51 protein-coding genes, 3 pseudogenes and 1 riboswitch (2 of these 55 running past the window's edge) are annotated in these 55,622 nt (G+C 72.3%); of the genes and pseudogenes, 19 read left to right on the top strand and 35 right to left on the bottom strand.

Annotated features, from left to right (window positions below; translation table 11 throughout):
* A protein-coding gene (locus KKZ08_RS10825; RefSeq protein ID WP_223774256.1) for a SpoIIE family protein phosphatase crosses the window boundary here: on the top strand, window positions 1–516 show its end. 1,119 nt of this gene lie to the left of the window's left edge; only the last 516 of its 1,635 coding nucleotides appear in the window; its start codon lies off the left edge, out of view; it ends in the stop codon at window positions 514–516.
* On the opposite strand, the gene KKZ08_RS10820 is transcribed toward KKZ08_RS10825, so the two are convergent.
* Together KKZ08_RS10820 and KKZ08_RS38615 are read right to left on the bottom strand one after the other, a co-directional pair.
* On the bottom strand, window positions 513–866 hold the full coding sequence (locus tag KKZ08_RS10820; protein WP_320591191.1) for a GNAT family N-acetyltransferase: 354 nt from the start codon (window positions 864–866) through the stop codon (window positions 513–515). The two genes, KKZ08_RS10825 and KKZ08_RS10820, sit on opposite strands and share 4 nt — an antisense overlap.
* 11 nt (window positions 867–877) lie before the next feature.
* The gene (locus KKZ08_RS38615) at window positions 878–1,006 is read right to left on the bottom strand and encodes a hypothetical protein (RefSeq protein ID WP_263303336.1); all 129 of its coding nucleotides are present in this window, start codon (window positions 1,004–1,006) and stop codon (window positions 878–880) included.
* Between KKZ08_RS38615 and KKZ08_RS10815 the strand changes: the two genes are divergently transcribed.
* The gene (locus KKZ08_RS10815; protein WP_223774255.1) at window positions 1,005–1,364 is read left to right on the top strand and encodes an isomerase; all 360 of its coding nucleotides are present in this window, start codon (window positions 1,005–1,007) and stop codon (window positions 1,362–1,364) included. The two genes, KKZ08_RS38615 and KKZ08_RS10815, sit on opposite strands and share 2 nt — an antisense overlap.
* Here the strand turns inward: KKZ08_RS10815 and KKZ08_RS10810 are convergent.
* The 6 genes from KKZ08_RS10810 to KKZ08_RS10785 form a co-directional block, all read right to left on the bottom strand.
* Complete coding sequence (locus KKZ08_RS10810; RefSeq protein WP_223774254.1) at window positions 1,340–2,095, bottom strand: TetR/AcrR family transcriptional regulator; 756 nt, start codon at window positions 2,093–2,095, stop codon at window positions 1,340–1,342. The two genes, KKZ08_RS10815 and KKZ08_RS10810, sit on opposite strands and share 25 nt — an antisense overlap.
* A 56-nt stretch (window positions 2,096–2,151) precedes the next feature.
* Entirely contained in the window at window positions 2,152–3,222 is a 1,071-nt protein-coding gene (locus KKZ08_RS10805) for a PDR/VanB family oxidoreductase (protein WP_223774253.1), read from the bottom strand.
* A 1-nt stretch (window position 3,223) separates the two neighbouring features.
* On the bottom strand, window positions 3,224–4,144 hold the full coding sequence (locus KKZ08_RS10800) for a metal-dependent hydrolase (protein WP_223774252.1): 921 nt from the start codon (window positions 4,142–4,144) through the stop codon (window positions 3,224–3,226).
* Window positions 4,145–4,212: 68 nt separating this feature from the next.
* Entirely contained in the window at window positions 4,213–6,135 is a 1,923-nt protein-coding gene (locus tag KKZ08_RS10795; protein ID WP_223774251.1) for a hypothetical protein, read from the bottom strand.
* A 35-nt stretch (window positions 6,136–6,170) separates the two neighbouring features.
* Window positions 6,171–6,674 carry a tetratricopeptide repeat protein gene (locus KKZ08_RS10790; RefSeq protein ID WP_223774250.1) on the bottom strand — a complete coding sequence of 168 codons (504 nt, stop codon included), beginning with the start codon at window positions 6,672–6,674 and terminating at the stop codon, window positions 6,171–6,173.
* Window positions 6,675–6,715: 41 nt separating this feature from the next.
* Window positions 6,716–9,838: an alpha-N-acetylglucosaminidase gene (locus KKZ08_RS10785; protein WP_223774249.1), complete on the bottom strand. Its 3,123-nt coding sequence runs from the start codon at window positions 9,836–9,838 to the stop codon at window positions 6,716–6,718.
* Window positions 9,839–10,015: 177 nt separating this feature from the next.
* On the opposite strand from KKZ08_RS10785, the gene KKZ08_RS10780 reads away from it, so the two are divergent.
* On the top strand, window positions 10,016–10,399 hold the full coding sequence (locus KKZ08_RS10780) for a hypothetical protein (RefSeq protein ID WP_223774248.1): 384 nt from the start codon (window positions 10,016–10,018) through the stop codon (window positions 10,397–10,399).
* Window positions 10,400–10,414: 15 nt separating this feature from the next.
* Here KKZ08_RS10780 and KKZ08_RS10775 read toward each other — a convergent pair whose 3' ends face one another.
* From KKZ08_RS10775 to KKZ08_RS10765, 3 genes are read right to left on the bottom strand one after another with little or no spacing between them, the layout of a single operon-like run.
* Window positions 10,415–11,863, bottom strand: a complete 1,449-nt coding sequence (locus KKZ08_RS10775; RefSeq protein ID WP_223774247.1) for a DUF1996 domain-containing protein — start codon at window positions 11,861–11,863, stop codon at window positions 10,415–10,417.
* Between the two features lie 32 nt (window positions 11,864–11,895).
* The gene (locus KKZ08_RS10770) at window positions 11,896–12,546 is read right to left on the bottom strand and encodes a response regulator transcription factor (RefSeq protein ID WP_223774246.1); all 651 of its coding nucleotides are present in this window, start codon (window positions 12,544–12,546) and stop codon (window positions 11,896–11,898) included.
* A complete protein-coding gene (locus KKZ08_RS10765; protein ID WP_223774245.1) occupies window positions 12,531–13,802 on the bottom strand; it encodes a sensor histidine kinase in 1,272 nt (423 codons plus the stop codon). Before KKZ08_RS10765 ends, KKZ08_RS10770 begins: the two co-directional genes overlap by 16 nt.
* A 260-nt stretch (window positions 13,803–14,062) precedes the next feature.
* On the opposite strand from KKZ08_RS10765, the gene KKZ08_RS10760 reads away from it, so the two are divergent.
* Window positions 14,063–16,249 carry an MMPL family transporter gene (locus tag KKZ08_RS10760; RefSeq protein ID WP_223774244.1) on the top strand — a complete coding sequence of 729 codons (2,187 nt, stop codon included), beginning with the start codon at window positions 14,063–14,065 and terminating at the stop codon, window positions 16,247–16,249.
* 51 nt (window positions 16,250–16,300) lie between these two features.
* On the opposite strand, the gene KKZ08_RS10755 is transcribed toward KKZ08_RS10760, so the two are convergent.
* The 5 genes from KKZ08_RS10755 to KKZ08_RS10735 form a co-directional block, all read right to left on the bottom strand.
* The gene (locus tag KKZ08_RS10755; RefSeq protein ID WP_223774243.1) at window positions 16,301–17,287 is read right to left on the bottom strand and encodes an NAD-dependent epimerase/dehydratase family protein; all 987 of its coding nucleotides are present in this window, start codon (window positions 17,285–17,287) and stop codon (window positions 16,301–16,303) included.
* An 81-nt stretch (window positions 17,288–17,368) separates the two neighbouring features.
* Complete coding sequence (locus KKZ08_RS10750) at window positions 17,369–17,932, bottom strand: winged helix-turn-helix domain-containing protein (protein WP_223774242.1); 564 nt, start codon at window positions 17,930–17,932, stop codon at window positions 17,369–17,371.
* Window positions 17,933–18,234: 302 nt separating this feature from the next.
* A complete protein-coding gene (glnII, locus tag KKZ08_RS10745) occupies window positions 18,235–19,263 on the bottom strand; it encodes a glutamine synthetase (protein ID WP_223774241.1) in 1,029 nt (342 codons plus the stop codon).
* Window positions 19,264–19,411: 148 nt separating this feature from the next.
* Window positions 19,412–19,882, bottom strand: coding sequence for a hypothetical protein (locus KKZ08_RS10740; protein ID WP_223774240.1), 471 nt, complete (start codon window positions 19,880–19,882; stop codon window positions 19,412–19,414).
* A gap of 151 nt (window positions 19,883–20,033) precedes the next feature.
* Window positions 20,034–20,402 carry an arsenate reductase family protein gene (locus tag KKZ08_RS10735; RefSeq protein WP_223774239.1) on the bottom strand — a complete coding sequence of 123 codons (369 nt, stop codon included), beginning with the start codon at window positions 20,400–20,402 and terminating at the stop codon, window positions 20,034–20,036.
* A gap of 167 nt (window positions 20,403–20,569) precedes the next feature.
* On the opposite strand from KKZ08_RS10735, the gene KKZ08_RS10730 reads away from it, so the two are divergent.
* Window positions 20,570–20,878 (top strand): hypothetical protein, encoded by a 309-nt coding sequence (locus KKZ08_RS10730; RefSeq protein WP_223774238.1) that lies wholly within the window; start codon window positions 20,570–20,572, stop codon window positions 20,876–20,878.
* A 131-nt stretch (window positions 20,879–21,009) separates the two neighbouring features.
* A complete protein-coding gene (locus KKZ08_RS10725; RefSeq protein ID WP_223774237.1) occupies window positions 21,010–21,972 on the top strand; it encodes an alpha/beta fold hydrolase in 963 nt (320 codons plus the stop codon).
* Here KKZ08_RS10725 and KKZ08_RS10720 read toward each other — a convergent pair.
* Complete coding sequence (locus KKZ08_RS10720; RefSeq protein ID WP_223774236.1) at window positions 21,969–23,099, bottom strand: haloacid dehalogenase-like hydrolase; 1,131 nt, start codon at window positions 23,097–23,099, stop codon at window positions 21,969–21,971. The two genes, KKZ08_RS10725 and KKZ08_RS10720, sit on opposite strands and share 4 nt — an antisense overlap.
* Before the next feature lie 218 nt (window positions 23,100–23,317).
* On the opposite strand from KKZ08_RS10720, the gene KKZ08_RS10715 reads away from it, so the two are divergent.
* The 6 genes from KKZ08_RS10715 to KKZ08_RS10690 all read left to right on the top strand — a co-directional run bounded on the left by KKZ08_RS10715 (window position 23,318) and on the right by KKZ08_RS10690 (window position 28,648).
* Complete coding sequence (locus KKZ08_RS10715; RefSeq protein ID WP_223774235.1) at window positions 23,318–24,181, top strand: helix-turn-helix domain-containing protein; 864 nt, start codon at window positions 23,318–23,320, stop codon at window positions 24,179–24,181.
* Window positions 24,178–24,666 (top strand): VOC family protein, encoded by a 489-nt coding sequence (locus tag KKZ08_RS10710; protein WP_223774234.1) that lies wholly within the window; start codon window positions 24,178–24,180, stop codon window positions 24,664–24,666. The genes KKZ08_RS10715 and KKZ08_RS10710 overlap by 4 nt, the downstream gene beginning before the upstream one ends.
* A gap of 7 nt (window positions 24,667–24,673) precedes the next feature.
* Window positions 24,674–24,860, top strand: a riboswitch (cobalamin riboswitch).
* An 83-nt stretch (window positions 24,861–24,943) separates the two neighbouring features.
* Window positions 24,944–25,954, top strand: a complete 1,011-nt coding sequence (locus KKZ08_RS10705; protein WP_223778993.1) for an ABC transporter substrate-binding protein — start codon at window positions 24,944–24,946, stop codon at window positions 25,952–25,954.
* Window positions 25,955–25,980: 26 nt separating this feature from the next.
* Window positions 25,981–26,976: an iron chelate uptake ABC transporter family permease subunit gene (locus tag KKZ08_RS10700; protein ID WP_223778992.1), complete on the top strand. Its 996-nt coding sequence runs from the start codon at window positions 25,981–25,983 to the stop codon at window positions 26,974–26,976.
* Window positions 26,973–27,794, top strand: coding sequence for an ABC transporter ATP-binding protein (locus KKZ08_RS10695; protein WP_223774233.1), 822 nt, complete (start codon window positions 26,973–26,975; stop codon window positions 27,792–27,794). Before KKZ08_RS10700 ends, KKZ08_RS10695 begins: the two co-directional genes overlap by 4 nt.
* Window positions 27,795–27,862: 68 nt before the next feature.
* On the top strand, window positions 27,863–28,648 hold the full coding sequence (locus tag KKZ08_RS10690) for a metallophosphoesterase (RefSeq protein WP_223774232.1): 786 nt from the start codon (window positions 27,863–27,865) through the stop codon (window positions 28,646–28,648).
* A 44-nt stretch (window positions 28,649–28,692) separates the two neighbouring features.
* Here the strand turns inward: KKZ08_RS10690 and KKZ08_RS10685 are convergent, their stop codons facing one another.
* Window positions 28,693–29,058: a hypothetical protein gene (locus KKZ08_RS10685; protein ID WP_223774231.1), complete on the bottom strand. Its 366-nt coding sequence runs from the start codon at window positions 29,056–29,058 to the stop codon at window positions 28,693–28,695.
* Between the two features lie 14 nt (window positions 29,059–29,072).
* Window positions 29,073–30,290 carry a helix-turn-helix transcriptional regulator gene (locus tag KKZ08_RS10680; RefSeq protein WP_346657868.1) on the bottom strand — a complete coding sequence of 406 codons (1,218 nt, stop codon included), beginning with the start codon at window positions 30,288–30,290 and terminating at the stop codon, window positions 29,073–29,075.
* 319 nt (window positions 30,291–30,609) lie between these two features.
* On the opposite strand from KKZ08_RS10680, the gene KKZ08_RS10675 reads away from it, so the two are divergent.
* On the top strand, window positions 30,610–30,948 hold the full coding sequence (locus KKZ08_RS10675; protein WP_223774229.1) for a hypothetical protein: 339 nt from the start codon (window positions 30,610–30,612) through the stop codon (window positions 30,946–30,948).
* Window positions 30,949–31,086: 138 nt separating this feature from the next.
* On the opposite strand, the gene glnA is transcribed toward KKZ08_RS10675, so the two are convergent.
* Complete coding sequence (gene glnA / locus KKZ08_RS10670; RefSeq protein ID WP_223778991.1) at window positions 31,087–32,496, bottom strand: type I glutamate--ammonia ligase; 1,410 nt, start codon at window positions 32,494–32,496, stop codon at window positions 31,087–31,089.
* Window positions 32,497–32,699: 203 nt separating this feature from the next.
* Between glnA and KKZ08_RS10665 the strand changes: the two genes are divergently transcribed.
* Window positions 32,700–33,167, top strand: a complete 468-nt coding sequence (locus KKZ08_RS10665) for an RDD family protein (protein WP_223774228.1) — start codon at window positions 32,700–32,702, stop codon at window positions 33,165–33,167.
* Window positions 33,168–33,307: 140 nt separating this feature from the next.
* On the opposite strand, the gene KKZ08_RS10660 is transcribed toward KKZ08_RS10665, so the two are convergent.
* From KKZ08_RS10660 to lipB, 4 genes are all read right to left on the bottom strand, one after another.
* On the bottom strand, window positions 33,308–34,015 hold the full coding sequence (locus KKZ08_RS10660; RefSeq protein WP_223774227.1) for a DUF4191 domain-containing protein: 708 nt from the start codon (window positions 34,013–34,015) through the stop codon (window positions 33,308–33,310).
* 30 nt (window positions 34,016–34,045) lie between these two features.
* Window positions 34,046–34,249 (bottom strand): hypothetical protein, encoded by a 204-nt coding sequence (locus KKZ08_RS10655; RefSeq protein ID WP_223774226.1) that lies wholly within the window; start codon window positions 34,247–34,249, stop codon window positions 34,046–34,048.
* Window positions 34,250–34,558: 309 nt separating this feature from the next.
* Window positions 34,559–35,524, bottom strand: coding sequence for a lipoyl synthase (locus tag KKZ08_RS10650; RefSeq protein ID WP_223774225.1), 966 nt, complete (start codon window positions 35,522–35,524; stop codon window positions 34,559–34,561).
* A gap of 102 nt (window positions 35,525–35,626) precedes the next feature.
* Window positions 35,627–36,448 carry a lipoyl(octanoyl) transferase LipB gene (gene lipB / locus KKZ08_RS10645; RefSeq protein ID WP_223774224.1) on the bottom strand — a complete coding sequence of 274 codons (822 nt, stop codon included), beginning with the start codon at window positions 36,446–36,448 and terminating at the stop codon, window positions 35,627–35,629.
* A 217-nt stretch (window positions 36,449–36,665) separates the two neighbouring features.
* Here lipB and KKZ08_RS10640 point away from each other — a divergent pair, with 217 nt between their 5' ends.
* The gene (locus KKZ08_RS10640) at window positions 36,666–38,111 is read left to right on the top strand and encodes a regulator (RefSeq protein ID WP_223774223.1); all 1,446 of its coding nucleotides are present in this window, start codon (window positions 36,666–36,668) and stop codon (window positions 38,109–38,111) included.
* Between the two features lie 36 nt (window positions 38,112–38,147).
* On the opposite strand, the gene KKZ08_RS10635 is transcribed toward KKZ08_RS10640, so the two are convergent.
* The 3 genes and pseudogenes from KKZ08_RS10635 to KKZ08_RS10625 form a co-directional block, all read right to left on the bottom strand.
* The gene (locus tag KKZ08_RS10635) at window positions 38,148–38,651 is read right to left on the bottom strand and encodes a hypothetical protein (RefSeq protein ID WP_223774222.1); all 504 of its coding nucleotides are present in this window, start codon (window positions 38,649–38,651) and stop codon (window positions 38,148–38,150) included.
* A gap of 200 nt (window positions 38,652–38,851) precedes the next feature.
* Window positions 38,852–40,203: pseudogene (locus KKZ08_RS10630) on the bottom strand (FAD-dependent oxidoreductase).
* 167 nt (window positions 40,204–40,370) lie between these two features.
* Window positions 40,371–41,297 (bottom strand): TIGR01777 family oxidoreductase, encoded by a 927-nt coding sequence (locus KKZ08_RS10625; RefSeq protein WP_223774221.1) that lies wholly within the window; start codon window positions 41,295–41,297, stop codon window positions 40,371–40,373.
* Window positions 41,298–41,404: 107 nt separating this feature from the next.
* Here KKZ08_RS10625 and KKZ08_RS10620 point away from each other — a divergent pair, with 107 nt between their 5' ends.
* Window positions 41,405–41,893 (top strand): GNAT family N-acetyltransferase, encoded by a 489-nt coding sequence (locus tag KKZ08_RS10620; RefSeq protein WP_223774220.1) that lies wholly within the window; start codon window positions 41,405–41,407, stop codon window positions 41,891–41,893.
* A 70-nt stretch (window positions 41,894–41,963) separates the two neighbouring features.
* Window positions 41,964–43,037 (top strand): annotated as a pseudogene (locus KKZ08_RS10615) (PP2C family protein-serine/threonine phosphatase); the annotation flags it as partial.
* A 29-nt stretch (window positions 43,038–43,066) separates the two neighbouring features.
* Here the strand turns inward: KKZ08_RS10615 and KKZ08_RS10610 are convergent.
* Window positions 43,067–43,680, bottom strand: a pseudogene (locus KKZ08_RS10610) (TetR family transcriptional regulator).
* Window positions 43,681–43,831: 151 nt separating this feature from the next.
* Here KKZ08_RS10610 and KKZ08_RS10605 point away from each other — a divergent pair.
* Window positions 43,832–44,626 carry an SDR family NAD(P)-dependent oxidoreductase gene (locus KKZ08_RS10605; RefSeq protein ID WP_223774219.1) on the top strand — a complete coding sequence of 265 codons (795 nt, stop codon included), beginning with the start codon at window positions 43,832–43,834 and terminating at the stop codon, window positions 44,624–44,626.
* A 16-nt stretch (window positions 44,627–44,642) separates the two neighbouring features.
* Here KKZ08_RS10605 and KKZ08_RS10600 read toward each other — a convergent pair whose 3' ends face one another.
* Window positions 44,643–45,164 (bottom strand): DUF4240 domain-containing protein, encoded by a 522-nt coding sequence (locus KKZ08_RS10600; protein ID WP_223778990.1) that lies wholly within the window; start codon window positions 45,162–45,164, stop codon window positions 44,643–44,645.
* A gap of 134 nt (window positions 45,165–45,298) precedes the next feature.
* Between KKZ08_RS10600 and KKZ08_RS10595 the strand changes: the two genes are divergently transcribed.
* On the top strand, window positions 45,299–46,246 hold the full coding sequence (locus KKZ08_RS10595) for an SDR family oxidoreductase (RefSeq protein WP_223774218.1): 948 nt from the start codon (window positions 45,299–45,301) through the stop codon (window positions 46,244–46,246).
* Window positions 46,247–46,287: 41 nt separating this feature from the next.
* On the opposite strand, the gene KKZ08_RS10590 is transcribed toward KKZ08_RS10595, so the two are convergent.
* The 6 genes from KKZ08_RS10590 to KKZ08_RS10565 form a co-directional block, all read right to left on the bottom strand.
* The gene (locus tag KKZ08_RS10590) at window positions 46,288–47,259 is read right to left on the bottom strand and encodes a WYL domain-containing protein (protein WP_223774217.1); all 972 of its coding nucleotides are present in this window, start codon (window positions 47,257–47,259) and stop codon (window positions 46,288–46,290) included.
* 78 nt (window positions 47,260–47,337) lie between these two features.
* Window positions 47,338–50,043, bottom strand: coding sequence for a pyruvate dehydrogenase (acetyl-transferring), homodimeric type (aceE, locus tag KKZ08_RS10585; protein ID WP_223774216.1), 2,706 nt, complete (start codon window positions 50,041–50,043; stop codon window positions 47,338–47,340).
* Between the two features lie 309 nt (window positions 50,044–50,352).
* Window positions 50,353–50,976, bottom strand: coding sequence for a GntR family transcriptional regulator (locus KKZ08_RS10580; RefSeq protein WP_223774215.1), 624 nt, complete (start codon window positions 50,974–50,976; stop codon window positions 50,353–50,355).
* A 139-nt stretch (window positions 50,977–51,115) separates the two neighbouring features.
* Entirely contained in the window at window positions 51,116–52,930 is a 1,815-nt protein-coding gene (sucB, locus tag KKZ08_RS10575; protein WP_223774214.1) for a 2-oxoglutarate dehydrogenase, E2 component, dihydrolipoamide succinyltransferase, read from the bottom strand.
* A gap of 108 nt (window positions 52,931–53,038) precedes the next feature.
* Window positions 53,039–54,427 carry a dihydrolipoyl dehydrogenase gene (gene lpdA, locus KKZ08_RS10570; RefSeq protein ID WP_127910359.1) on the bottom strand — a complete coding sequence of 463 codons (1,389 nt, stop codon included), beginning with the start codon at window positions 54,425–54,427 and terminating at the stop codon, window positions 53,039–53,041.
* Window positions 54,428–54,725: 298 nt separating this feature from the next.
* Window positions 54,726–55,622: the 3' portion of a leucyl aminopeptidase gene (locus KKZ08_RS10565; RefSeq protein WP_223774213.1), read on the bottom strand. 651 nt of this gene lie beyond the right edge of the window; only the last 897 of its 1,548 coding nucleotides appear in the window; its start codon lies off the right edge, out of view; its stop codon occupies window positions 54,726–54,728.

The following is a 55,622-nucleotide window of genomic DNA, read 5'->3' as shown; positions in this document are numbered from 1 at the left end:
TCCCTGGACGCCGCCACCGTGATGGTCGAGATCCGGCACGCCCTGCGCGCCTACTGCGTCGAGGAATCCGACCCCCGGGAGCTCGCCCACCGCCTGGACAACATGCTCCAGCGCTACCACCCCGACGTGACGGCCACTCTCTGCCTGGCCCTCGTCGACCCCGCCACCGGACGCACCCGCGTCGCCAACGCCGGGCACATCCCGCCGCTCGTCGTCAGCGACACCGGCTCGGCCACGTACCTGCGGGCCCACGGTCCGCTCCTCGGCCTCGGCCTGGACAGACCGGCCCCCACGGAGACGGTCCTCGGCCCCACCGACCGGCTCCTCATGGTCACCGACGGCCTCATCGAGACGCGCGGCACCGACCTCGCGGTCTCCATGCAGCACCTGCGCACCGTCGCAGCCGACGCGCCACTCGGCGTCGCCGATCTCTGCGACACCCTGCTCGCCTGCTTCGGCCACGACCGGGACGACGACATCGCCCTGCTCGCCCTGCGCCTGACCGGCGACCGCTAGACCAGGCGCTTCTCCATCAGCGTCACGCCGTACGTGCTCCCGTCGGCGGCCACCTTCCCCGCCAACTCACCGACGGCCGTGTAACCGGCCCCCTCGTAGTACGTGCGCAGCCGGGGGTTGGCCGACACGCAGTCCAGCCGGCACAGCTCGCGCCCCGCCTCGGCGATCCGCCGCTCCGCCCGCGCGAGCATCGCCCTGCCGGTCCCGGGCCGCGCCCCGCGCCGCACCATCAGCCGGTGCACATAGCCCGCGTCCGGCGCCCGCACACCCCAGGCCGCCTCATCGTCCCACCACAGTTCGTACGCCCCGACGACCTCGGCCCCTTCCTCGGCGAGCCACACCTCCTCCACCCCGGAGTCGATCAGCCGCCGTCGTAGAGGCCGGTGAGGGTCGCCGTGTCGGCCTTGTCCGCACTGCGGAACGTCAGTTGCGCCGTCATGGCGATCACCGTAAAGGTGGGCGCCACCAACGGACCTACAGGGGTGGCCATGCCGCAGATCACCGTCGACTACTCCGAGCAGCTCGCCGGGGACTTCGACCGCAGGGGCTTCGCGCTGGCCCTGCACCCGCTGCTCGTCGAGGTCGCGGGCGCCGCCGCCGACGCCTGCAAGACCCGGTTCGTACGGACCGAGGAGAGCGTGGTGGGCGACGGGACCGGCGGCGACGGCATCGTCCACGTCATGATCGGGCTGCTGCCCGGGCGCTCCGCGCGGACCAAGGCCCAAGTGACCGAGGGCGCGCTGGACCTCGTGCGGCGGTACGTGAAGCCCGCGGCCGGCGTCACCCTGCACGCGTCGGCCGAGATCCGGGACCTGGACGACTCCTACCGCAAGTCGTCGGCGGCCTGAGGGGCCAGCGCGAGGAGGCGGCCGACCAGATCGGCGAACGGGCCGTCGGCCGGTTCCTCGGCGAGGATGCCGCGCAGCAGCGCCGCCATCTCCTCGTCGTAGGCGGCGCTCACCGCGGTCAGCGCCGCGAAGTCGTGCACCAGCTGCAGTTCGAGCTCCGCACGCGGCACGCGCCGCCCGTCCAGCCAGAGCAGCGCCGTGGACTCGGCCAGCGAGATCCAGGACCGCACGACGAGTTCAAGCCGGGCGGACGGCTCGGTGACCTTGAGGTGCGCGAGGATCTGGTCGTACGCGGCCTGGCGCACCGAGTCGATCAGTGCGTTCGTCGTGGATGCCGATGCCGATGCCGTCCCCGGGCCCACCGCGCAGCCGCCGCCCGCGGAGACCGCGGGACCGCCCCGCATCAGCGCGGAGAAGCCGGGCCCGTGCTCGTCGACGAAAGACAGGAAGCGCCCCGTCACGCGCAGCAGCCGCGCACCGAGCGGCCCCTCGTGCGGCTCCACGAACCGCTCGGCCAGCTCCTCGGCCGCCCGGCGCAACGCCGCCTCGTACAGGCTGAGTTTGCCGGGGAAGTAGTGGTAGACCAGCGGACGCGAGATGCCCGCGGCCGCCGCTATCTCGTCGATGGAGACGTCGTCGGGCGAGCGGTGGCTGAACAGGTCGAGCGCGACCCCGATCAGCTGCTGCCGCCGCTCCTCGACACCCATCCTGCGGCGCACCCCGGTAGTCATACGAACACCTTACCGAGCGGAACCGGCCCTCCGGCGGTCCGGTCCCGCCCGGTACTTCACAGGTCGAGCACGAGCCGCTCACCGCGCGCACGCGAGACGCAGATGAGCATCGAGCCGGCCCGCTCGCCGTCGGTCAGCAGCTCGTCCCGGTGGTCGATCTCCCCCTCCAGGACGCGCTGTTGGCAGGTCCCGCAGAACCCCTGCTCGCAGGAGTACGCCGTGTCCGGCAGCGCGGCGCGGACCGCGGCGAGCACCGTGCCGTCCGCGGCGACCGCCACCGTGCGCCCGCTGCGCCGCAGTTCGACCTCGAAGGCGGTGTCGCCCTCGGTGCGGGCACGCGGTGAGAACCGCTCCAGGTGCAGCGAGCACCCCTGCGGCAGCGCGGCGCCGACCGCCTCCATCAGGGCCTCGGGCCCGCATACGTGCACGGCGGCGCCCTCGGGCGTTCCGCTCAGGAAGGCGGCCACGTCCGGCAGTCCGTCCTCGTCCTCCGCGACGACGGTGACCCGCCCGCGCCCCGCCCCGCCGAGCTTCTCGACCTCTTCCAGGAACGGCATCGAGGCGCGCGACCGCCCGCCGTAGAGCAGCCGCCACGGCGCCCCCGAGGCCTGCACGGCCCGCAGCATCGGCAGGATCGGCGTGATCCCGATGCCGCCGGCGACGAAGACGCACGACGTGGCGTCGGCGAGCGGGAAGCGGTTGCGCGGCCCCCGCACCTCGACCTCGTCGCCCTCCCGCAGCCGCTCGTGCACCTCGCGCGAGCCGCCCCTGCCACCCTGCCCGGCGCCGATCAGCCGGATCGCGACGGTGTACGAGGAGGGGTCCTCGGGGTCGCCGCAGAGCGAGTACTGCCGTACGAGCCCCGACGGCAGCACCAGGTCGAGATGGGCGCCCGGCTGCCAGGGCGGCAAGTCGGTCCCCTCCAGGCGCAGTTGGATGACGCCGTCGGCCACGCGCTCGTGCCGTGCGACGCGCAGCCGCAGCGCACGGGAGCGCGGCCGCCCGGAGACCGGCTGCTCCAGGGCGGGCAGCGGCCACAGCGGGGAGATGGCGATCCGGCGGCGCAGGGCCCGCCGGGCGAGCAGGGCCGTTCCGGCGGCGAGGGCGAGGACGGGGAGGCGGGCCATGTCAGACGTCCCCCTGCCCGGCGGCGGCCTTCTCGGCGGCGGTGGCGGCCGGTGAGGAGGCGAGGTAGGCCACGGCCTGTGCCGTGCTGCCCTCCTGGGAGGGGTGGTAGCCGCGGCTCAGGTAGCGGGGGATGGAGCGGACCATGGCTCCGGTGGTCGGCAGCGTGCCCGCGCGTCCGCTGCGGTGGAAGTCCTTGAAGCTCGCCCTGCCGTCGACGAGCGTCGGGTCGTTCTCCATGAAGAACCGCGTCCCGCGCTGCCAGAGGAAGACCAGCGCGGTGAAGGCGGTCGCCCACGTCCGCACGCGGCGGCGGTAGCCGCCGTCGACGTGCAGGAAGAGGTCGAAGGCCACGGAGCGGTGCTCGACCTCCTCGGCGCCGTGCCAGCGCAGCAGGTCCAGCATGGTCGGGTCGGCGCCCCTGCGGTCCAGCTCATCGGCGCCCAGGACCCAGTCGCCGAGGAAGGCGGTGTAGTGCTCGATGGCCGCGATCATCGCGACGCGCTCCATCAGCCACCACTTGCGCGCCTTGCCCGGCGGCAGTGTGCGGTCGCCGAGCAGCTTCTCGAAGAGCCAGTCGACCTGCGCGGTGTACGGCGTCGGGTCGAGCCCCTGCGCCTTGAGGTGCGGCAGGACCTCGTCGTGGGCCTGCGAGTGCATGGCCTCCTGGCCGATGAACCCGATGACGTCCTCGCGCAGCCGCTCGTCCCGTATGTGGGGCAGGACCTGCTTGTAGACGTGCACGAACCAGCGTTCACCGGCGGGCAGCAGCAGATGCAGCACGTTGATGGTGTGCGTGGTGAACGGGTCGTCCGGGAGCCAGTGGAGCGGGGTGTTCTCCCAGGAGAAGGAGACGTTGCGTGCCTTGAGCGGTATGTGCTCGGACGCGACGGGCATGGGCACCCGGCTCTGCGTATTAGACATGCCGTCAATGTACTGACGGGTAGGCGGGTGGTACAGGGGTCGGCGGCCGGAAGTTCACCGGCCGCCGCTCACCGCAGCGTCGCCACCTTCGTGCCGTCCGCCAGGGTGCCGGTCAGCCGGGCTCGGGCGGTGCGTTCCGTGCTGACCGCGAGGACGTTGCCCTGCACCTGGTCGCCGCCGGACGCGGTCAGTGACGTGACGTCCTTGCTGCCCGCGCCCAGGAGGTACCAGTTCCCGCCCGGCGACTTCCACCGGACGCCCGCGAGGACCCGGGGCTCCCGGGGGCCGCACGCCGGGGAGTCCTCGGCCTTGGCCGCCACGGCGCCGGTGGGACCGTCGGCCGTCTGGAACTGGGCGAGGCTGCGGCTGCCCGCCCCCCGCCAGGTCTCGGCCCGCGTGCACACCCACTGGGCGGCGGCGCCCGTCTCGGGGAGCGTCTGACGGGCGTACGCCCAGGAGTTCACGGACCGCACGCCGTGCGAGCGCACCGAGGCGAGGGAGCAGGCGGACTTGGTCCAGTCGGCGGGCGCGGCCTCGCGTGGCGCCTCCGGGCGGCCCGCGGTCAGCCGGGCGGGGGTCAGCTCGCCGAGGTCGGTCACCATCCGCACGGCACCGGAGTGGTCGCGCATCCGCAGCGCGTTCCAGGACGTGCACCGGCCGCTCTGCGCCGGACCGGCGAAGGGTTCGGTGACGCCGTCCGCGTCGCGGCGCAGCGCCAGGGCCTGCCCGGCGGGCTTCAGCAGGTCGCGGACGGCGGCCGACCGCACCCAGGGCGCCGTCAAGTAGCGGACGTTGCCGTCGGCGCGGTTGACGACGAGGGCGCTCGCCTCGGGGCCGCTCGCGCCGTCCACGCGGGCGAAGTCGAGGGCGGCGCCGCTCGTGCCCTCCTTCGGCTCGGCGTAGCGCACGATGCGCAGTCCGTCGTAGAGCAGCACCACGCGCGCGGCGTCGACCTCCCCGGCGTACAGCAGCTGCGCCGGACCGGGGGGCGCCCCGGAGGGCGTGCCCGGGGTGGCCGAGACCTGGACGGTCTCGCCGGGCCGCGCCCAGACGGCGAGGGCGCGGCGCAGCAGCGCCTTGTCGTCGACGAGGCCGCCGCGCGCGGGCCACACGGAGAAGTCGGTGCGCGCGGAACGCCGCCACGCCCCGGTGGCCGCGACCGTCAGCTTGCCCGGGTCCAGGGCCGCTTGGGCGGCGGGGTTCTGGGCGTACGGCGGCGCGGCGGCGCCGTCGGGTCCCCAGCCGTCGCCCGGCAGGCCGAGGAGCGCCCCGCACACCAGCGTGGCGAGGGCCGCGACGCCCGCCGCCTTCAGGTGCTGCCTGCGCCGCATCAGGTCGGTCGGCCTGGCGTGCAGGGAGCAGGGGTCGAACTCGGGGGAGGCGAGCAGGGCGTAGCGCGCCTCGACGGCGTCCGCCTCGGCGAGGGCGTCGTCCGGGTCGTCGCAGCCGGCGGCCGTGAGGACCATGCGGACCCCGGCGTCGTCGAGCGCCTCCAGGCCGCGCAGCACGTAGGCGGCGCGGGCGGCGCCCGACAGCTTGGCGAGGCGCTGGTCGAGGGCGAGTTCGTCGGCGCCCCCGGAGCGCGGGAAGAGCCGCAGCCCCTTGACCTGCGGCAGCAGCGGGGGCAGCTGGGCCCGCCGGGGCCAGGACCTCCACGTCAGCGGCAGTCCGGCGTCGAGCGCGCCGCGCACCACCTGGAGGCGTACGTACGCGTACCCCGGGTCCCGCCGGTGCCCGCCCCCCTGCTGGGCCGGGATGGCCACCGCCACGCCGGGCTTGCGGCCGCGCGGCAGGGAGCGCTGGGTGAGGGCGTGGGCGGTCAGGACCCGGCGGTTGCGGCCGAGGCTCGGCGGCAGCACCAGATAGGCGAGCCGGACGAGCCGCGGGTAGTGCTCGACGAGGGCGGCCTCGGCCTGCTCCACGTCGACGACGGGAGCGGGACCGGGGGCGCTCGCGGACTGCGGCGGCTGGGACTGCACATTCGACGACACGTTCAGCAGAACGAGCGAATCGTCGGTTGGTCACCTCATGCCTGGGCGGGCTCCACGAGCGCGCGGGCGTAATGCGCCATCGACCGCTGGTAGCGCGGCAGATGTGGCGCGAGGGCGCCGAGCACGAGGGAGAGGCCTTCGCGCTCACGGCCGAGGGAGGCCAGACACAGGGCCAGGACGGCGCGGACGGCGTCGTCCAACTCGTCGGACGTGCCGATGAGTTCGGGCTCCAGGAGCGCGACGCCCTCCTCGGCCCGGCCGACGTTCCGCAGCGAGCTGGCGAGTTGGATCAGTGCCCGGCGCCTGCGGTAACCGTCCAGGCCGCGCTCCAGTGCCTCCTGGTAGAGCGGCACGGCCAGGTCGGAGCGGCCGGTGGAGTCGAAGGCGCAGGCCCGTTCGAAGAGCCCGGCGGGGTCGCCCTCGGGCAACTCCGCCACCAGCGCGTCGATCACCGCGCGGAACTCCGCGGCCCGTTCCTCACCGTAGGTGTCGTACGAGGCCCAGGCCTCGTCGATCCGCTTCTCCCAGTCGTCTCCCATGCCCTCACCGTCGCACACAAGTGCCCGGGCGCGACACGTGATTACGGCGTCACCTCCCATCCGCTGAACTCCACGGTCCCGCGCTCCCCGGCACCGCCGTCGGTGGCGCTCATGAACATCCCCACGTCCTGCGCGGCGGCCGCGCCCGGCACGGTCACGGTTCCCACAGTCCGCCAGGTGGCGCCGCCGTCCGTGGAGCAGGCACCCGTGAAGGAGTCCCCGGCCCGCGTGAGGCGCAGCAGCACCGGGCCCCGCACCCCCGTGATCCGCTTGTACGTGTCAAGGGTGCCGTCGCCGTTGGTGTCGTACGACAGCACGACCCCGTTGGCCGGGGTGACGGCGAGGTTCACGAACCCCCGCGAGCCCGGCGTGTCCAGGGCGGCGCGGGTGATGACACCGGCCCTGGCCCAGGGGCCCGTGGCCGCCTGCGCGTCGACCCGCACCGTCACCGAGACCCCGTCGCGCAGCGCCCCCGGTCGGTACAGCGTGCCGAACTCGGTGGTGCCCTTCCACAGGTCGGCGCCGCCCCCGTCGATCGCGTACCGCCCGTCCAGCTCACCGAAGACGGCGGCGTTGTTCGTGTACGTCCGCCAGTCCGCGCCCACCGGGCCGGCCTCGAAGAGGGTCCCCTCGTGGACGTACCGCACCCGCCGCTCGCCCGCTGGGCCGTACCGCACGGTGATCTCGTACGGCAGCGGGCGCAGCGGCCGGTCCAGAGGCGTGTCCGGCGCGTCCACCCGCCACGCCGCCTTCCCGGTCCCCGCGGGCGCGACCCTCGGCAGGGACACGGGGCCCGTCGGCTCGGCCTCGACGCCGGTCAACGCGAAGTCGACGCGGCCGGTGGCGCGCAGACCGTTGACGTTGCGGAAGACGGCGCTCACGCGCGTGTGGCCGCCGGGCGGCATGGCGGGCGGCTCCGCGGTGACGGTCACGGACCCCTGGTAGGGCGCCCGCGCGAGGACGCTCCGCACCCGCGCGGCGGTGCGGTACGGATCGCCGACGGGCCGCAGCGGGTAGTCCTCGCGCTCGCGCGTCCAGGGCTCCTCGAAGGCGAACCAGTCGACCGGCCGCGGCTCGCGCCCGGTGGCCAGCGCCTCGGCCAGCTCGTCGAGCCACTTCTGCCAGCGCGGCACGTAGAAGTCGCTCATCAGTCCGTGCCATTCGCGGTTGCCGTACTCGTGGAGCCTGCCGCCGTCGGCCGTGGCGCGGTCGCCCCACACGGTGATGAGCACCTTGGCGGTCCGCTCGAACTCGGCGCGCTCGGCCTCCTGCGTCCCCATGCGCCGGGCCGCCTCGATCCAGGGCCCGAGCAGGAACGCCGGGTCGGTCCCGGTGACCTCGTCGCTGAGCCGCATCAGCCGCAGCCACAGCGTCGAAAGGGCGCGGAAGGTCTCCTGGTCGCCGCGCCGGTACGCCGTCCGCAGCTGCGGCAGGAGCTGTCGGCTGCGATGGGCGAGCGCCTGCCGGGCCACGTCCACCAGGTCGTACCGGTAGCGGGCGCCGCGCCGCAGCGGAGCCGCCACGCCGAGCAGCCCCGCGAGCGCCGCGTCGAAGCGGCCCGGGTCGTAGGTCAGGGCGCGCGGCGCGTACTCGGCGGCGCGGTTCGCCGCGAGGTCGGGGCGGGCGGCGAAGAGGGAGTCGTGGGGGTCGCTGCGCTCCACGGCGGTGTGCTGGTAGGCGGTGTCGTGCAGGGCCCGCCAGGCGGCCCGCGCGGAGCGGTCGCGCGCGCCGTACCGGAAGTCGGCGTACGAGGAGAACCACGCGGCCCGGTCGACAGGACCCCGGACCCAGGCCAGTTCGGAGAAGAGCTCGAAGGCGGCGGGGTCGCGGTCGGTGGCCTCCGGCATGAAGGCGGTGCCCGCGAGCGCGCTGTCCGGCTTGTCGCGCCAGGCGAAGAACTTCTCGTTCCAGAGGTGGGTGCGGGCGCCGACCGTCGTGCGCCCGCCGAAGTTGGGGATGGTGCCGAAGGCGTAGGGCGTGCCGCCCCAGTCCTTCTCCCGGTCGGTGACGCCCGCGTACCGGTCCGAGACGCCGTCGACGATCAGCATCCGCTCCTTGTCGACGGCGTCGAGCAGCGCGGGCAGCGGATTGGCCTCCCAGCCGATGATCACCCAGGTCGCGCCGGGCCGGGCCGCGCGCAGGGCACTCTCCACGCCCCGGGCGGCGGCGGGCACGGGCACGTCACCGGCGGTGCCGCCCTCGTGCAGCAGGTCCATCTTGAAGTGGTCGCAGGCGCCGAGCAGTTGCTGCTGGTGCCGGTAGAAGGAGGCGGCGACCCGGGCGAAGGCGGTGGTGCGCGGATCGAGCCAGTCGGGCCGCTTGAACCCGTGCCAGACGCCCTGCGGCACGACGCGCGCGTCCCCGCCGTTGCGCTCGACGAAGCCGTCGGGCACGTTCCCGTAGTAGCCGGGCAGCACGGGCGCGATGCCGAGCGCGCGTAACCGGTCGGTGATCCTGCGGCCCAACACGGCGCGGTCGTCGATCAGCTGCCGGGAGAGCGGGCCGCCGTACCCGGCCAGGTTCTGGAGCAGCCACCACGGCTGGTGCGAGGGCGCGGGCAGCCATGCCCTGGCCTCGTCGTCGGAGTAGCCGAACTCCTTCAGGAGGCGGTGGTAGACGGCCTCGGCACCCGCCACCACCAGGACCTCGTTGCAGCCGTGCAGGGCGAGTACGTCGATCATCCGCTCCCAGTACGCCCAGTCGGCGTACGGCGCGGTGTACCCGTCGTTGGTGTCGTTCAGGGCGAACCGGTGGGGGAGCGAGGTGGACCGCTCCAGGGGCCGGGCCGGGGCGGGCAGCCTGCGCGGCAGGTCGAGCCGGGAGCCGTGCCACGTGATGTGGGCGCCGCACACGTACTTCAGGTACCAGTGGACGCCGGTGAGCAGTACCGCGGGCGTCGTGCCGGACACCTCGATCCGCCCGGTGGTCCCGGTGACCCGGAAGCGGTCCGTGTGCCCCTCGGCGGCGAGAAGCCTGAGCCGGAACTGCTCCGCGTGATGCGGCAGGAGTCTGTTGAGCGCCTCGCGCGCGGAATCCGTATCGAAGGCGGGGGCCTTCGCGGTCCCCCCGGCGGCGCGGGCCGGCAGCGGGACGCCGCCGAGGGCGGTGCCGAGGCCGAGGGCCCCGGCGGTGCCGAGCAGTGAGCGACGGGACGGTTCGGACATGTGTACCCCCTGGGGTGAAGGCTGCGGCGCACGGTATCCCCGCGCCCTCCCGTGCTCAACGGCACGGCGGAAGATGGCGGGTTCGGCTCGCCGGGAGAGGCAGGAGAGCCAGTGAGGGCAACGCGAGCAACCCAGACGAGGCAGACGACGCGGGCGGCACGGAGGGCGCTTTCGGGCATGGCGGCGGGAGCGCTGCTCACGTTGGCGGGGTGCGGCTCGGGGGGCGACGGCACACCGGACACGGCGAGCGGCAGCCTGGAGCAGCTGGCGGACAGGGCGAGGTGCAGGGCGGACGTCCAGACGGACGCGGCCGAACTACGCCAGGCCATCTGTGCGAACGGTGCCCGGCGCTACATCCTCGTCACCTTCGCGAACGCCCGCGGCCAGGCCGAATGGCTCGACGAGGCGGATGACTACGGCGGTACGTACCTCGTCGGCGGGCGCTGGGTCGCGGTCGGCGGCCGCCGCGACATCGCGGCGCTGCGCGACCGGCTCGGGGGGACCGTGGTGGACGCCGCGGACGGGCACGGCGGCGGCCACCACGGTCACCGTACGGACTGAGGCGGGCGGTCGCCGTCAGGTGCAGCGCTGCCCGGAGTTGACGCAGCCCGCCACGCGCCGCATCAGCCGCTCGTCGAAGACGTTGATGAAGTCGCCGTGGTCGGTGACGGGTTTGTGCAGCTGCTCGGGGAACGAGTCGACGGCGAAGCCGGGCCCCGGCGGCACGTCGTACACGACGCGTTGCACCAGCTTCGGGATCGCCCGGAAGCCCCGCGGGCAGGCACCGGTCCGCGGGTCGGCGAAGGCGACGTGGGTGCGGTGGTTGGCGCTGTCGGTGTTGCGCCCGTCCCAGCAGCTCTGGAAGTTGAACGTCCGCACCACCTTGCTGCCCTCGGGGCAGATCGGGTACTTGTCCTTGAGCTGCCGGTTCTCGAAGCCCGTGCAGCTCCACGAGGCGTTGGCGTTGGCGTCGCCGTTGGTGAACGCCTTGGCGTCGCCGGTGATGACGCGCAGGAAGCGGGGCATCGCGACGACCTTGCTCACCGGGCTGCCGGTGAACTTCAGGGTGACGGCGTCCGGGGTCTGGATCTCGCCGACGTTCTGGTCCTTGCCGCCGCCGTCCGCCTGGGCGTCGTCCTCGTTCGTGCCGTTCTGGAGCCGCAGCACGGGCCAGTAGTAGGTCGACTTGTCGCCCTGGTTGCGGCAGCTGGTGCGGCCGTTCGCGAGGTCGTCGTCGCCGGAGAACGCGTCCGTCGCCTGGTTGCCCACGTAGTCGTGCATGTGGTGCGCGCCATTACTCACGCCGGGCGCGACGATGACGTTGTCGGGGTTGAACTTGCCGTTCTCGTTGCGCCCGCAGTCGGTCGTGAAGGTCCCGCGGGAGGCGCCGCGCCGGTCGCGGGGGCGTACGACGTTGGGCCGGACGGACGTGATGTCGACGAAGTCACCGGCCACGGGGCCGTTCCCGCTCTGCCCTCGGCCCCCTTCCCCGCCCTGGCCCTCGTCCTCGCCCTGGCCCTCGTCCTCGCCCTGGCCCTCGTCCTCGCCCTGGCCCTGGCTCTGCCCCTGGCTCTGCTCCTGGTCGGAGGCGCGCAGAGTGCAGGGGGCCATGCCGCCGAGGCCCTCGGGCCGGGCGCCCGCCCGGTCCATGGCGTCCGCGATCTCGCCGAGCGTGCCCCGCCGCTGCTCCTCCAGCGGCGGCAGCACGGACTCCTGGGCCCCGGCGTCCTCGGCCTTGCTGAACCGGTCGTAGGCCCGCGTGATCTGGCTGTCCAGCTCGGCGAGGCGGCCGTCCACCTCGCCGCGCGCGCCCGGTGGAACCTCCCGCAGCCGGTTCGCCACGTCCGGGCAGCTGATCGTCGACAACTGCCGGGCCGCGGCCGCTTCCGGGGGCTGTTGGGCGCCGTCCTCGGCGTTCGCGTAGACGTTGACGGCGACGAGGCCGCCGCCGCCCATGACGAGAGCCGCGGACGTGGCGACCAGGCGCCGCGCCAGCTTTGATCGTTTTCGTGAGGTGCGTCCCATGGGGCTACATACGCATCAGCGGCCCGGCGTGTTCAGCGGCCCTGGTCCAGATAGGCGAGGACCGCGAGCACCCGCCGGTTGTCGTCGTCGGAGACCGGCAGGCCGAGCTTGCCGAAGATGTTCGACGTGTGCTTGGCGATCGCCCGCTCCGTGACGGTCAGTTGGGAGGCGATGGCCGCGTTCGACCGCCCCTGCGCCATGAGTTCCAGCACCTCGCGCTCGCGGGGCGTGAGCGCGCCGAGCGGCTGGTCGGTGGAGCGCCGGGAGAGGAGCTGCTGGATCACCTGCGGGTCCATCGCGGTGCCGCCGGCCGCGACCCGGCGCACGGCGTCGACGAACTGCGCCGCGTCGAAGACCCGGTCCTTCAGGAGGTACCCGACGCCGCCGTTGCCGTCGGCCAGCAACTCCCGTGCGTACAGCTGCTCCACGTGCTGCGAGAGGACGAGGACGGGCAGGCCCGGCCTGGCCCGCCGGGCGGCCAGCGCGCACTGGAGACCCTCGTCCGTGTGCGACGGCGGCAGCCGTACGTCGACGACCGCGACGTCCGGCTCCAACTCCGCGAGGGCCTTGGACAGTTCGGGCCCGCTCTCCACGGCCGCGGCTATCTCGAAGTCGAATGCCTCCAGCATCCGCACCAGGCCGTCGCGCAGCAGAAAGAGGTCTTCGGCTAGGACAACTCGCAAGGGATCTCCATGGTCACCATGGTCGGACCGCCCGCGGGGCTGCTGACGGCCAGTACGCCGTCGAATGTACCGAGCCGGCGTTCGATCCCGCTCAGCCCGGACCCGGCCCCCAGAGCCGCCCCGCCCTTGCCGTTGTCGGTGACGGCGACGCGCAGCATGCCGTCGCCGTAGTGCATGTCCACCCAGATGCGGTCGGCGCCCGAGTGCTTGATCGCGTTGGCCAGCGACTCGCTCACCGCGAAGTACGCCGCCGACTCGACCGGCGCCCCGGCCCGGCCCGGCAGCTCCACGTCGACCTCGGTGGCGATCGGCAGGCGCAGCGCGAGAGCCTTCACCGCGTCACCGAGGCCGCGCTCGGCGAGCACCGGCGGGTGGATGCCGCGGACCAGGTCGCGCAGCTCGGTCAGCGCCTCGCCGGAATCCTGCCGGGCCTTGGCCAGCAGCTCCTTGGCCTTGGCGGGGTCCGTCTCGATGAGCGCCTCGATGGTGCCGAGGTCCATGCCCATGGCCACCAGACGGGCCTGCGCGCCGTCGTGCAGGTCGCGCTCGATGCGGCGCAGCTCCGCCGCGGAGTTGTCCACCGCGTCGTGCCGGGTCTCGGTCAGGCGGTCCACCCGCCGGGCCAGTTCGCGCTCCCGCATGGCCGAGGTGGGCGCGAGGAACGCGCGGGAGAGGAGGAAGTGCGCACGTACCAGCGAGGTGTTGATGAGCACGCCGAGGACGAAGAGGCCCATGCCGAGCGCCGCCGCCTGGTTGGCGGTGGACTGCGAGGTCACGTGGATGAAGGCGTACCACTCGCCGCCGCCCGCCTCGTGGATCGGCTTCCACACGCCGAGCGCGAGGACCCAGCCGTAGAGCATGTAGAGCGGCAGCGCCGGGGCGAGGACGGCGACGACGGCGCCCGCGGTCATGTTCACCAGGAGCCACTGGAGGTCGCGCCAGGTCGCCGGGTCCTTCAGCATCAGCGTGCAGCGCTCCACCTGCCCGGCCACACCGCCCCGCAGGTCCGCGGGGAGGGGCCGGTAGGGCACGGGGATGTCCACACCGGACCACGCGGCGGCCCGTATGCGCTGGCCGTCGGCGTACTTGCGTACGCCCGCCAGGACGACGGGCGTGGTGAAGAGACCGATGCCGAGCAGGATGAACGCGATCGACAGGACCGAGAGAACGAAGAGGACGATGGATCCCACCATCGCGACGATCGTCAGGTAGAGGCCCTGAGCCCCCGCGATCAACGCGTTTCTGACCCTGGTCATGGTCGTCCGTCCCTCTCGTCAAGCCCGGCCGCCCGGGTCGCGTGCCGCACCCCGGGCCGGGAACAGTCTCACCCGTGCGGCGGGGCCGGGTCATTGGGCCCTCCACCCGGGCGGGGGGTGTACCTGACGACACCCCCGGACCTCGTCCTGGGCTCCGGGGAGAGGGGGGCTCGGCGGCTGGGGCGCCCGGCCCCGGATTCCTACCGTGAGGCAGGTCCTGTTCGACGTTCACTCACGCAGATTGATGGGGGCGGTTCGCCATGAGGCGGAACCTCGCGGCACGACTCGGGGTGTGGAGCGCGCACCACCGCAAGACGGCCGTTCTCGGCTGGCTGGTCTTCGTGGTCCTCGCCACGGTCCTCGGCGGGGCCTCCGGCATGGTCACCGCGTCCGACGACGAGATGGGCGTCGGCGAATCGGGGCGGGCCGCCGCGATCCTGAAGGACGCGGGCATCGACGAGCCCGCGGGCGAACTCGTCATGGTCACCGCGCGGACGGCCGACGGCTGGCAGGAGGCCGCGGCCGACCTCTCGAAGGCCCTGACCGCGACCGGTGACGTACGCGGCCTCCAGGCGCCGCTGCCTTCCGAGGACGGCAAGGACGCGCTGCTCCGCTTCGAGATCAAGGGCCCCTCCGACGAGGCCGCCGACCGCGTCCAGCCGGTCCTCGACGCCGTGGCGAAGGCGGGGGAGAAGGGCGCGGCGCACGGCATCTCGGTCCACCAGTTCGGCGACGCCAGCTCCGAGAAGCACCTGTCGGACCTGCTGGCCGACGACCTGAGGAAGGCCGAGTTCACGGCGGTGCCGCTGGCACTCGGCATCCTCCTGGTCGCCTTCGGCGCGGTGGTCGCGGCGCTGCTCCCGGTCGGCCTCGCGCTCACGGCGTGCGTGGCGGCGTTCGGGCTGCTCTCGCTGGCCAGCCATCGGCTGCACCTCTTCGAGACGACGTACTCCGTGATGTTCCTGATGGGTCTCGCGGTCGGCGTCGACTACTGCCTGTTCTACCTGCGGCGCGAGCGGGACGAGCGGGCGGCGGGACGGGACGCGCGGACGGCCCTGCGGATCGCCGCGGCCACCAGCGGGCGCGCCGTCCTGGTCTCCGGCCTGACGGTGATGGTCGCGATGGCGGGTATGTTCCTGACCGGCCTGCTCCTCTTCAAGGGCTTCGCCCTCGCCACGATCCTGGTGGTGTGCGTGGCGATGGTCGGCTCCGTCACGGTCCTGCCCGCCCTCCTCGCCGGGCTCGGCGACCGGATCGACGCGGGCCGCGTCCCCTTCCTGAACCGCCGCCCCAAGAAGGGCGCGCACACCGGCGGCGGCATCGCGGGCACGCTGCTGCGGCCCGTACTCGCCCGCCCGAAGTCCTTCGCCGTCGGCGCGGCCGTGCTGCTCCTCGCGCTGGCCGCCCCCGCGCTCGGCATGAGGACCGAACAGCTCGGCCTGGAGAAGCAGTTCGGCTCCGACGCCCCGCTCTCCGTCTCGTACAAGAAGATCACCGAGAAGTTCCCCGGCGGCCCCTCACCGGCCCTGGTGGTCGTCACCGCCGACGACATCGACGCGCGGCCGGTGCGTGACGCGCTCGACGCCCTGACGAAGCGGGCGGGCGACGGCGCCGAACTCACCGTCCACCGGGCGGCCGACGTCGCCGAGATCGAGGTGCCGCTGCCGGGCGACGGCACCGACGCCGAGGCCAAGGAGGCGCTGGGCGAGCTGCGCGACGAGACGGTCCCCGCGGCCTTCCGCGGCGTCGACGCCGAAGCCCGGGTGGGCGGCGAGCTCGCCTCCTCCGAGGACTTCGGCGACCAGCTCGGCAGGGGCATCGTCCCGGTCTTCGGCTTCATCGCCGTGGTGACCTTCCTGCTGATGCTCCTCAGCTTCCGCTCGGTGGTGATCGCCGCGACGTCGATCGCCCTCAACCTGCTGTCGGTGGGCGCCGCCTACGGCGTGATGACCGCCGTCTTCCAGCACGGCTGGGGCGCGGAGCTGATCGGCTCGGAGAAGGCCGGCGCGATCGAGAACTGGATGCCGCTGTTCGTCCTCGTCGTCCTCTTCGGACTCTCCATGGACTACCACGTGTTCGTGGTCTCCCGGATCCGCGAGGCGCGGGACCGGGGCATGGACAACCGCGCGGCGATCCGCGAGGGCGTCACGCGCACGGCGGGCGCGGTGACGGGCGCCGCAGTGATCATGGTCGCGGTCTTCGCGGTCTTCGGCACGCTGTCCATGCAGGACATGCAGCAGATGGGCGTGGGCCTCGGCGTGGCCGTCCTGCTGGACGCCACGGTGGTCCGCATGGTCCTGCTGCCGTCCGTGATGGCCCTCCTGGGCGAGCGCAACTGGCGCACCCCGCGCGCCCTTTCCTGGCTGCCGGAGGTCTCACACAGCGAGGAGATCCCTCCGGCCGCGCCCGCCGAGCGGCACCCGGCCGGGGCGCACGCTCCGCACTGACGCACGGGCACGCCCCCCCCGGCGCGCACCGCGCCGGGGGAGTACGTCACGTCACAGGCCCAGCACCTTCGCCTCCTTCTCGGGGGCGAGCCCCACCACCGGCCGGTCGGGGCGCTGCGGCGGGGCCCCGCCGATGGACCGCAGCCACTCCCATGTGTCGCGGACCGTGTCCATGACGGGCCGCGTCCTGAGCCCGGCCGCGACCGCCTTATCCGAAGAGGTGCGGTGCATGGTGTCGTGCAGCTCCCCGGGCGCCAGCCACACCGGCAGCTCCATCCACTGCTCGACGCCCGCCGCCAGGATCACCTCGGGCTCCGTCCAGCGCAGCTCGGCGTCGCCGCCCACCACCCGCGCGCACGCGTCGAGCAGCTCGCCCATGGTGAACCGCCCCATGGGGCTGATGAGGTTGTACGCGCCGTGCAGTTCCGCGGCGGCCGCGTCGAGGACCCACTCCGCGAGGTCCCGCACGTCGATGTACTGGATCTCCAGGCCCCGCGGCTCGGGTGCGAGGACGGGCCCGCCCCGCGCGATCCGGTTCAGCCACCACGGCAGCCGGCCGATGTTCTCGTAGGGGCCGAGGATCAGCCCGGCCCGCGCGAGCACCGTGCGCTCCTCGCCGAACCCGGCGATCGCGGCCAGCTCTCCGCCCCGCTTGTCCGGCGCGTACTCGGCGGCCTCCGCGTCCGGATCGCCGTCCACCACGGGGAAGCTCTCGTCGGAGCCGGCCGCGCCCGGATACTGGTAGACGGAACCGCTGGAGATGTACACGTACCGCCCGGCGCGGCCCGCGAGCAGCTTCGCCGCGTCCCGTACGACGTGCGGCGCCGACGACCAGGTGTCGACCACCACGTCCCACTCGCCCTCGGCGAGCCCGGCGAGGCCGCCCTCGGCGGTGCGGTCGCCATGGATGACGCGGGCCCCCTCGGGCGCCGCGTGGCGGCCGCGGTGGAAGACGGTCACCTCCCAGCCGCGGGCGAGCGCCGCCTCGGTGACGGCACGGCCCACGAACTCGGTACCACCCAGTATCAGAAGTCTCATGGAGGGGACTCTGCCCCGGTCACCCGGGCCGGGGGAACCGTCTTCTGCTCCCAGCAGAGAGCGGGCTCACCGGTGCGGGGCTCAGCGAGCGGCCCCCGGCGCGTACTTGTACCCCACCCGCCGCACCGTCTGGATCGTCCCGCGGTGCTCGGCGCCGAGCTTGCGCCGCAGCCGCGCGACGTGGACGTCCACGGTGCGGCCGTCGCCGACGTGGCCGTACCCCCACACCGTCGTCACCAACTGGTCGCGGGTGTGCACCCGGTGGGGGTGCGCGACGAGGTGGGCGAGCAGTTCGAACTCCAGGTACGTGAGGTCGAGCGGGCGCCCGTCGACCTCGGCGGAGCGCCGCACGGGGTCGACCCTGACCGGCCCGGCGCCCGGCGTCCTCGGCTCGTCCGGTTCCCGCACGGCCACGGGCGCCTGCCCGGCGGGTACGAGGACGAGGTAGCCGACCATCGGTGGCTGGCCCGGCAGCGTCGGCAGGGTGTGCGGCGGCGCGGGCAGCCATCGGGCGCCCGGCGGCAGGAAGTCGGCGATCGGCACGGCGGGATGGGGCTCGTCGGGGTCGACGGCCCGCAGGCGCCCCCGAGCGGCGGGAACGGGAGCAGCAGCGGTGGTCGCGGTGAAGGTACGGGAGTTCGCCATGTGAGGTCAGCTCTTTCGCGCGAAGAAGGAGTCGAGTCGTCGAGAAACAGACGTACGTCGTGCTCGCGCGGGGCGAAGGCCGTGGGAACGGCTTTAGAGGGCCCGCGCGTTCGTCGCGCGGCAACACATCCGGTCGAAGTCGTGATGCTGCCGGGAGGGCCAGAAAGGCTCGAGGTCGTGCCGACCCGTCGCGGAGTTCTGGTAGCTGCTGCCCATGCCCCCCATTGAAGCAGATGGGCCGATGACGACGGGGGCGCCCACCGCGATCGGTGGGCGCCCCCGTCGGCGGGGCCGGCGCCGGATCAGACCTGGCCCGCCTTCTCCAGGGCGGTGCAGCACGTGTCGACGAGCAGGCGCGTGACGACGTACGGGTCGACGTTCGCGTTCGGGCGGCGGTCCTCGATGTAGCCCTTGCGGTCCCGCTCGACCTGCCACGGGATGCGGACCGAGGCGCCGCGGTCGGAGACGCCGTAGCTGTACTCGTTCCACGGGGCGGTCTCGTGCAGGCCCGTCAGGCGGTCGTCGATGCCGGCGCCGTAGTTCTTGACGTGGTCCATCGGCTTGGAGCCCTCACCGAGGGACTCGCAGGCGGTGATGATCGCGTCGTAACCCTCGCGCATGGCCTTCGTCGAGAAGTTGGTGTGCGCGCCCGCGCCGTTCCAGTCGCCCTTGACCGGCTTCGGGTCGAGGGTCGCGGAGACCTTGAAGTCCTCGGCGGTGCGGTAGAGCAGCCAGCGGGCGATCCACAGCTGGTCGGAGACCTCCAGCGGGGCGAGCGGGCCGACCTGGAACTCCCACTGGCCGGGCATGACCTCGGCGTTGATGCCGGAGATGCCGAGACCGGCCTTGAGGCAGTTCTCCAGGTGCGCCTCGACGACGTCGCGGCCGAAGATCTCGTCCGAGCCGACACCGCAGTAGTAGCCGCCCTGCGCGGCGGGGAAGCCGCCGACGGGGAAGCCGAGCGGGCGGTCGCCCTCGAAGAAGGTGTACTCCTGCTCGATGCCGAAGATCGGCTCCTGCGCGCCGAAGCGCTCCTCGGCCTCGGCGAGCGCGGCACGGGTGTTGGACTCGTGCGGCGTCATGTCCGTGTTGAGGACCTCGCACAGGACGAGGACGTCATCGCCGCCGCGGATCGGGTCAGGGCAGGTGAAGACCGGCTTGAGCACGCGGTCGGAGGCGTGACCCTTGGCCTGGTTGGTGCTGGACCCGTCGAAGCCCCACAGCGGCAGCTCGGCGCCCTTCGCGTCGTCCCCGAGGATCTTCGTCTTCGAACGGAGCTTGGCGGTCGGCTCGGTGCCGTCGATCCAGATGTACTCAGCCTTGAAGGTCACGGGGGCCTCATCCTTGAAACGTTCGGTACGGCGCAGAACGTGCGGGTGCTGCGGTGCCGTGGTGATGAGCGGCAGCCTGGCAATCCGCGATTTCCCGGCCGTTGCTCTCATGTGAACCCCGTGTTACCTGCGCCGGGTGTGGCTCACGTCACTTGATGACCGCGTTCGCGACGGCGATGCCGAGGCCGATCGCCGCGTCCGCGCCGCCGAGCAGGACCGCGGAGCGGCGCCGGTAGCCGACCCGCAGCGCGGCGGAGGTGCCCCAGCCGAAGAGGAGCGCGGCGTTCAGCAGCAGTCCGGTGGACGTGACGGCCGGCTCGGGCCAGCCGAAGGCGCCGGCGAGGAGCAGCAGGGCCACGGTCGGCCAGCACGCGACGACGACCGGCCACTCGTCGAGGAGCGCCCGGGCCAGCTGGCGCCAGCGGTGGACGGCCGAGCCGGGGCGGTGCGTGGCCATGTGGTGCGCGTAGCCGTGCGTCACCGCGGCCGCGCCCGCGGTGACCATGACCCAGGCCGCGTCGTAGGTGGGCGTGTAGGGGGCGCCCTCCGAGTGCAGCGCCGCCAGCAGCGCGCTCGCGAGGACCGTTCCGTATACGCCCCCGAACATCCAGCTCCGCATGGCGCGCCCCTTTCTCCGCTCTTCGTGTCCTCCGGAGCTCTCAACGCTATGCGGGTCCATGTAACGGTTTGACGTATATGTCCCATCGGGCTGCGATCGGCTTCCTGGCCCACGCGCCGGACTGGGAGCGCGCCGGAACGTGGGCGCCGCGTCAGCGTGAGAGCGCGTCCCGGACCGCCTCCTCCGTGCGGGCCACGACCGCCGTGCCGTCATCCGCGGTGATGATGGGGCGCTGGATCAGCTTCGGGTGCTCGGCGAGTGCCTTGATCCAGCGGGCGCGGGCGGAGGCGTCGCGCGGCCAGGCCTCGCGGTCCTTGAGGTTCAGGTCCTTGGCGGCCTGCTCCTGGGTCCGCGTGATGTCCCACGGTTCGAGCCCGAGGCGATCGAGGACGGCGCGGATCTCGTCCTCGGTCGGTACGTCGTCGAGGTAGCGGCGCACGGTGTAGTCGGCGCCCTCCGCGTCGAGCAGCGTCAGGGCGCTGCGGCACTTCGAACAGGCGGGGTTGATCCAGATCTCCATGCCCACACGCTACCTCCGGAACACCCGCCCCAGGGCGCGCGACGCGACCGTATTCGAACACCCCAAAGGGCGTCTGGCCAGCGGCGATTGTCAGTGCCTGGCGGTAGAATCACAGTAGTGTTCGAGGGCGCCCGACGGGGGGTCCCGACCGCGACAGGAGGATGCCCGTGCCCGCTGCCGCACTCACGTCGAAGCGTGTGTCCAAGACCGTACCGAAGCCCGTCCTGATCGACCTGCCGTACGTACCGCGGGAGAAGAAGGCGCTGCCCGCCGGGCGCCCGCGTGAGTGGTACGTCAACCACAACCGCCGCCTCAAGGCCATGCGCCTGGCCATCGCCCTGCTCGACTCGGGCGTGTACCTGCCGAACCAGGCCAAGAACAGCACGATCCGAGGCATGGCCGAGGAGGTCGGCATCCACCCGCCCTCCGACATCACCTGCCACATGGTGCGCGCGCTGATGCGCTACAGCCGCTGAGGGGAGTGAACGCGCGGCCCGGGGACGGCAGTTGGCCTCCCCGGGCCGTGCCGTCCCCCCGCGCCGTCTTTCCGCGCCGTCTTTCCGCCTGAATCGCCGCGTCCGCCTGTACGGTGGGTCATGCTGGGCCCATGACCCAGCCGGAACCCGTCGGCGAACTGCCGCTCCTGACGACCGTCGAACTCCCGGACGGCGCCCGCGTTCCGGTGCGCGCCCTGCGTGCCCCCGCGCCCGAGCGTTTCCTGCCGTCCGGCTCGGGACCGGCACCGGGGCCGCCCCCGGCCGCCGCGGTGCTCGTCCTGCCGGCGATGGGCACCCCCGCCCGCTTCTACCGCCGCTTCGCGCGCCACCTGCACGACGAGGGCCTCACCGTGCTCACCGCCGACCTGCGCGGCCAGGGCGAGGCGACGCCGCGCGCCACCGACCGGGGCGCCCGCGACCACGGCTACCGCGCGCTCGTCGAGGAGGACCTGCCCGCCGTCCTCGCGGCGGTCCGGGCCGAGCTGGGCCCTGAGCCGCCCCTGCGCCTCCTCGGCCACAGCCTGGGCGGCCAGCTCGCGCTGCTGTACGCCGCCCTGGGCTCCGGGCCGGACGTCGACGGCGTGGCGCTCGTCGCCTCGGGGTCCGTCTGGTTCCGCGCGTACGGCCCGCGGCGCGCCCCCGGTCTGCTCCTCGGCGAGCTGCTGATCGCCGCGACGGCGACCGTGCTCGGCCGCTGGCCCGGCGCCCGCCTCGGCTTCGGCGGCAACCAGCCCAAGGGCGTCATGCGGGACTGGGCGCACCAGGGGCTCACCGGCCGCTACGCCCCCAAGGGCTCCGTGCTCGACTACGAAGCGGCCCTGGCCGCCCTGGACCTGCCCGTCCTCGCCGTCTCCGTCGAGCACGACACCCTCGCCCCCGCCACCGCCCTCGACCACCTGCTCGGCAAGGTCCCCCGGGCCCGCCTCACCCGGCGCCACTACACCGCGCGGGAGGCGGGCGCCCGCCTCGACCACTTCGCCTGGACGAAGGCGGGCGGGGCGCTCGCCAAGCAGGTGGCGGCGTGGACGGCGGCCGAAGAGCGCCCCGGCCGGGGCCGGCCGCCCGGCGGCTAGCGGATCTGCTCGGGGGTGACCGTCAACCACCGCTTGTCGGCGGTCACCTTCTGGCCCAGCTCGCGCTGCCGCCCGGCGTTCTTCTTCTTCATCCCGTCGAGCTGCTTCATGTACGCGTCCTTGCGGTTGACCCAGACGCGTACGCCGCCGTGCTCCACGTCCGCCGAGTGGAACAGCATCGGACCGTCGCTGACCGGGGTGTCACCGGCGACGAGGACCGGCTTGCGCCACTCGTCGATGTACGTGTTGATCGCGGCCGGCTTGCCCTCGTACCAGGTCAGCGGGGCCCACAGCTTGGGCGTGAGCTCGCGCCCCGCGAGCTTCGCCCGGTCCTTCTCGCCGAAGCGGCCCTCGGCGATCTCCTTGCGGGAACTGGTCACCGCGCCCGTCCCGCGATCCTTGAGCAGCATCGACACCCCGATGACGTTCCGCGGCTTCACGCCGTAGCCGTACTTCGGGTCGGCGAGGACCATCCGCACCAGGTCCTCGCCTGCCGCGCTGACCACGTACACCTCGATGCCGTGCGCGCGCAGCGTCTTGTAGAGCTGCCGCATGCCGTTCGACAGCTCGGGCGGCTTCACCTCGGTCCTGGTGACCTTCCCGTCCTCGTAGTACTCCGCGGGGATCGGCTTCTCGTACGCCAGCAACTCATCGACGTACCCCTTGAGCTCCTTCAGCGTGAACCCGGAGAAGATCTGCGCGGCCCACGGGTAGCAGACCTGGTCGTCCACCTCGCACAGCCGGTTGTAGTAGCTGTAGAGGCTCTCCTTGTGCGTCGCCGTGTCCTTGAACGGGATGACCTTCAGGGACGGGTCCATGGTCTTGCGGGTCAGCACGCCCTTCATCTCCAGGAAGGGCAGCAGCGACTCCTCCAGGTCATTGCGGTACGAGGTGTTGTCCGCGTCGAAGACGGCGTACGCGCCCTTGTGGTCGTTCGCGGCGATGACCTTGCCGAGTTTCTTGGCGACCGGCTCCGGCCAGTGCGACAGCTCGCGGGCGGTGGCGGCCGAGGTGTCGGCCGCCGTCGCCTCACCGGCGGGCCACAGCGCGCCGCCCGCGATCACGGCGGCGACGAGCGCCCCCACGCCACCGATGAGGGCCCGCTTGTTCCTGGCTCGTACTGCCATGTTTCCCGTGTCCCGCCGTTCCTGAGTGCGATGCGCGGCCCCGTCCGGAGCGGCGCGCCATGCTATGGGCCCGGCCACGGGATTCCCATGATCGAAGTCACCGGGGCGGACGGGCATGGGGGGCGCGGTGACGGGTAGCGGACAGGGGCGTCGGCGGGCGCGTGCGGGCCGGGGCGAGGCCTCGGCGGTGGAGGCCGGGGCGTCGCATACTGGACCGCATGGGCTCCCGTGAGTTCGTGCGGGCCGTTCCCCGGCTCGACGGCATGGTCGTCTCGGCGGTCGGCTACCGCACCGCGGGGCAGCGGCTCGCCCTGCACCGGGGCCTGCCGTCGCCGTACCTGACGGTGATCTTCTCCCTGGACGGGGCCATCGCCACCGGTGGTACGCCGGCCCAGGCGACCGGCGCGGACGCGGTCCGCACCGACATCATCGTGGGCGGCCTCCACCAGAGCCCCGCCTACGTCGTCCAGCCCGAGCACGAGGCCGGCGTCCAGCTCGCCGTGCACCCGCTGGCGGCCCGCGCGCTCCTCGGCCTGCCCGCCGGTGAGCTTGCCGGACAGCTCGTCGTCGGCGGCACCGACGTGCTCGGCGCGGGCGCCGCCGAGGTCCGTGAGCGGCTGTGCGCCCTGGAGGCCTGGGAGGACCGCTTCGCCGTCCTCGCCGACTACCTGAGGCGGCGCGCGGACCGGCCCGCCGGAGCCGTGCGCCCCGAGGTCGCCGAGGCCTGGGCCTGGCTCGCCCGGCACCGCGGCGCCGGCACCCTCGGCGGCCTGTCCCGGCACGTCGCCCTCAGCGAGCGCCGCCTGACCGCCCTCTTCCGTGCCGAGACCGGGCTGAGCCCCAAGCAGGCCGCGCGCCTGATGCGCTTCCAGCACGCCAAGGCGGCCGTGACCCGCGCCGTCGCGGCGGGCGACCCGCCGGACCTCGCCCGGGTCGCCGCCGACACGGGCTACTACGACCACTCCCACCTCGTACGGGACTTCCGGCAGTACACGGGGGTGAGCCCCACGGGCTGGCTGGCCGAGGAGTGCCGGAATATCCAAGCCGGGGCGCACGCCGGAGGCGAAGAGTGGCAGACATGAACACCACACCTGACACCACACGTGACACCACACCTGATACCGCGCCTGACACCACACACCACGAGCCGCTCACCACCACCCCCGCCCCCACGACCTGGCCGTGCCTCCAGGCGCAGGACGCCCCCGCCCTGATCGACTTCCTCGTCGACACCGTCGGCTTCCTGCGCACGGCCGTGTACGAGGACGGCGGCCGCGTCGTCCACGCCCAGCTCGACTGGCCCGAGGGAGGCGGCGTCATGCTCGGCTCGTACGACCCCGGGACGGCCGCCGAGACCTGCGGGAAGCCAGGCACCTCCGGCGCCTACGTCGTGACCGACCGGGTGGACGACCTGTACCACCGCCTCCGCGAGGCGGGCGTGAAGATCACCGGAGACATCGAGGACAAGCCGTACGGCAGCCGCGAGTTCGGTATCCGGGACCCCGAGGGAAACCGCTGGTCCTTCGGCACCTACCGGGGCGAGCCGAGGCCGGGCCCGGGCCGGTGAAGGCGCGTGATAACTTGCGCAAGCCAGTCAAACCCACACCTGGGCCAGGGAATCCGGTGGAAATCCGGAACTGACGCGCAGCGGTGAGGGGGACGGGCGGGGCCACGGCCACTGGGCGTCTTCGGACGCCTGGGAAGGCGCCCCGTCCGGTTCGATCCCGAGTCCGAAGACCTGCTGGCGCCTCCGCTCGCACACCGGGCGGCGGAGGCCGTGACGCAGACCAGGCTCCGCGTATGAGCCGTGACACTCAAGGGATCGCGTGTCCTCGACAGCCCGTATGTCCGCCGTGCTCTGTACCGCACTGCTCGCGCTCACCGCCTGCGGCGGAGGCTCCGCCCAGAAGTCCGCGGGCAAGAGCGCCGACGGCTACCCCGTCACCGTCGCCTCCTGCGGCAAGGAGGCCGAGGTCCAGGCCCCGCCGAAGCGCGCCGTCTCCCTCGACCAGGGCTCCACGGAGATCCTGCTCTCCCTCGGCCTCGCCGACCGCATGGCGGGCACCGGCACCTGGACCGACCCCGTCCCGAAGCACCTGGAGAAGGAGAACGCGAAGGTCGAGCGGCTCGCCGACCGCTATCCCGCCCTGGAGAAGGTCCTCTCCAAGGAGCCGGACTTCGTCAGCGCCTCCTTCCTCTACACCGTGGGCAAGGGCGGCGTCGCCGACCGCGCGAAGTTCACCGAACTCGGCGTGCCCGTCTACGTATCGCCCACCGACTGCGCGGGCAAGGACAACGACGGCGGCGGCGACGGCAAACGCGTCAAGACCCTCACCATGGACACCGTCTACGGCGAAGTACGCGACCTCGCCCAGGTGTTCGGCGTCGAGAAGCGCGGCGAGAAGCTGATCGCGGACCTGAAGGGCCGCGTCGCGAAGGCCACGAAGGACATCGACGCGTCCGGTGTCTCGCTCCTGTACTGGTTCGCCAACTCCGACGCCCCGTACATGGCGGGCTGCTGCGGCGCCCCCGGCATCATCACCCGCGAACTCGGCGCGAAGAACGTCTTCGACGACACCCGCGAGGAGTGGCCCCAGATCAACTGGGAGACCGTCGCCGACCGCGACCCCGACGTCCTCGTCATCGGCGACCTCACCCGCAAGTCGCAGTCCGCGGAGAGCGCCGCGGCGAAGATCAGGTTCCTGGAGTCCAACCCCGCGACCAAGAACCTCACCGCCGTCAAGAAGAAGCGCTACGTACTCCTCAGCGGCCAGGCCATGAACCCCACGATCCGCACGGTCGACGGCATCGAGCAAGTGGCCGCCGGGCTGCGGAAGTTCGGGCTGGCGAAGTGAGCCCGGCCGCCCCCGCCCGGCAGGGGCTGCTGTGGCTGGCCGGCGGCGCCGCGCTGGTCCTCTCGGTGGCGGTCGCCGTCACCATCGGCCCCGCCGACATCTCGGTCCCCGACGTGTTCTCGGCGCTCGCCGCGCACCTCGGCTGGGGCGAGGCACACCTCACCCCCATCAGGGACGGCATCGTCTGGAACCTGCGGCTGCCCCGCACCCTGCTCGCCGCGGTCTGCGGCGCGGGCCTCGCGGTCTGCGGCGCGGTCATGCAGTCCCTGCTCCGCAACCCCCTCGCGGACCCCTTCGTGCTCGGCGTGTCGTCCGGGGCGTCCACCGGAGCGGTCGCGGTCGTCGTCCTCGGCGTCGGCGGGGGAGCGCTGTCGATCTCGGCGGGTGCCTTCGTGGGCGCGCTCTGCTCGTTCGCGCTCGTCCTCCTGCTGAGCCACACACTCGGCGGCACGACGGACCGCGTCGTCCTGTCGGGCGTCGCCGCGATGCAGCTGTTCTCCGCGCTGACGTCGTTCGTCATCCTCACCGCGGGCGACGCGGAGACCACCCGCGGCGTGCTGTTCTGGCTGCTCGGCTCGCTCAGCGGGGCGGGCTGGACGGATGTGTGGCTCTGCGCGGCGGTCCTCGCCGCGGTGCTGCTCGTCTGCCTCGGCCACGCCCGTACGCTCGACGCCTTCGCCTTCGGGCAGGAGGCGGCGGCAACACTGGGCGTACGGGTGGCCCGCACCCGCCTGGTCCTGCTCTGCGTGACGGCGCTGCTGACCGCCGTCCTGGTCAGCTCGGCGGGCGCCATCGGCTTCGTGGGCCTGGTCCTGCCGCACGCGGCCCGCGCCTTCACCGGCTCGGGGCACGCCCGGCTGCTCCCGGTCACGGCGCTCACCGGCGCGGTGTTCCTGGTCTGGGTGGACACCCTGGCCCGAACGGCCCTGGACCCGCAGGAGGTCCCGGTGGGCGTCGTGACGTCACTCATCGGCGTACCGGCGTTCGTGGTGGTGCTGTACCGGACACGGAGGGCGACATGACGACGTACGAGGTGACGGCGGACGCCCGGGGCGGTCTGCGCGCCGACCGGGTCACCCGCGAGGCCGGCGGTCGGCTCGTCGTCGACGGCGTGAGCCTCGCCCCGCCGCCCGGCACCACGGTGGGCCTCCTCGGGCCCAACGGCTCCGGGAAATCCACGCTCCTACGCATCCTGGCCGGCGTCCTGGCTCCGGCCTCAGGAGTGGTCACCCTGGACGGCCACCCGCTGCCCGACACCCCGCGCCGCACGGTGGCACGCCGTATCGCGGTGGTAGAACAACACGCGACCACACAAACCGAGTTGACCGTACGAGACGTCGTACGCCTCGGCCGCATCCCGCACCGCCGCGCGTGGTCGGCCCCCACGCCCCACGACGAGCGGGCCGTGCGCGAGGCCCTGGCGCGCACGGGCCTCACCGACCGCGCGGCCCAGTCCTGGCACACGCTCTCCGGCGGCGAACGCCAACGCGTCCAGATAGCCCGCGCCCTGGCCCAGGAGCCCCGCGAACTCCTCCTGGACGAGCCCACCAACCACCTCGACATCCAGCACCAGCTCGACCTGCTCTCCCTGGTCGCCGAACTCCCCGTCACCAGCGTGATCGCCCTGCACGACCTCAACCTGGCGGCGATGTTCTGCGACCACGTACTGATCCTGAAGGACGGCACGGCGTACGCGGCGGGCACGCCGACGGAGGTGATCACGGAGGAACTCATCGCGGAGGTCTACGGCGTACGGGCGGTGGTGACCCGGGAGGACCCTCCCTCCGTCCGCTTCCTGCGAGGACCGGTACCAGTCCAGCCGCGTACGACTGGCCCTTAACGCGCAGCGGCCGCCGGCCGTAGGTTCACGCCGAGGACCGTGAACCACGCGAGGAGGAGCCCGCGGCCATGCGAGCGCAGCCACAGGAACGGACGACCGCGGTGATCGCCCACGTCAGCGACACCCACATCGACACGCGCGAGGAGGACGGCGGCCGCAGCGTCGCCCGCACCCGCGCGGTCATGGAGTACCTGAACGCCCTCCCGTACGACCTGGACGCGGTCATCGTCACGGGCGACATAGCCGACCACGCGGCCCCTTCGGAGTACGAGGCGGCCCGCGAACTCCTGGCGACCCGCCACCCGCTGCTGGCCTGCCCCGGCAACCACGACGACCGCGCGGCGTTCCGCGCACACCTGCTGGGCGAGCCGCCGAGTACGGCCCCGGTCAACCACTCCCGCACGACGCCCCGCTTCACCCTCGCCCTCTGCGACACCTCGGTCCCCGGCGAGGACCACGGCAGGCTGGCCGACGAGACCCTGACCTGGCTGACGAACACCCTGGCGGCGGCCCCGGCGCTGATCGCCTTCCACCACCCGCCGACCACCCTGCACACGCCGTACGTCGACGAGATCCGCCAGTTCGACGAGGCCCGCCTGGCCGCCCTGACGGCCCGCCACCCCAACATCACGGCATTCCTGGCGGGCCACGCGCACACCCCCGCGGCAACGACATTCGCGGACCGCCCGCTCCTGGTGGCCCCCGGCGTCGTCTCGACCCTCCGCCTCCCCTGGGAACCCCAGACACACGCGACCCACCACGTACACAGGGACCTGCCTCCGGCGGTGGCCTTCCATGTCCTGGACGAGACCGGCCGCCTGACTACGCACTACCGGGTGGTGCCGCTGGCGTGAGCTTTGGGGGGCGGGGCGGGGCGCGGGGCAGGCAGCGTCAGCCGTCAGCCCAGAGACTTCTCGATGGCCTCGAAAATGTCCGCGTCAGTCTCCTGTTGCCAAGTCGGAAGCTCGGGCCAATCGGCCACGTAGCCCGGCTTCGGCTCGTCGAAATGCTTGAACATCTGGGCTGTCCAACACGTGGCGACGAAGCGGCTCTTCTGCTCGCGGGACAGCCGCGCCGTGCTGCCGCCGCTGATCTCGACGAAGTGGCGGACCTGGTCGTAGACGGAGCCCGCCGCCTCACGCTCCCACTGTGGGGTGTCGTCCCACGGCATGACGTAGCCGGCCTTCGGCTCTCCCGGAAAGTGCCGGCGAACTCCCGCGATCCAGGCTTCCCGGAACAGTCGTGCACCCTCGGTCTGCGACATGCCTACCCCTCTCGTCACGGCGTGCTCAGAGTGGCGATCTCGACTCCCAGCTCCGCCACGCGGGGGTCGCGGCCCAAAGAACCGAACTCGTCGCACAAGGCCTGGAGTCTACGGGCGACAGACCCGGACCCGGAGGCTCGGGCCAGGCGGAGAGCCTCCTCGCCGTACGCCACGACCTGCTCGGCGTCCCGCCGCTTGGCGCCGATGGCGGCCAGGTCCGTGAGCACTGCTCCGCGTCGGCGGTACGAGTGGCCGGAGGCCAGGACTGTCTGTGCGAGAGCGTTCTTCAATACGCCCTCCGCCAGGTCGAGACGTCCCAGCCGCACGAATCGCGAGCCGCGCTCCTCGGCCAGACGCGCTCCGTCGAACCGAAGCCATCCGCTGTTGATGCTGTCCACGGTGAGATCCCGGACCTTCTCGGCCCTTTCCATCGAGCGTTCGCATGCGTCGAGGTCACCAAGGGCGGCGTACGCCTCGGCTTGTACGGAAGCGACCCAGTGCCGAGTCGAGAGATTGCTGTCCCCCCGGCGGGCCAGCTGTTCGGCCGCGGCGAGCACCTGCGCCGCCTGATGGTAGTGCTGCTCGGACATATCCACATAGGCGTGGCGAACAAGCGCGCACGCCCACAGGTCATATGCCTTGGCGTCCTTGCTGACCGACGCCGCCAGGGAGTACGACGCGGCCGCGTCGGAGTATCGATTGCCGTCGAACGCCACCTCGCCGGCCAACTGGAAGAGATCGGAGGCTGCGTTCAGGAGAAGCTGTGCGCTTCCACGTTGCCCCGCCAATGCCTCGTTCAGGGCCGACAATTGTTCACGGATGACGGGATACACGGAGCCCTTGGCGCGCGCCAGTCGGTAGACCTGCCAGAGACGGCTGTTCATGCGCGCGAAGTCGGCGGGCTCCCCTTGGCGAGCGCCCTCGGTGAGGGCTTCGGCCTCCTCGACCGACAGGACGGTCAAGGCGCCGCTGACAGTCAGTATGCGGAGGAATGCGCGGCGGATCATTTCGTCAGAGTCTCCTGCGCTCGGAGGGTCAAGGGCCTGGCGCCCGGCGGTCTCCTGGCCTGTGACCCGTGACGGTGTCAGGAGGTCGTCCAGCTCCTGAAGACTCACTTCCAGGGCGACGGCCAAACCTCGTCGCTGCGGTGGCTGGGGGCTGATCCTGCCGCTTTCCCAGCGCCCGATCGTCGTGCGGTCCACGCCGACCAATCGGGCCGTGGAGGTCCGCAACTTCTGGCGCTTCCCTTGAGGTTGCCCCGGAAGAGCAGCGGGATTCAAAGGGGAGTTCGGTCATGACCACGCGAGATGACGCCATGGCGCAAGAGCCGAAGGACGATGCGCGGACACAGGCCCCGACCGCCGGACACCGTGTCCTCATGACGCTCAGAGTTTCCCGCGACTCGGGTCGGACGTGGAGCCAGCTGACGGAGGTGCGGGAGGACGAGAAGGCGAAGACCCCCGACAACCCCGGTCGCTTTCCGCCATGCACGTGCCCGCGCTGCACGGACCACTCCTCGCGGCGCGGCGCCCTCCCTCGGATGGAGTCGTGATGCGGTGCGGGCACTGGCGCCGACTGGATCTGGACCTGGCGCGGCAAGCACGGGAGGAGGCGGCCTCGGGATGTATTGACAGCGCCGTGCAATGCCAACTGCCCGTACACGAGGGCAGTGATCACTACGGCTTTCTTGACGACCTGGAGTACGGCACAGCGCTGTGGCTCCGCTGGTGTGGGACGAGGGAGGTGCGGTTGGTCGTCCTGCCGGATTGCCCGGTCATCGGCCCTCGGCCCGATGAAGAGGGCTGCTTCCTGTTCGCCGACCATGCGGAACAGCACACGTGGGAGGACACCACGGAGGAGATTGAATCCACCGCCGTCCACAAGGCGTAGGGGCAAACCCTCACAGGCGACGACAGCCGACGCCCAGCGAGGGCCGCTACCCCGATCATGGGATGGCGGCCCTCGCAGCATTTCTGGCACCGAGTCCAAACGACGGAGCTTCAGCCCCTGCTCACCCGGCCCCGTCTCCTAGATGTCGAAGTACAGCTCGAACTCGTGCGGGTGCGGACGCAGCTGAATCGGCGCGATCTCGTTCGTCCGCTTGTAGTCGATCCACGTCTCGATCAGGTCGGACGTGAAGACACCGCCCGCCTGGAGGTACTCGTTGTCCGCCTCCAGGGCGTCGAGGACCGCGGGGAGGGAGGTCGGGACCTGGGGGACGCCCGCGTGCTCCTCGGGGGCGAGCTCGTAGAGGTCCTTGTCGATCGGCTCGGCCGGCTCGATCTTGTTCTTGACGCCGTCGAGGCCCGCCAGGAGCAGCGCGGAGAAGGCGAGGTACGGGTTCGAGGACGGGTCCGGCGCGCGGAACTCGACGCGCTTGGCCTTCGGGTTCGAGCCCGTGATCGGGATACGCATGGCCGCGGAGCGGTTGCGCTGCGAGTAGACCAGGTTGACCGGGGCCTCGAAGCCGGGGACCAGGCGGTGGTAGGAGTTCACCGTCGGGTTGGTGAAGGCCAGCAGCGACGGCGCGTGCTTGAGGATGCCGCCGATGTAGTAGCGCGCGGTGTCGGAGAGGCCCGCGTAGCCCTGCTCGTCGTAGAAGAGCGGGACGCCGTTCGACCACAGCGACTGGTGGACGTGCATGCCCGAGCCGTTGTCGCCGAAGATCGGCTTCGGCATGAAGGTCGCGGTCTTCTGGTTGCGCCAGGCGACGTTCTTCACGATGTACTTGAAGAGCATCAGGTCGTCGGCCGCGGCCAGCAGCGTGTTGAACTTGTAGTTGATCTCGGCCTGGCCCGCCGTGCCCACCTCGTGGTGCTGGCGCTCGACCTGGAGGCCGTTCTTGTCGAGTTCGAGGGAGATCTCGGCGCGCAGGTCGGCGAAGTGGTCGACCGGCGGGGCCGGGAAGTAACCGCCCTTGTAGCGGACCTTGTAGCCGCGGTTGTTCTCGACCGCACCGGTGTTCCAGGCGCCGGCCTCGGAGTCGATGTGGTAGAAGCTCTCGTTCGCCGACGTCTGGAAGCGGACGTTGTCGAAGACGTAGAACTCCGCCTCGGGGCCGAAGTAGGCCGTGTCCGCGATGCCGGTCGAGGCGAGGTACGCCTCGGCCTTCTTCGCGACGTTCCGCGGGTCACGGCTGTACTGCTCGCCCGTGATCGGGTCGTGGATGAAGAAGTTGATGTTGACGGTCTTGTCGCGGCGGAAGGGGTCCACGCGAGCCGTCGACAGGTCGGCGCGCAGCGCCATGTCCGACTCGTGGATGGCCTGGAAGCCACGGATCGACGATCCGTCGAAGGCCAGCTCCTCGTCCGGGTCGAACGCCGCCGCCGGGATCGTGAAGTGCTGCATGACACCGGGCAGGTCGCAGAAGCGGACGTCGATGAACTTGACGTCCTCGTCCGCGATGTACTTCTTCGCGTCGTCGGCGTTCTGGAACAACATCCAACTCCTCCTACTCCCGCCCGGGGCGGGACGGGGTTGCAGCTCGTGGTGCGGCCAGTGCGGTGGCACACGCTGGGACCCGACCATAGGGACGGGGGATTTCTCAAGCATGACCCATTTGTTTCGCCGAAGTTAACCGGCCCGGCGGCGAAGGGGGGTGCCCCGGTCCCGTCCGGGACCGGCCGCAGTACCGTGGACGGGTGGACAACAGGCAAGTAATCGGATCGTGGCTGTCCGGCCCGCGCGCGGCCGCGGAGGACGCCGGAGTCGACTTCGGGTACCGGGGCGAGCAGCTCGGCCTGCCGGAGGAGGGGCCGGGATCGATCGCGCGCCCCGGCCGCCGCATCGGTGCCATCGCCGTGGACTGGGGCCTGTGCATGGTGATCGCATACGGTCTGTTCGCCCGCGGTGACCAACAGGCCATGGGCAACTGGGCCCTCGGCATCTTCTTCGTGATGAGCGTGCTCACCGTCGGCACGGTCGGCTGCACGCCCGGCAAGGCCCTGTTCCGGCTGCGCGTCGTCGCCGAGGGCGGCGGGCGGCTCGGCATCGGCTGGGTGCTGGCCCGCAGCGTCCTGCTGTGCGTCGCCATCCCCGCCCTGATCTGGGACCGCGACGGCCGCGGCCTCCACGACCGCCTCGCCCGCGCCGTGCAGGTCAGGATCTGACCGGGACGAGTACGAGAACCGGCCTACGACGATGAAGGCCCCGGAACCGATCGGTTCCGGGGCCTTCATCGTCGTAGGTGGAAGGCATCGCCGTAGGTGGAAGGGGCGTGCCGGCGCGGAGCGCTACCGCACGGGAAGAACTACCGCGCCTTCGGGCCGCCGCGCGGCATCCGCATGCCCTTGGGCATTGGACCCTTTGGCAGCGGCATGTTCGACATCAGGTCGCCCATCGCCCGCAGGCGGTCGTTGGTCGCCGTGACCTGCGGGCCCGTGAGGACACGCGGCAGCTTCAGCAGCGTCGTGCGCAGCTTCTTCAGGGAGACCGTGTCGTCGGTGGTGCCGACGATGACGTCGTGCACCGGGACGTCCGACACGATGCGCGCCATCTTCTTCTTCTCGGCGGCCAGCAGGCCCTTCACCCGGTTCGGGTTGCCCTCGGCCACCAGGACGATGCCGGCCTTGCCGACGGTGCGGTGCACCACGTCCTGACTGCGGTTCATCGCGACCGCGGGGGTCGTCGTCCACCCACGGCCGATCTTGTCGAGCACCGCGGCCGCCGCTCCGGGCTGGCCCTCCATCTGTCCGAAGGCGGCACGCTCGGCCCTGCGTCCGAAGACGATCGCCATCGCGAGGAAGGCGAGCAGGAAGCCGAGAATGCCCAGATAGACCGGGTGACCGATCAAGAAGCCGATCGCGAGGAAGACACCAAAGGTGACGATTCCCACAGCCGCGATGATGAGACCGATTTTGGAGTCGGCCCGTCGGGTCATCTTGTAGGTCAGAGCGATCTGCTTGAGTCGCCCTGGCTCCGCGGCCGCATCCGCCGCGGTGGTTTCCTTCCTCGCCATGTCGTGAAGTCTACGTGGCCCCGGGCGCGACTACGACGTGCGGGTTGCCACGCCCTCCTCGAAGACCCGCAGCGCCTCGACCCGGTCCTTGGCGCGACGCCGGTCCTCGAGGACGGAAGTCCAGGCGTTGCGGCGTGCGGTGCGCTGGCCGCCGCTCATCAGCAGCGACTCGACGGCACGCAGGGCGTCGGTGACGGACGGGATGGCGGTGGCGCGTACGGGCGCGGCCTGCATGATGGGGCCCTCCTGGGGAAGCGGCTCGGGGGATGAGCGCTATGGGTAAGGCTGGGGCAATGCGCGGGGGTATGGCTCGGGGTAGAGCTGTACGTGCGGTGACTCCAGGGTCACTGATTGGTGTTACCAGGGCATGACCGACCGGTCAAACGCCGATGAAACCTCGACGCATCGCCCAAAAAGCCGACGCGGCCCGTACGACCCTGTCACCTGCGGGATCGTGCGGGCCGCGTCGTTGCGGCTTCTACCAGTCAGTAGTCTCTTGTGCGCGGATTCACACGGTCTCCCCGCGCCCGGCAAGTGCCGGTGTCACACCGCCTGCGAGGCCACGTACGCCCCGCGCTTCTCGATCGCCATCTGGTACAGGCGGCCGGCGCGGTACGAGGAGCGGACCAACGGGCCCGACATGACACCGGAGAAGCCGATCTCCTCGGCCTCCTCCTTCAGCTCCACGAACTCCGCCGGCTTGACCCAGCGCTCCACGGGGTGGTGCCGCGGGGTCGGGCGCAGGTACTGCGTGATCGTGATCAGCTCGCAGCCCGCCTCGTGCAGGGCGTGCAGCGCCTCGCTGATCTCCGCGCGCTCCTCGCCCATGCCGAGGATGAGGTTGGACTTGGTGACCAGGCCGGCCTCGCGGGCCCGCGTGATGACCTCCAGCGAGCGCTCGAAGCGGAAGCCGGGGCGGATCCGCTTGAAGATGCGCGGCACCGTCTCCACGTTGTGCCCGAGGACCTCGGGGCGCGAGGAGAAGACCTCGGCCAGCTGGTCGGGGTCGGCGTTGAAGTCGGGGATGAGCAGCTCGACCTTGGTGTAGCCCTCGGCGCGCTCCGCCGTCATGGCGTGGATCTGGCGCACCGTCTCGGCGTACAGCCAGGCGCCGCCGTCCTCCAGGTCGTCGCGGGCGACGCCGGTGATCGTTGCGTAGTTCAGGTCCATCGTGACGACGGACTCGCCGACGCGGCGCGGCTCGTCGCGGTCGAGGGCCTGCGGCTTGCCGGTGTCGATCTGGCAGAAGTCACAGCGCCGCGTGCACTGGTCGCCGCCGATGAGGAACGTGGCCTCGCGGTCTTCCCAGCACTCGTAGATGTTCGGACAGCCCGCCTCCTGGCAGACCGTGTGCAGACCCTCGCTCTTGACGAGTTTCTGCAGGGCGTTGTACTCGGGGCCCATTTTCGCCCGGGTCTTGATCCACTCGGGCTTGCGCTCGATGGGGGTCTGGGCGTTCCGGACCTCCAGGCGCAGCATCTTGCGTCCGTCGGGTGCGACTGCGGACACATCGGCTCCCTGTAGCTTCGATTCTTCGGCGCACACCAGAGTACGCCCGTTATTTCGCGGGACTTACTTCCGGCCAACCTCTGGCCAGAGGCGAGCATTCCCCTAGGCGCCCGCGGGCTCGGCCTGCTTCTCCGTCTGCCGTTCCACGACCCGCGGCTTCAGCTCCGCGTTCTCCAGTACGTCCCGCAGATGCCGCTCGGCGACGGGCAGGACGTCGGCGATGGTGATCTCGCGGTCCAGCTCGTACGCCAGGGACGTGACGCCCGCGTCGCGGATGCCGCACGGGATGATCCGGTCGAACCAGGTGTTGTCCGGGTTCACGTTCAGCGAGAAGCCGTGCATCGTCACGCCCTTGGCGACGCGGATGCCGATCGCGGCGATCTTGCGGTCCTCGCGGCGCTGGCCCGCGTTGGACGGCGCGTACTCCGGACCGTTGAACCGGGCGTCGAACTCGTCGTCCGTCAGGCGCGGGTCGAAGTCCAGGGAGAGGCCGCCGAGCGCCGGGCGCTCCGCCACCGGGTCCCCGAGGACCCATACGCCGCTGCGGCCCTCGACGCGCGAGGTCTCCAGGCCGAACTCCGCACACGTACGGATAAGAGCCTCCTCCAGACGCCGCACATGTGCTACGACGTCCACCGGGCGCGGCAGCTTCTGGATCGGATAGCCCACCAGCTGGCCCGGACCGTGCCAGGTGATCTTGCCGCCGCGGTCCACGTCGATGACGGGCGTGCCGTCCAGCGGGCGCTCGCTGTCCTCGGTGCGCCGGCCCGCGGTGTAGACCGGCGGATGCTCCACGAGCAGGCAGGTGTCGGGCACCTCGTCGGCGAAGCGGGCCGCGTGCACGCGGCGCTGCTCGTCCCATGCCTCCTGGTACTCCACGGCGTCCGGGCCGAAGCCCATATGGACGAACCGAAACTCACTCACGGCAGGTGCCTCCCTGAACATTCACCGTGCACATATCGCGCCCCTGCCACTGTACGGGCCACCTCAGCAGGCAACTCGGGCCCGGGTTCCTCACACGATCGGATGAACAGCGGAGGAAGCCGCATCCACGGGCTGTGATGGCCGTTACATTCGCGCCGTTCACGAGGCCATAAGGGCTGCTCAAGGCAGGCCCGGAAGGCAGGAGACCGCACAGCCGATGACGGAACGACCCCCGCAGCGCACTCCCAACCGCCAGCTAGCCGCGCTCATCTCGGAAGCCGGGTTCTCCAATGCGGGCCTTGCCCGCCGCGTCGATCAGCTCGGCCTCGAACACGGCCTCGATCTGCGCTACGACAAGACGTCCGTGACCAGATGGCTGCGCGGGCAGCAGCCCCGCGGCACCACACCCGCACTGATCGCCGAGGTCTTCACCCGACGGCTCGGGCGGCGCCTGTCCGCCCAGGACCTCGGGCTCGACGCGTGCGCGCCGGTATACGCCGGGCTGGAGTTCGCCGCCACGCCCGAAGAGGCCGTCGACATCGTCGGGGGCCTGTGGCGCAAGGACTCCGGCAGCCACGCCGAACTGCGGAAGATCGCGTTCACCCCGGCCGGCCTCGTCGTGCCGAGCCGGGACTGGCTGATCGGCCGGGCCGACGAGCGCGTCGGGCGCGGGGAGACCGATCCCGGCCAGGTGCGCGTGCCCGCCCAGGGCCGCCCCGGCGTGCCCCGCCAGCGCAGGGAGTCCGACCGCGGCCCCGGCCAGCGCGTCACCAACGGCGACATCGCGGCGCTGCGCTCCGTCGGCGAGCTGTTCCGCGCGCTCGACAACGCCTACGGCGGCGGGCACGCACGCCAGGCCCTCGTCCGCTACCTGGAGCACGAGGCCGAGCCGATGCTCCGCGGCACCTACGGCGAGCAGGCCGGGCGGCGGCTCTTCGCGGCCGCCGCCGATCTGACCCGCCTCGCGGGCTGGACCTCGTACGACATCGCGGCCCACGGCCTCGCCCAGCGGTACTACGTCCAGGCGCTGCGCCTCTCGCAGGCGGCGGGCGACCGGGCGTACGGCTCGTACGTCCTGGTCACGATGAGCCGCCAGGCCGTCTACCTCGGGCACGGACGCGAGGCCGTGCAGCTCGCGCGCGTGGCCCAGCAGGGCGTCGGCTCCTCGGCGCCGCCCGTGGTGCAGTCCCTGCTGTACGCCGCCGAGGCGCGCGGGCACGGGGTGCTCGGCGAGGCGCGGGCCTGCGCGGCCTCCCTGGTGCGGGCCGAGCGGTCGCTCGAAGCGTCCCGGCCCGGCGACGAGGTGCCGTACTGGGCGCGGTTCTTCGACGAGGCGCAGCTCGCGGACGAGCAGGGGCACTGCTACCGCGACCTCCAGCAGTACCGCGCCGCCGCCCAGCACGCCGAGCGCTCGCTCCAGCTGCGCGCGCCCGGCTTCGCGCGCAGCCGCCTGTTCTGCCGGGTGGTGCTCGCCACCGCGCGGCTCGGCCTCGGCGAGCTGGAGCAGGCCTGCCAGCTCGGCGCGGAGGCGGCGCAGGCGGCGGCGGAGATGCGGTCCGCCCGGGCCCATGAGTACGTACGCGAATTCGAGCGCCGCCTTGAGCCGTACCGGGACGCGGCGCCGGTGCGGGGGTACCGCGATAGGCTCGCGGCCCTCGGGTGACCTCGCGCGCGACGGCGCTTCCCGGCGGTGCGGAGCTCACTTCAGACGCGCGGCCTCCGCCGGGGACAGCGCCTCGTCCCATGTGATCAGGTCATCCAGATCCCCGCGCAGACCGGCCTTCTCCGTCCCGATCGAACGCAGGGGGAGGGGCAGCGACGCGTCCACGGCGCCGACCCGGACCCCGTCGGCGTACAGGACCGTGTGCCCCGGCGTGGCCACCCACGTCAGCGCGTCGAGACCGCCGAAGCCGACGCCGTCCCGGTCGGAGTCGAACCGCCGGGCCCGGCCGCGCACGCCGGGCACGGGCGCCGGGTTGTCGATGATGTACGACGTGCCGTGCAGGCCACCGGCCACGTCCTCGGCGACGAGCGAGGTGTGGCCGCCGAGCGCCGTCCAGTCGGTGGGGCGGGGGACGACCGACGGTGGCGCGTCCGGCCCCGCGGGCTTGTCGGGGGAGGCGTCGGCCTGGGCGTTGGGCAGAGCGACAGCTCCCATCAATAAGCCGAGGACGATCGACACCACCGGCAAGGTGCGACGCACGTCAGTCCTCCCGCTGCTTGGCGATCCGGGGGGCCGTAATCGCGTATGGCAGGAGCGGCGAGGGGAGTTGCCGGGCCCTGTGAGGTGGCGGGGGCAGGAGGAAGCCCCCGCGTGGGGGAACGGGGGCTTCCGGGGAGCGGACCCAGAGATCGGAGGGGTCAGCCGGGGGAGCGGGGGCGGTCGGACAGTCCGCTTCGGCCTCAGGCCGCGGCGGGCAGTGGCTCCCGGGCGTACGCCGGTGCGATGCCGAAGTCGGTGAGTACCGCGTGTGCCGCGCGCCGCCCCGAGTGCAGGGCGCCCTGCACGGTGCTGGTGTCCCGGTGGTCCCCGCAGACGTAGAGCCCCGAGAGCAGGCGGACCGGGCGGCGCGGGTCGTGCGGCGGCGGCATCGCGGGCACGGCCTCGCGGGTGTGATGGACGGCGAGGAGTTCCCAGCGGTCGGTCGGGGCGCCGTACAGCGTGGCGAGGTGCGCGCGGACGGTCCGCTCGTCCGGCGGCGGGCCGAGCACCGTCGAGGAGACGAGGACGCGGTCGGCGGGCGCGCGCGACGGGTCGACCCGGCTGATGACGGACGTGTGGGCGACCGGGCCCGCGCGGTCGGCGTCCAGGAGCAGCGCGGGACCGTCGAGCGGCGGTTCGGGAGCGGTGTGGTGAAACACCGTCAGCTCGTGGAACGGCGGTACGCGCAGGCCGGGCAGCAGCTCGGCGGCGGCGCGGGCGTCGGTGGCGAGCAGCACGGCGCGGCAGGAGATCTCGCCGTGCTCGGCGGTGGTGACGGACGTCGTCGCCACCGAGGTGACGCGCACCCCGGTGCGGACCGTGCCCGGCGCCAGCGCCGCCGCGAGCAGCTCGGGCAGGACCTCGGCGCCGCCTTCCGGTATGCAGAGCCGGCCGCGCGCGAAGGCGTGCAGGGCGAGGTCCGCGCACCGGCTCGAGGTGGTCAGACCGGGGTCGCAGAGCAGTGCGGAGAGCAGCGGACGCAGGAAGCCGTCGATGGTGCGGGAGGGCAGCCCGCGCGCGGCCAGGGCGCGTGCCGCCGGCAGTTCGGGGCGGGCCAGCAGGCGCTCGACGGGGTCGCCGCGAGGCGGGCGAGCGCGGCGCCGAGCCGGGCCTGGTCGAGGGGCCGCCGAGCGGGGCGGCGGTGCGCGGTGCCGCACCGGAGACGGTCCGTGCGGGCCGCGGCACGCGGGGGCGCTCGCGAGGGCGCGCGCCGCCGTGAGCGCGCCCTCGCGCTCCGTCCCGACAGCGGCTCGGCCGCGCGGTGGCGGCGGCCGTCGCTGTGCACCAGCAGGCCCGGCGCGAAGGGACGCAGGACGAGCGCGTCGAGGCCCGGCGTGCGGCGCAGCTCCGGATACGAGGTGGTGAGCAGCTGCCCGATCCTGTCGAGCCGGAAGCCGTCGACCTTCTCGGTCGACATGCGACCGCCGACGTGAGGGGCGGCCTCCAGGACGACGGTCGTCACACCGGCGCTGGTCAGCCGATGCGCGGCCGAGAGCCCCGCGGCCCCGGCCCCCACGATGACGACATCCGCATGGTGCGCTGGCTCTAGCACGTGCCCTCCCAGAGGTCGCGCGGCTGGTGGGGAGCTGATGCCCTCGACGAGGCGCCGGAATCCCCGACTTCGGGACGAGGGTAGGAGCGGGCCGGGCCCGGGGCAGTCGCGCACGCACCGGGCACGGTCGCACGCCGGTCGCACGCGGCGAGGTCCCCAAGGCCCCTTCACCTCAGGGCGGCCCGCAGCGTCTCCTCGATGCCGGGGTACGTGAACGTGAAGCCGGAGTCCAGCAGGCGCCTCGGCACGACCCGCTGGCTCGCCAGGACATCGCCCGCCATCTCGCCGAGCACCAACCGCAGCGCGGGCGCCGGTGCCGTGAGGAGCGTGGGCCGCTTCAGCACCCGCCCCATCGCGGCCGTCACCTCGGCGTTGGTGAGCGGATCGGGCGCCGTGAGGTTCACCGGGCCCGACAACGACTCCGTGTCGAGGAGATGGCGCAGCGCGGCGACCTCGTCGTGCAGGGAGATGTAGCTCCAGTACTGCCTGCCGTTGCCCAGGCGGCCGCCGAGACCCGCCTTGAAGAGCGGGAACAGGCGCGCCCAGGCGCCGCCCTCGCGCGCCACCACCAGGCCGTTGCGGGCATGGACGGTACGGATGCCCGCCGCCTCGGCGGCCGCGGTGGCCGCCTCCCACTCCACGCACAGGGACGGCAGGAAGCCCTGCCCGGCGGGGGCGCTCTCGTCCACCGCGCGCTGACCGGTGTCTCCGTAGTAGCCGATCGCGCTCGCGTTCACGAACACGCGCGGCGGTACGTCGAGCGAGGCCGCCGTGGCGGTGAGCGTGCCGGTGCCGAGGACCCGGCTGTCGCGCAGCTCCCGTTTGTAGGCGTCCGTCCAGCGGTGGCCGCCGATGCCCGCGCCCGCGAGGTTGACGACCGCGGTGCAGCCCGTCAGGCCCACCGCGTCGACGTACCCCTCCTCGGGGTCCCAGCGCACCTCGTCCTTGCCGCGGGGCGCTCTGCGCACCAGCCGGACCACCTCGTGCCCGTCCGCTGCGAGGGAGCGGGTGAGCGCGGTGCCGATGAGCCCGGAGGCGCCGGCGACGGCCACCCGGTACGGCTGCGGGGAACGCTGCGGCTGTGTGGGTTCCATGGCTCCATCCTGCCTCCGAACGGCCCGGCGGGCCCCGTCGCGGGACTCCGTGGCGGCTGCCCGGGAAAGCCCGGTGGGCGGGGCGGGCGCCGCCGTACAGTGGCGCCATGACGGACATGCACATACGCACCGCGCTGCCCGAGGACGACGACGCCCTCGCCCGTCTCGACCGCGCCACGTGGTCCACCCTGCACGCCGTGCAGCCCCGCCCCGAGCCTCCCTACGAGCCCTTCTTCAACGACCGGTTCGGCCCCCACGACCACCTCGTCGCCGAGCTGGAGGGGCGGCTCGTCGGCTATGTGAAGCTCGGGTTCCCCACGCCGCTCGCCGTCAACGCCCACGTCCGCCAGATCCAGGGCTTCGTCGTGGCCGAGGACGTGCGCGGCACGGGGGTCGGCAGGCGGCTGCTCCGGGCCGCCATGGACGAGGCCCGCAGACAGGGCGCCATCCGCCTCACGCTGCGGGTCCTCGGACACAACACCCCGGCCCGCAAGCTCTACGAAGCGGAGGGCTTCGTGATCGAGGGCGTGCTGCCCGGCGAGTTCCTGCTGGACGGCGCGTACGTCGACGACGTGCTGATGGGCCGCCCTCTGTGACCGGTGGGACACCGCACCCGACGGACCGGCCCGGCGTGCGGTGTCCCCGCGCGCGTAGGAGCGTGAAGAGATGATCAGGGCTGCGGCCAGACGGCGCGACGCGGAGGAGCGCGACTGGCTGCTGCGCGGAACGCCGCCCCCGCCCTGGCTGCGCTGGCCGCCGCCGCTGCTCCTGGTGGTGATCACCCTCCTCCAGTGGCTCACCCCCGAGACGGTGGACCTCACCTTCCTGGTCGTGGCCGCGCCGCCGCTGGCCGCCCTGTCGTACGGGCCCGCCGCCACCGCGCTGATGGGCGGTGCCGTGGTCGTGCTGCTCTTGCTGCCCGACTTCGGGCTCGGCCGTCCCGGCAACAGCGACGCCCTGACGATCGCCTTCATCGCCCTGCTCAGTGTGGTCTTCGCATGGGTGCGCAGCCGCCGCGAGGCCCAGCTCGTCACGGTCCGCACGGTCGCCGAGGCGGCCCAGTTCGCGGTGCTGCCGCCGCTGCCGGAACGGGTCGGGCGCGTGCGGTTCGCGGGCCTGTACCAGGCCGCGCAGCACGAGTCGCTGGTCGGCGGCGACTTCTTCGACGTACGCAGGGGGCCGGGGGTCGTCCGGGCCCTCATCGGTGATGTGCGGGGGCACGGTCTTGCCGCCGTCGGCACGGTCGCCGCGCTGCTCGGCGCCTTCCGCGAGGCGGTCCTCGACCAGCCCGACCTGGAGGGCGTCGCGGCCCGCCTCGACCGCAGGCTCGTCGTCGACTCGGAGGGCGACGAGCACGCCGAGCTGTTCGCCACGGCCGTGCTCCTCGAGTTCCCCGACGACTCCACCGTCGTCCGCGTCGTCTCCTGCGGCCATCCGCCGCCGCTGTTGCTGCGCGGCCCCGAGGTCATCGAGCTGCCGGTGGCGTCAGCGCCTCCGCTCGGCCTCGGCATCTCGGGCCTCGCCCCGCCCGAACAGCTGACGGTGCCGCTGCTCGCCGGGGACCGGCTGTTCGGCCTGACCGACGGGGTGAGCGAGGCGCGCGACGCGTCCGGCACGTTCTATCCGCTGGCCGAGCGGATCAGCGAGATGGTGAAGGCGGACCCGGCGACCCTGGACGACCCCGCAGGCCTCACGGAGCGGGTGTGGTTGGACGTGCTGCGCTTCGCGGGGACGGTGCGCGATGACGTGACTGGGCGCCGCCGCACCGCTCACCACCCCGGGCCCATGAGGCGGTCCAGGCACCGCGCCGCGAGGTCCGCGGGGGAGCCGGGGCCCGTGACGTCCGCGTCCGTCTCCGACCAGGTCTCCAGGGCGATCCGGATGGCGGCGGTCGCGGCGGCCGCGGCGAGGCGGACCTGGAGCGGACCCGGTCCTACGCCCACGCGCTCAGCGACGAGCGGGCGGAGCAATTCCTCGGACTCCTGGTTCACGCGGTACCAGACCGCCCGCAGCGCCAGGTCCCCGCGGCTGCGCGCAGCCCGCGCGTCTGGCGCAGCCCGTCCGCCGCCGCCTCGTCCGGCGCGGCGAGCGCCTCGCGGACCGCCGCCCGCAGCGCGTCGGGCAGGGCCACCGCCGGATCCGTCGCGGCCAGCAGCGCCCGCCACCGCTGCCCACCGACGGCGAGCAGCGGTCCTACGGCGTCCTGCTTGGCGCGGAAGTACCGGTAGAAGGTGCGCAGCCCGACCCCGGCCCGCCGCGCGATGGCCTCGGCCGTGGTGCCGTCGGTGCCCCGCGCGACGAACAGCTCGGCCGCGGCGTGGGCGATCTCCAGCTGCGTGGCCAGCTTGCGGCGCTCGGTGAGGGTCAGGCCCTGTGTGCTCACCACGGCAGAGTACGCGGCTCACACCAGCACACCGGCACCGTGGGCCTAGATGGCACATTGTGCCACCCAGGCGTACTGTGAAGGACGTGCCCGGGGAAGCGAGCCCGGGAGAAGCGAGCGGAGCCGAGAGCTCCAGGAGTGGGAGTACGACATGCAGACCCTGAACCGTTACGAGGGACGCCGCGCCCTGGTCACCGGCGGCGGCTCCGGCATCGGGCAGGCGACCGTGCTGCGCATGCTGGCCGAGGGCGGCAGGGTCGTCGCCGCCGACGTCAGCGAGGACGGCCTGAAGGACACTGCCGCCAAGGCGGGCACGGACGCGGAGCGCCTCACCACCGCCGTCGTGAACATCGCCGACGAGGCCTCGGTCCGCGCCGGTGTCGCCACCGCCACGGCCGCGCTCGGGGGCCTCGACGTCCTGGTCAACGCCGCGGGCATTCTGCGCTCCTCGCACACCCACGAGACCACCCTCGACGCCTTCAACCAGGTCATCGCCGTCAACCTCACCGGCACCTTCCTGATGATCCGCGAGGCGATACCGGCGCTGCTCCGGGGCGAGGGCTCCGCCGTCGTCAACTTCAGCTCCACCTCGGCGATGTTCGCCCACCCGTACATGGCGGCGTACGCGGCCAGCAAGGGCGGCATCCAGTCCATGACGCACGCCCTCGCCGCCGAGTACGCGAAGCAGGGCATCCGGTTCACCGCCGTCCAGCCCGGCTCCATCTCCTCCGGGATGACGGACGGTTCGGGCGCGAGCCGGCAGAGCCTTGGCCCCGGTCTGCCCGAGGACGCCGACATGAGCCTGTTCGTGAAGCTGGCGCCCGCCCTCGGCCAGGGCTTCGCCGGTCCCGAGACCGTCGCGTCCGTCGTGGCCATGCTCGCCTCGGACGACGGCCGCTTCATCACCGGCACCGAGGTGCGCATCGACGGCGGCACCCACTACTGAACCGCGCGGCCGCGGCTCAGTCGCTCATGAAGCGGCCCCACAGCTTCGGATAGCGCTGCGCCATCACCGCGTCGTCCTCGAAGTCCACGGGCGTGCCCACCGGTTCGGGCGGGGCGGGCAGGATGCCGAGGTCCGGTGCGACGAGGCCGGTGAGCTGCTCGTACGCCTCATCGGCCGCGTAACCGAGCTCCTCGCCGTCGCCGTCCAGCTCCTCGTCGAAGTCGTCCAGGAGATCGGCGAGCGCGTCGGGGTCGTGCAGGGCGCCCTCGAAGACCTCCCGGCCCTGGCCGATCAGCCAGCACCGGAAGTAGTCGAAGGCGTCGTCGCTCGCGCCGCCGAGCAGCACCCAGGCGGCGCCCCACAGGTCCCAGCGGTAGGCGCGGTTGTACCGGGCCTCGAAGTGGCGGGCGAAGTCGAGGACGGAGTCCGGGTCGTGCCGCAGCAGTCTCTCGACGAGCAGCTCGGCGTGGTCCTCGGGGTCGCCGCCGGCGGCCTCGCGGGTGCTGTCCACGATCTCCCAGAACTCCGTCTCGTCCATCACGGGTCCAGCATCGGCCCTGCGGAGTGGGGGCGCACGCGGAGTGCGCCGGAATGCGGCTGTCTCGTTATGCGCGCACATGCCGATGGAAAGACCGACAGGAGTTGTCGCCTTTTGGTGGAAGCCTCAAGGACATGGAGACCACACAGCAAGCGACCCGCTCCGCACGGCCGCTGACCGGAAGGATCGCCCTCGTCGCCGGTGCCACGCGCGGCGCGGGCCGCGCCATGGCCGTGGAACTGGGCCGTGCCGGAGCCACCGTCTACGTCACGGGACGCACCACGCGCGAGCGCGTCAGCGAGGTCGGCCGCAGCACCGAGACCATCGAGGAGACCGCCGAGCTGGTCGACGCCGCCGGCGGCTCGGGCATCGCCGTGCCCACCGACCACCTGGAGCCCGCACAGGTCGCCTCCCTCGTCGAGCGGATCGACCGCGAGCAGGGCCGCCTGGACATCCTCGTCAACGACATCTGGGGCGGCGACCTGCACGTCGAGTGGGACAAGAAGATGTGGGAGCACGACCTCGACAAGGGCCTGCGCGTCCTGCGCCTCGGCATCGAGACCCACATCGTCACCAGCCGGTACGCGCTGCCGCTGCTCGTCAAGAACCCCGGCGGCCTGGTCGTCGAGGTCACCGACGGCACCGCCGAGTACAACGGCCCCCACTACCGCAAGCCCTTCTACTACGACCTCGCCAAGGCCGCCCCGCTGCGGATGGCCCGCGACCTCGCCGAGGAGCTGGCGGAGTACGGCTGCACGGCCCTCGCGCTGTCCCCCGGCTGGCTGCGCTCCGAAGCCATGCTCGACACCCACTTCAAGGTGACCGAGGAGAACTGGCGGGCGGGCTGCGAGCAGAACCCGCACTTCGCGATCTCCGAGACGCCCGCCTTCGTCGGCCGGGCGCTCGTCGCCCTCGCCGCCGACCCCGACGTGGCCCGCCACAACGGCGCGTCGCTCTCCAGCGGCGGTCTCGCCAAGGAGTACGGCTTCACCGACGTCGACGGCTCGGCGCCCGACGCCTGGCGGTACATCACGGAGGTCGACCAGGAGAGCGGCACGGCGGACGTCACCGGCTATCGGTAGAGCTACCGGTACAGCGATCGCGGTCCAGCTCCGCGGTACAGCTACCGGTAGAGCGCCGCCGAGCGCGCCGCCGCTTCCGCGAACCGCTCCCGCAGCGTGGCGGGCTCCAGCACCTCCACCTCCGGGCCGAGCGCCATGAGCTGCGTGTACGCCACGTCGTCGCTCTCGACGGGCAGGGTGGCCGTCACCCTGCCCGTCGCGTCGGGCTCACCGGCGCTCTCCATGGCCTCCCGCGCCACCACCCGGTCGGTGGCGTACGGCAGCTGACGCACGCCCGCCTCGGTGAGCCGCACCACGACCTCCGTCCGCAGGATCGCCCGCGCGAACTGCGCCGCCCGCTCCTCCCAGAAGGCCGGCAGGTCGAACTCCTCGTCCCGTATGAAGCGTTCCTCGCCGACGGCGACCGCGGTGAACCGGTCGATGCGGTACACGCGGTGCGAGCCGGAATCGGGCACCCGTGCGCACAGATACCAGACGCCCGCCTTGAGCACGAGCCCGTACGGCTCCAACTCCCGCTCCACCTCGCCCTGTTGGCGGCGGTAGCGGGCGGTGATCCGCCGGTCGTCCCAGACCGCGTCCGCGACGGCGGGCAGCAGCTCGGGCGCGGGCGACTCCTTGAACCAGCCCGGCGCGTCCAGATGGAACCGCTGCGAGGCGCTGTGCGGGGCGTCCCGCAGCGAGGGCATGAGCGCCGCCGACACCTTCAGACGGGCCGCCGAGGCCGCGTCCTCAAGACCCATCTCCCGCAGCGCGCCCGGCACCCCGGAGAGGAACAGCGCCTCGGCCTCGCTGCGGCCGAGCCCGGTGAGCCGCGTGCGGTAGCCGCCGATGAGCCGGTAGCCGCCGGTCCGCCCCCGGTCGGCGTAGACGGGCACGCCCGCCTCCGACAGCGCCTGCGCGTCCCGCGTGATGGTGCGCTCCGACACCTCCAGCTCGGCGGCCAGCTCGGCGGCGGTCATGGAGGGCCGGGCCTGGAGCAGGAGCACCATCTTGATCAGGCGGGCAGCGCGCATGGCGTCCATGATGCCGTCCCGCACACACGGGTGCGGGCCCCCGCCGATGGCAGGGGCCCGCATCGACGTACCGAGTGCCTACAGGCCGTATTTGGCCCGGGCCTCCTTCACCGCGGACGCGGGCACCTCGCCGCGGCGGGCGAGCTGCGCGAGCGCCGCGACGACGATCGACTCCGCGTCGATGCCGAAGTGGCGGCGCGCCGCGTCACGCGTGTCGGAGAGGCCGAAGCCGTCCGCGCCGAGCGAGGAGTAGTCCTGCTCGACCCACTGCGCGATCTGGTCCGGGACCTGGCGCATGTAGTCGGAGACCGCGAGCACCGGGCCCTGCGCGCCCTCCAGCGCCGTACGGATGTAGGGGGTGCGCTCCTCGCCGCGCAGCAGCGCCTCGTCCGCCTCCAGGGCGTCACGGCGCAGCTCGGTCCAGGACGTCGCGGACCACACGTCGGCGGCCACGCCCCACTCCTCGGCGAGCATCTGCTGGGCCTTCAGGGTCCAGTGGATGGCGGTGCCGGAGCCGAGCAGCTGGATGCGCGCGGCGTTGGCCGCAGGGGAGAGGCCCGCGGACTCCGCCGTGTTGAAGCGGTAGAGGCCGCGCACGATGCCCTCGTCGACGCCCGCGGGCTTCGCGGGCTGCGGCATGGGCTCGTTGTAGACGGTGAGGTAGTAGAAGACGTTCTGGTCCTCGCCCTCGTGGGCCTCGCCGTACATGCGGCGCAGACCCTCCTTGACGATCGCGGCGATCTCGTACGCGAACGCCGGGTCGTAGGAGAGCGCGGCCGGGTTGGTCGCCGCGATCACCGGTGAGTGACCGTCCGCGTGCTGGAGGCCCTCACCCGTCAGCGTCGTACGGCCGGCCGTGGCGCCGACGAGGAAGCCGCGGCCGAGCTGGTCGCCGAGCTGCCACATCTGGTCGGCCGTGCGCTGCCAGCCGAACATCGAGTAGAAGATGTAGAAGGGGATCATCGCTTCGCCGTGCGTCGCGTACGACGTGGACGCGGCGATGAAGTCCGCCATGGAACCGGCCTCGGTGATCCCCTCGTTGAGGATCTGGCCGTCCTTGGCCTCCTTGTAGTACATCAGCTGGTCGCGGTCGACCGGCTCGTACGTCTGGCCCTTCGGCGAGTAGATGCCGAGCGAGGGGAAGAGCGACTCCATGCCGAAGGTGCGCGCCTCGTCGGGGACGATCGGCACCCAGCGCTTGCCGGTCTCCTTGTCGCGTACGAGGTCCTTGACCAGGCGTACGAACGCCATGGTCGTCGCCACGTTCTGCGAGCCGGAGCCCTTGTCGAAGGAGGCGAACGTCTTGTCCGCGGCGGCCGGCAGCGGGGCCAGCGGCTGCGTGCGGCGGGCCGGGGCCGGGCCGCCGAGGGCCGCGCGGCGCTCCTGGAGGTAGCGGACCTCGGGGGAGTCGGCGCCGGGGTGGCCGTAGGGCACCTGGCCGTCGACGAAGGCGCTGTCCGGGATCGGCAGCTCGAGGAGGTCCCGCATGTCCTTGAACTCGTCCACCGTCAGCTTCTTCATCTGGTGGTTGGCGTTCTTGGACTCGAAGCCCTTGCCGAGCGTGAAGCCCTTGACCGTCTGCGCGAGGATCACGGTCGGCGCGCCCTTGTGGGTGAGCGCCGCACGGTAGGCCGCGTAGACCTTGCGGGCCTCGTGGCCGCCGCGCGAGAGGTGGAAGCACTCGCTGATCTTGTCGTCGCTCAGCAGCTTGCCCAGCTCGACGAGCGCGGGCTCGGAGCCGAAGAAGTGCTCGCGGATGTAGGCGGCGTCGCGCGTCGCGTACGTCTGGAACTGTGCGTCCGGCACCTCGCGCAGGCGGCGGACCAGGGCGCCGGTGGTGTCGAGCTGGAACAGCTCGTCCCAGGCGTTGCCCCACAGGACCTTGATGACGTTCCAGCCGGCGCCGCGGAACTGGGCCTCCAGCTCCTGCACCACGCGGAAGTTGGCGCGGACCGGGCCGTCGAGGCGCTGGAGGTTGCAGTTGATGACGTACGTGAGGTTGTCGAGACCCTCGCGCGCGGCCAGTGCGAGGGCCGCCGTCGACTCGGGCTCGTCCATCTCGCCGTCACCGAGGAACGCCCACACGTGCGAGGCGGAGACGTCCTTGATGCCGCGGTTGGTGAGGTAGCGGTTGAAGCGCGCCTGGTAGATCGCCGACAGCGGGCCGAGGCCCATGGAGACCGTCGGGAACTCCCACAGCCAGGGCAGGCGGCGCGGGTGCGGGTAGGACGGCAGGCCGTTGCCGCCCGCCTCCTGGCGGAAGTTGTCGAGCTGCGCCTCGTTCAGACGGCCGTCGAGGAAGGCGCGGGCGTAGATGCCGGGGGAGGCGTGGCCCTGGATGTAGAGCTGGTCGCCGGAGCCGGCGGCCTCGCCGGACTCCTTGCCCTTGAAGAAGTGGTTGAAGCCGGTCTCGTACAGCCAGGCGGCGGACGCGAAGGTCGCGATGTGGCCGCCGACGCCGTGCTTCGAACCGCGGGTGACCATCGCGGCCGCGTTCCAGCGGTTCCACGCGGTGATCTTCCGCTCCATCTCCTCGTCACCCTCGACGGCGGGCTCGGCGGAGGTGGGAATGGTGTTGACGTAGTCGGTCTCGAGGAGCTTGGGCAGCGCCAGGCCCGCGCCCTCGGCACGCTCCAGCGTGCGGCGCATCAGGTACGCGGCACGGTGCGGCCCGGCCGCCTGGGTAACGGCGTCCAGGGAGGCCTGCCATTCGGCGGTCTCCTCGGGGTCGCGGTCCGGGAGCTGGTCGAGCTCGCTCGGCTGGATTGCGGAGGGGTCGGTCATTGCGCCGCCTTCCTGAGTCGGAGGGGGTCCCCTGTTCGGTAAGGGGTGGGGGTGCCCGTTGTCTTTGGCAGGACAGGGCGTGAGGTTCTGGTGGGGAGTCGTTTGTGCGGCTCCGCCACAACCCCGTCGGAGACTGTAACTCCGTGATCGATGATCGATCAAAGGGTTGAAGGCGAAAACCTCTCCATACCGAGAAAGTAGGCATCCGGTGCCAGCAAAGCGGGCACGCGGTGCCTTCGATTTGAAGGGTTTACGCAGGTGGGAGCACGTCTGCGGCCACGGGGACACGGATGAGCGGACGACCGGGGCTCAGGCCCGCGGGGCGCACCCCAGGACGTGGGACTTGACCAGCTCCGCGATGGCCGGATCACGCCGCCGGAAGGCGGACACCAGCGCCTCGTGCTCCTCCGCGTACGACTGCTGGACCGTGCCCAGCCAGCGGATCGACAGGGCGGTGAAGACCTCGATGCCGAGGCCCTCCCAGGTGTGCAGCAGCACGGAGTTGTCCGCGGCCCGCACCAGCTCCCGGTGGAAGGCCACGGTGTGCCGCACCTGCCCGGTGCCGTCGGCGGCGCGGTCCGCCTCGTAGAGGGCCGCGACATGGGGCTCCAGGGCCGAGCAGTCCTCGGCGAGGCGCTCGGCCGCCAGCTCGGCGGCGATCGCCTCCAGGCCCGCCCGCACGGGGTAGCTCTCCTCCAGGTCGGCGGCGGTCAGGTTCCGTACGCGCACGCCCTTGTTGGGCGCCGATTCGATGAGCCGCAGCGTCTCCAGCTCCCGCAGCGCCTCGCGCACCGGGGTCTGCGAGACCTCCAGCTCCACGGCGATCCGACGCTCCACGATGCGCTCGCCCGGCTTCCAGCGCCCGCTGACGATCCCCTCGACGATGTGCTCGCGGATCTGTTCGCGCAGCGAGTGAACGACGGGCGCGGTCATGAGAGCTCCTCCGGCAGGGGCTGCGGACCCCAAGGGCGTGTGACCCCTAGACAATACGGCGACGCCCCCGCCCGGATAACTCCGAACGGGGGCGTACGTGCTGATGAGACGAGTGTTACAGCCTCACCGGGCGCCGGTACTACAGGCCGAGCTCGACCTCGAACTCGCCGGCTTCCAGGATCGCCTTGACGGCGGTCAGGTAGCGGGCGGCGTCGGCTCCGTCGACCAGGCGGTGGTCGTAGGAGAGCGAGAGGTACGTCATGTCCCGTACGGCGATGGTCTCGCCGAGGTCGGGGTGGTTGATGACGACCGGGCGCTTGACGGTGGCGCCGATGCCGAGGATGGCGGCCTGGTTCGGCGGCACGATGACCGTGTCGAACAGGGCGCCGCGCGAGCCGGTGTTGGAGATGGTGAAGGTGGCGCCCGACATGTCGTCCGGGGTGAGGCCGCCGCCGCGGGCCTTGCCGGCCAGTTCGGCGGTCTTCTTGGAGATGCCGGCGATGTTGAGGTCGCCCGCGCCCTTGATGACCGGGGTCATCAGGCCCTTCTCGGCGTCGACGGCGATGCCGATGTTCTCCGCGTCGAAGTAGGTGATGGTGCCTTCGTCGTCGTTGATGCGGGCGTTGATGACCGGGTGGGCCTTCAGTGCCTGGGCGGCGGCCTTGACGAAGAACGGCATCGGGGACAGTTTGACGCCCTCGCGGGCGGCGAAGGCGTCCTTGGCCTTGGCGCGCAGCTTCATCAGCTTGGTGATGTCGACCTCGACGACCGAGGTCAGCTGGGCCTGCGAGTGCAGGGCCTTCATCATGTTGTCGCCGATGACCTTGCGCATGCGGGTCATCTTGACGGTCTGCCCGCGCAGCGGGGACGCCTCCAGGGCCGGGGCCTTGGGGGCGCTCGGCGCGGCGGCGGCCGGGGCCGGGGCGGCCTTCTTGGCCTCGGCGGCGGCGATGACGTCCTGCTTGCGGATGCGGCCGCCGACACCGGAACCGGTGACCTCGGAGAGGTTCACGCCGTTCTCGGACGCCAGCTTGCGGACCAGCGGGGTCACGTAGGCGCCGTCGTCGGCCGGGGCCGACTGCTGGGCCAGGGCGGCGGGAGCCTGCGCCGGGCGGCGCTGCGCCGGAGCCGGAGCGGCAGCGGCGGGCTGGGCCGGGGCGGCGGGAGCGGCAGCCGGAGCGGCGGGCTGGGCCGGAGCCGGGGCCTCCTGCTTGGGGGCCTCCTGCTTCGGGGCCTCCTGCTTCGGGGCCTCCTGCTTCGGAGCCTCCTGCTTGGGGGCCTCCTGCTGCGCGGGGGCGGCCGGGGCCTCCTCCTTGGCCGGGGCCGGGGCGGCACCGGGCGCACCGACGACGGCGAGCTTCGCGCCGACCTCGGCGGTCTCGTCCTCGCCGACGACGATCTCCAGGAGAACGCCCGAGACGGGCGAGGGGATCTCGGTGTCGACCTTGTCCGTCGAGACCTCCAGGAGGGGCTCGTCGGCCGCGACCTCCTCGCCGACCTCCTTCAGCCAACGGGTGACGGTGCCCTCGGTGACGGACTCGCCGAGCGCGGGCAGGGTGACCTCGGTGCCCTCGGCGGAACCGCCGGACTGGGCGGGGGCCTGCTGCTGGGGGGCCTCCTCCTGCGCGGGGGCGGCCGGGGCCTCCTCCTGCGCGGGGGCGGGGGCGGCCGGGGCCTCGGCCTGCGCCGGGGCGGCCGAACCGCCCGCGTCGCCCGAGCCGTCGTCGATGACGGCCAGCTCGGCGCCGACCTCGACCGTCTCGTCCTCGGCGACCTTGATGGAGGCCAGGATGCCCGAGGCGGGGGCCGGGATCTCGGTGTCGACCTTGTCGGTCGAGACCTCGAGCAGCGGCTCGTCGGCCTCGACGCGCTCGCCTTCGGCCTTCAGCCAACGGGTGACAGTGCCCTCGGTGACGCTCTCGCCGAGCGCCGGAAGGGATACGGAAACCGCCATGGTTTCAGTTGCTCCTTACAAAAGATTGGGGCCTCCCCTGCTCGAGCGTAGTCGAGAGCTTGGGGAAGGAAGTCTGGTCGTCGTCTCGTCGCGCCCGAAGACTGAAGATCAGTCGTGGGAGTGCAGCGGCTTGCCCGCGAGGGCCAGGTGGGCCTCGCCCAGCGCCTCGTTCTGCGTCGGGTGGGCGTGGATGAGCTGGGCGACCTCGGCCGGCAGCGCCTCCCAGTTGTAGATCAGCTGGGCCTCGCCGACCTGCTCGCCCATGCGGTCGCCGACCATGTGGACGCCGACCACGGCACCGTCCTTGACCTGGACGAGCTTGATCTCGCCCGCGGTCTTGAGGATCTTGCTCTTGCCGTTGCCCGCGAGGTTGTACTTGAGGGCGACGACCTTGTCCGCGCCGTAGATCTCCTTGGCCTTGGCCTCGGTGATGCCCACGGAGGCGACCTCGGGGTGGCAGTACGTCACCCGGGGCACGCCGTCGTAGTCGACCGGGACGGGCTTGAGACCGGCCAGGCGCTCCGCCACCAGCATGCCCTCGGCGAAGCCGACGTGCGCGAGCTGGAGCGTCGGCACCAGGTCGCCCACGGCCGAGATCGTCGGGACGTTGGTCTGCATGTACTCGTCGACCAGGACGTAGCCGCGGTCCATGGCGACGCCCTGCTCCTCGTAGCCGAGGCCCTGGGAGACCGGGCCGCGGCCGATGGCGACCAGGAGGACCTCGGCCTCGAAGGTCTTGCCGTCGGCGAGGGTGACGCGCACGCCGTTCTCGGTGTACTCGGCCTTCTCGAAGAAGGTGCCGAGGTTGAACTTGATGCCGCGCTTGCGGAACGCGCGCTCAAGGAGCTTGGAGCTGTTCTCGTCCTCGACGGGCACGAGGTGCTTGAGGCCCTCGATGACCGTGACGTCGGTCCCGAAGGACTTCCACGCCGAGGCGAACTCGACGCCGATGACGCCGCCGCCCAGGATGATCGCGGACTCCGGCACGCGGTCCAGGGTCAGCGCGTGGTCCGAGGAGATGATGCGGTTGCCGTCGATCTCCAGGCCCGGCAGCGACTTCGGCACGGAACCGGTCGCGAGGAGCACGTGGCGCCCCTGGATCCGCTGCCCGTTCACGTCCACGGAGGTCGGGGAGGAGAGCTTGCCCTCACCCTCGATGTACGTCACCTTGCGGGAGGCGACGAGTCCCTGGAGGCCCTTGTAGAGGCCGGAGATGACGTCGTCCTTGTACTTGTGGACGGCCGCGATGTCGATGCCCTCGAAGGTGGCCTTCACGCCGAACTGGTCGGCCTCGCGCGCCTGGTCGGCGATCTCGCCGGCGTGCAGCAGCGCCTTCGTGGGGATGCAGCCGTTGTGCAGGCAGGTGCCGCCGAGCTTGTTCTTCTCGATCAGGGCGACGTCCAGGCCCAGCTGCGCTCCGCGCAGGGCCGCGGCGTAACCGCCGCTACCGCCGCCGAGGATCACTAGGTCGAAAACGGTGCTGGCGTCGTTCGCCACGTCACGTCCTCCATGCATGTGCGCCGTACGCCGGACCCCTTTTGCGCGGGGGACGACCGGTCGGTCGGCTGGTATTCGGCCGCTCTTGTTTCGGCCCTTTGGTGGGGGCCCTGTCCTGCCGAGAACCCATCTTCGCACTTGTCGACGGGAGGCGGGACGCCGGGCCAGGCTGTGAGACGTCCGATCAGCCGTCTCCAGCGGTTCTGCCGTGTACGAACGTACGGATTTCGTCGAGGGCGAAATCACGCGGGGCCCCGGACGCGTGGAACGTCCGGAGCCCCGAGGCGATGCTCGCGAATCAGCCCAGGTCGCCCGCGGCGGTGCGCTCGGCGAGGCGGACCAGGGTGCGGACCGCGGTGCCGGTGCCGCCCTTGGGGGTGTAGCCGAACGGCGCGCCCTCGTGGAAGGCCGGGCCCGCCACGTCGAGGTGCGCCCAGATGATGCCCTCGCCCACGAACTCCTGGAGGAAGAGGCCGGCGACCAGGCCGCCGCCCATCCGGTCGCCGATGTTGGCCATGTCGGCGGTGGCGGAGTCCATGCCCTTGCGCAGTTCGGCGGGGAGCGGCATGGGCCAGGACGGCTCGCCGACCTCCTCGGCGATCTCGTGGACCGACGTACGGAAGGCGTCGTCGTTGGCCATGATGCCGAAGGTGCGGTTGCCGAGCGCCACCATCATGGCGCCGGTCAGGGTCGCCACGTCGACGATCGCGTCGGGCCGCTCCTCGGAGGCCTTGGCGATGGCGTCGGCCAGCACCAGACGGCCCTCGGCGTCGGTGTTCAGGACCTCGACGGTCTTGCCGCTGTACATCCGCAGGACGTCGCCGGGGCGGGTGGCGGAACCGGACGGCATGTTCTCGGCGAGCGCCAGCCAGCCGGTGACGTTCACTTCGAGGCCGAGGCGCGCGGCGGCGACGACGGCGGCGAAGACCGCCGCGGCACCGGCCATGTCGCACTTCATGGTCTCGTTGTGACCGGCGGGCTTCAGCGAGATGCCGCCCGAGTCGTACGTGATGCCCTTGCCGACGAAGGCGAGGTGCTTCTTGGCCTTGGAGTGCGTGTACGAGAGCTTCACCAGGCGCGGCGGGGCGTCCGAGCCCGCGCCGACGCCGAGGATGCCGCCGTAGCCGCCCTTGGTGAGCGCCTTCTCGTCGAGCACCTGGACCTTGATGCCGTGCTCCTTGGCGGCCGCGGTGGC

The organism is Streptomyces sp. 135, assembly GCF_020026305.1.
Lineage (GTDB): Bacteria > Actinomycetota > Actinomycetes > Streptomycetales > Streptomycetaceae > Streptomyces.
The sequence above is the reverse complement of the archived record's forward strand: the minus strand, read 5'-3'. Positions and strand labels throughout refer to the sequence as shown.

Coding starts and splice junctions, on each gene's coding strand:
- KKZ08_RS10595 (WP_223774218.1), top strand. CDS start 45,299: ATGGAGACCACACAGCAAGCGACCCGCTCCGCACGGCCGCTGACCGGA.
- KKZ08_RS10710 (WP_223774234.1), top strand. CDS start 24,178: ATGAACACCACACCTGACACCACACGTGACACCACACCTGATACCGCG.
- KKZ08_RS10815 (WP_223774255.1), top strand. CDS start 1,005: ATGCCGCAGATCACCGTCGACTACTCCGAGCAGCTCGCCGGGGACTTC.
- KKZ08_RS10625 (WP_223774221.1), bottom strand. CDS start 41,297: ATGGAACCCACACAGCCGCAGCGTTCCCCGCAGCCGTACCGGGTGGCC.
- KKZ08_RS10740 (WP_223774240.1), bottom strand. CDS start 19,882: ATGCGGAGCTGGATGTTCGGGGGCGTATACGGAACGGTCCTCGCGAGC.
- KKZ08_RS10580 (WP_223774215.1), bottom strand. CDS start 50,976: ATGACCGCGCCCGTCGTTCACTCGCTGCGCGAACAGATCCGCGAGCAC.
- KKZ08_RS10785 (WP_223774249.1), bottom strand. CDS start 9,838: ATGTCCGAACCGTCCCGTCGCTCACTGCTCGGCACCGCCGGGGCCCTC.
- KKZ08_RS10810 (WP_223774254.1), bottom strand. CDS start 2,095: ATGACTACCGGGGTGCGCCGCAGGATGGGTGTCGAGGAGCGGCGGCAG.
- KKZ08_RS10620 (WP_223774220.1), top strand. CDS start 41,405: ATGACGGACATGCACATACGCACCGCGCTGCCCGAGGACGACGACGCC.
- KKZ08_RS10750 (WP_223774242.1), bottom strand. CDS start 17,932: ATGGCGAACTCCCGTACCTTCACCGCGACCACCGCTGCTGCTCCCGTT.
- KKZ08_RS10790 (WP_223774250.1), bottom strand. CDS start 6,674: ATGGGAGACGACTGGGAGAAGCGGATCGACGAGGCCTGGGCCTCGTAC.
- KKZ08_RS10590 (WP_223774217.1), bottom strand. CDS start 47,259: ATGCGCGCTGCCCGCCTGATCAAGATGGTGCTCCTGCTCCAGGCCCGG.
- KKZ08_RS10725 (WP_223774237.1), top strand. CDS start 21,010: ATGACCCAGCCGGAACCCGTCGGCGAACTGCCGCTCCTGACGACCGTC.
- sucB (WP_223774214.1), bottom strand. CDS start 52,930: ATGGCGGTTTCCGTATCCCTTCCGGCGCTCGGCGAGAGCGTCACCGAG.
- KKZ08_RS10735 (WP_223774239.1), bottom strand. CDS start 20,402: ATGGAGATCTGGATCAACCCCGCCTGTTCGAAGTGCCGCAGCGCCCTG.
- KKZ08_RS10765 (WP_223774245.1), bottom strand. CDS start 13,802: ATGACCAGGGTCAGAAACGCGTTGATCGCGGGGGCTCAGGGCCTCTAC.
- KKZ08_RS10600 (WP_223778990.1), bottom strand. CDS start 45,164: ATGGACGAGACGGAGTTCTGGGAGATCGTGGACAGCACCCGCGAGGCC.
- KKZ08_RS10640 (WP_223774223.1), top strand. CDS start 36,666: ATGACGGAACGACCCCCGCAGCGCACTCCCAACCGCCAGCTAGCCGCG.
- KKZ08_RS10780 (WP_223774248.1), top strand. CDS start 10,016: ATGGCGGCGGGAGCGCTGCTCACGTTGGCGGGGTGCGGCTCGGGGGGC.
- KKZ08_RS10775 (WP_223774247.1), bottom strand. CDS start 11,863: ATGGGACGCACCTCACGAAAACGATCAAAGCTGGCGCGGCGCCTGGTC.
- KKZ08_RS10690 (WP_223774232.1), top strand. CDS start 27,863: ATGCGAGCGCAGCCACAGGAACGGACGACCGCGGTGATCGCCCACGTC.
- KKZ08_RS10695 (WP_223774233.1), top strand. CDS start 26,973: ATGACGACGTACGAGGTGACGGCGGACGCCCGGGGCGGTCTGCGCGCC.
- aceE (WP_223774216.1), bottom strand. CDS start 50,043: ATGACCGACCCCTCCGCAATCCAGCCGAGCGAGCTCGACCAGCTCCCG.
- KKZ08_RS10755 (WP_223774243.1), bottom strand. CDS start 17,287: ATGAGACTTCTGATACTGGGTGGTACCGAGTTCGTGGGCCGTGCCGTC.
- KKZ08_RS10675 (WP_223774229.1), top strand. CDS start 30,610: ATGCGGTGCGGGCACTGGCGCCGACTGGATCTGGACCTGGCGCGGCAA.
- KKZ08_RS10655 (WP_223774226.1), bottom strand. CDS start 34,249: ATGCAGGCCGCGCCCGTACGCGCCACCGCCATCCCGTCCGTCACCGAC.
- KKZ08_RS10605 (WP_223774219.1), top strand. CDS start 43,832: ATGCAGACCCTGAACCGTTACGAGGGACGCCGCGCCCTGGTCACCGGC.
- KKZ08_RS10685 (WP_223774231.1), bottom strand. CDS start 29,058: ATGTCGCAGACCGAGGGTGCACGACTGTTCCGGGAAGCCTGGATCGCG.
- KKZ08_RS38615 (WP_263303336.1), bottom strand. CDS start 1,006: ATGGCCACCCCTGTAGGTCCGTTGGTGGCGCCCACCTTTACGGTGATC.
- KKZ08_RS10805 (WP_223774253.1), bottom strand. CDS start 3,222: ATGGCCCGCCTCCCCGTCCTCGCCCTCGCCGCCGGAACGGCCCTGCTC.
- KKZ08_RS10760 (WP_223774244.1), top strand. CDS start 14,063: ATGAGGCGGAACCTCGCGGCACGACTCGGGGTGTGGAGCGCGCACCAC.
- KKZ08_RS10715 (WP_223774235.1), top strand. CDS start 23,318: ATGGGCTCCCGTGAGTTCGTGCGGGCCGTTCCCCGGCTCGACGGCATG.
- KKZ08_RS10705 (WP_223778993.1), top strand. CDS start 24,944: ATGTCCGCCGTGCTCTGTACCGCACTGCTCGCGCTCACCGCCTGCGGC.
- KKZ08_RS10800 (WP_223774252.1), bottom strand. CDS start 4,144: ATGTCTAATACGCAGAGCCGGGTGCCCATGCCCGTCGCGTCCGAGCAC.
- KKZ08_RS10660 (WP_223774227.1), bottom strand. CDS start 34,015: ATGGCGAGGAAGGAAACCACCGCGGCGGATGCGGCCGCGGAGCCAGGG.
- KKZ08_RS10720 (WP_223774236.1), bottom strand. CDS start 23,099: ATGGCAGTACGAGCCAGGAACAAGCGGGCCCTCATCGGTGGCGTGGGG.